42 protein-coding genes (2 of these 42 only partly in view) are annotated in these 57,671 nt (G+C 72.7%); 32 read left to right on the forward strand and 10 right to left on the reverse strand.

Annotated features, from left to right (window positions below; genetic code table 11):
- The 11 genes from aroA to ACN265_RS11545 all read left to right on the forward strand — a co-directional run.
- A protein-coding gene (aroA, locus tag ACN265_RS11495) for a 3-phosphoshikimate 1-carboxyvinyltransferase (RefSeq protein WP_421407328.1) crosses the window boundary here: on the forward strand, nucleotides 1-3,160 show its 3' portion. It extends 53 nt beyond the left edge of the window; only the last 3,160 of its 3,213 coding nucleotides appear in the window; its start codon lies beyond the left edge, outside the window; it ends in the stop codon at nucleotides 3,158-3,160.
- The gene (locus tag ACN265_RS11500) at nucleotides 3,157-4,305 is read left to right on the forward strand and encodes an acyl-CoA dehydrogenase family protein (protein ID WP_421407331.1); all 1,149 of its coding nucleotides are present in this window, start codon (nucleotides 3,157-3,159) and stop codon (nucleotides 4,303-4,305) included. Before aroA ends, ACN265_RS11500 begins: the two co-directional genes overlap by 4 nt.
- Nucleotides 4,302-5,096 (forward strand): SDR family oxidoreductase, encoded by a 795-nt coding sequence (locus ACN265_RS11505; protein ID WP_204923096.1) that lies wholly within the window; start codon nucleotides 4,302-4,304, stop codon nucleotides 5,094-5,096. The genes ACN265_RS11500 and ACN265_RS11505 overlap by 4 nt, the downstream gene beginning before the upstream one ends.
- Nucleotides 5,093-7,111 carry an FAD-dependent oxidoreductase gene (locus ACN265_RS11510; protein WP_421407333.1) on the forward strand — a complete coding sequence of 673 codons (2,019 nt, stop codon included), beginning with the start codon at nucleotides 5,093-5,095 and terminating at the stop codon, nucleotides 7,109-7,111. Before ACN265_RS11505 ends, ACN265_RS11510 begins: the two co-directional genes overlap by 4 nt.
- The gene (locus ACN265_RS11515; protein WP_421407335.1) at nucleotides 7,108-9,165 is read left to right on the forward strand and encodes an ABC transporter ATP-binding protein; all 2,058 of its coding nucleotides are present in this window, start codon (nucleotides 7,108-7,110) and stop codon (nucleotides 9,163-9,165) included. Before ACN265_RS11510 ends, ACN265_RS11515 begins: the two co-directional genes overlap by 4 nt.
- Nucleotides 9,162-11,066, forward strand: coding sequence for an ABC transporter ATP-binding protein (locus ACN265_RS11520; RefSeq protein ID WP_421407337.1), 1,905 nt, complete (start codon nucleotides 9,162-9,164; stop codon nucleotides 11,064-11,066). The genes ACN265_RS11515 and ACN265_RS11520 overlap by 4 nt, the downstream gene beginning before the upstream one ends.
- 31 nt (nucleotides 11,067-11,097) lie before the next feature.
- Nucleotides 11,098-12,345, forward strand: a complete 1,248-nt coding sequence (locus ACN265_RS11525) for a cytochrome P450 (RefSeq protein ID WP_421407340.1) — start codon at nucleotides 11,098-11,100, stop codon at nucleotides 12,343-12,345.
- Between the two features lie 31 nt (nucleotides 12,346-12,376).
- Nucleotides 12,377-14,149 carry a hypothetical protein gene (locus ACN265_RS11530; protein WP_421407342.1) on the forward strand — a complete coding sequence of 591 codons (1,773 nt, stop codon included), beginning with the start codon at nucleotides 12,377-12,379 and terminating at the stop codon, nucleotides 14,147-14,149.
- Between the two features lie 105 nt (nucleotides 14,150-14,254).
- Nucleotides 14,255-15,535, forward strand: coding sequence for a beta-ketoacyl-ACP synthase II (gene fabF / locus ACN265_RS11535; protein WP_357934265.1), 1,281 nt, complete (start codon nucleotides 14,255-14,257; stop codon nucleotides 15,533-15,535).
- Complete coding sequence (locus ACN265_RS11540; protein WP_204923091.1) at nucleotides 15,532-16,617, forward strand: branched-chain amino acid aminotransferase; 1,086 nt, start codon at nucleotides 15,532-15,534, stop codon at nucleotides 16,615-16,617. The genes fabF and ACN265_RS11540 overlap by 4 nt, the downstream gene beginning before the upstream one ends.
- Nucleotides 16,617-18,230 (forward strand): polyketide synthase, encoded by a 1,614-nt coding sequence (locus tag ACN265_RS11545; RefSeq protein ID WP_357934261.1) that lies wholly within the window; start codon nucleotides 16,617-16,619, stop codon nucleotides 18,228-18,230. Before ACN265_RS11540 ends, ACN265_RS11545 begins: the two co-directional genes overlap by 1 nt.
- Before the next feature lie 45 nt (nucleotides 18,231-18,275).
- Here ACN265_RS11545 and ACN265_RS11550 read toward each other — a convergent pair whose 3' ends face one another.
- The 6 genes from ACN265_RS11550 to ACN265_RS11575 all read right to left on the reverse strand — a co-directional run bounded on the left by ACN265_RS11550 (nucleotide 18,276) and on the right by ACN265_RS11575 (nucleotide 26,436).
- Nucleotides 18,276-18,740 (reverse strand): PaaI family thioesterase, encoded by a 465-nt coding sequence (locus ACN265_RS11550; RefSeq protein ID WP_363656924.1) that lies wholly within the window; start codon nucleotides 18,738-18,740, stop codon nucleotides 18,276-18,278.
- A gap of 153 nt (nucleotides 18,741-18,893) precedes the next feature.
- On the reverse strand, nucleotides 18,894-20,420 hold the full coding sequence (locus ACN265_RS11555) for a family 43 glycosylhydrolase (RefSeq protein WP_421407345.1): 1,527 nt from the start codon (nucleotides 20,418-20,420) through the stop codon (nucleotides 18,894-18,896).
- A gap of 80 nt (nucleotides 20,421-20,500) precedes the next feature.
- Nucleotides 20,501-22,555 (reverse strand): family 43 glycosylhydrolase, encoded by a 2,055-nt coding sequence (locus ACN265_RS11560; protein WP_421407347.1) that lies wholly within the window; start codon nucleotides 22,553-22,555, stop codon nucleotides 20,501-20,503.
- Between the two features lie 87 nt (nucleotides 22,556-22,642).
- Entirely contained in the window at nucleotides 22,643-23,770 is a 1,128-nt protein-coding gene (locus ACN265_RS11565; protein ID WP_420116036.1) for a cellulose binding domain-containing protein, read from the reverse strand.
- A 611-nt stretch (nucleotides 23,771-24,381) separates the two neighbouring features.
- The gene (locus ACN265_RS11570; protein WP_420116035.1) at nucleotides 24,382-25,380 is read right to left on the reverse strand and encodes an acetylxylan esterase; all 999 of its coding nucleotides are present in this window, start codon (nucleotides 25,378-25,380) and stop codon (nucleotides 24,382-24,384) included.
- Between the two features lie 15 nt (nucleotides 25,381-25,395).
- Entirely contained in the window at nucleotides 25,396-26,436 is a 1,041-nt protein-coding gene (locus ACN265_RS11575) for a LacI family DNA-binding transcriptional regulator (RefSeq protein WP_204923086.1), read from the reverse strand.
- 283 nt (nucleotides 26,437-26,719) lie between these two features.
- On the opposite strand from ACN265_RS11575, the gene ACN265_RS11580 reads away from it, so the two are divergent.
- The 9 genes from ACN265_RS11580 to ACN265_RS11620 all read left to right on the forward strand — a co-directional run bounded on the left by ACN265_RS11580 (nucleotide 26,720) and on the right by ACN265_RS11620 (nucleotide 38,092).
- A complete protein-coding gene (locus tag ACN265_RS11580; protein ID WP_421407349.1) occupies nucleotides 26,720-29,104 on the forward strand; it encodes a glycoside hydrolase family 3 N-terminal domain-containing protein in 2,385 nt (794 codons plus the stop codon).
- A gap of 10 nt (nucleotides 29,105-29,114) precedes the next feature.
- The gene (locus ACN265_RS11585) at nucleotides 29,115-30,089 is read left to right on the forward strand and encodes an ABC transporter permease (RefSeq protein ID WP_232376995.1); all 975 of its coding nucleotides are present in this window, start codon (nucleotides 29,115-29,117) and stop codon (nucleotides 30,087-30,089) included.
- Nucleotides 30,086-31,030: a carbohydrate ABC transporter permease gene (locus tag ACN265_RS11590; RefSeq protein ID WP_421407352.1), complete on the forward strand. Its 945-nt coding sequence runs from the start codon at nucleotides 30,086-30,088 to the stop codon at nucleotides 31,028-31,030. The genes ACN265_RS11585 and ACN265_RS11590 overlap by 4 nt, the downstream gene beginning before the upstream one ends.
- Nucleotides 31,031-31,111: 81 nt before the next feature.
- Entirely contained in the window at nucleotides 31,112-32,725 is a 1,614-nt protein-coding gene (locus ACN265_RS11595; protein WP_307826008.1) for an extracellular solute-binding protein, read from the forward strand.
- Nucleotides 32,726-32,804: 79 nt separating this feature from the next.
- Entirely contained in the window at nucleotides 32,805-34,361 is a 1,557-nt protein-coding gene (locus ACN265_RS11600; RefSeq protein ID WP_421407354.1) for a GH39 family glycosyl hydrolase, read from the forward strand.
- Nucleotides 34,358-35,041: a hypothetical protein gene (locus tag ACN265_RS11605; protein ID WP_420116030.1), complete on the forward strand. Its 684-nt coding sequence runs from the start codon at nucleotides 34,358-34,360 to the stop codon at nucleotides 35,039-35,041. The genes ACN265_RS11600 and ACN265_RS11605 overlap by 4 nt, the downstream gene beginning before the upstream one ends.
- Nucleotides 35,038-37,161, forward strand: a complete 2,124-nt coding sequence (locus ACN265_RS11610; protein WP_421407357.1) for an alpha-glucuronidase — start codon at nucleotides 35,038-35,040, stop codon at nucleotides 37,159-37,161. Before ACN265_RS11605 ends, ACN265_RS11610 begins: the two co-directional genes overlap by 4 nt.
- Before the next feature lie 66 nt (nucleotides 37,162-37,227).
- Nucleotides 37,228-37,671 carry a helix-turn-helix transcriptional regulator gene (locus tag ACN265_RS11615; protein WP_420116028.1) on the forward strand — a complete coding sequence of 148 codons (444 nt, stop codon included), beginning with the start codon at nucleotides 37,228-37,230 and terminating at the stop codon, nucleotides 37,669-37,671.
- 10 nt (nucleotides 37,672-37,681) lie between these two features.
- Entirely contained in the window at nucleotides 37,682-38,092 is a 411-nt protein-coding gene (locus ACN265_RS11620; protein WP_420116027.1) for a VOC family protein, read from the forward strand.
- Between the two features lie 24 nt (nucleotides 38,093-38,116).
- Here ACN265_RS11620 and ACN265_RS11625 read toward each other — a convergent pair whose 3' ends face one another.
- The 3 genes from ACN265_RS11625 to manD all read right to left on the reverse strand — a co-directional run bounded on the left by ACN265_RS11625 (nucleotide 38,117) and on the right by manD (nucleotide 40,215).
- Nucleotides 38,117-38,404, reverse strand: a complete 288-nt coding sequence (locus ACN265_RS11625) for a hypothetical protein (RefSeq protein WP_204923077.1) — start codon at nucleotides 38,402-38,404, stop codon at nucleotides 38,117-38,119.
- Between the two features lie 151 nt (nucleotides 38,405-38,555).
- The gene (locus ACN265_RS11630; RefSeq protein WP_420116025.1) at nucleotides 38,556-38,918 is read right to left on the reverse strand and encodes a hypothetical protein; all 363 of its coding nucleotides are present in this window, start codon (nucleotides 38,916-38,918) and stop codon (nucleotides 38,556-38,558) included.
- An 88-nt stretch (nucleotides 38,919-39,006) separates the two neighbouring features.
- The gene (gene manD, locus ACN265_RS11635; RefSeq protein WP_357935518.1) at nucleotides 39,007-40,215 is read right to left on the reverse strand and encodes a D-mannonate dehydratase ManD; all 1,209 of its coding nucleotides are present in this window, start codon (nucleotides 40,213-40,215) and stop codon (nucleotides 39,007-39,009) included.
- A 383-nt stretch (nucleotides 40,216-40,598) separates the two neighbouring features.
- Between manD and araB the strand changes: the two genes are divergently transcribed.
- The 12 genes from araB (at nucleotide 40,599) to ACN265_RS11695 (ending at nucleotide 55,205) form a co-directional block, all read left to right on the forward strand.
- A complete protein-coding gene (gene araB, locus ACN265_RS11640; RefSeq protein ID WP_204923075.1) occupies nucleotides 40,599-42,296 on the forward strand; it encodes a ribulokinase in 1,698 nt (565 codons plus the stop codon).
- Nucleotides 42,293-42,970 carry an L-ribulose-5-phosphate 4-epimerase gene (locus ACN265_RS11645; RefSeq protein WP_088644181.1) on the forward strand — a complete coding sequence of 226 codons (678 nt, stop codon included), beginning with the start codon at nucleotides 42,293-42,295 and terminating at the stop codon, nucleotides 42,968-42,970. Before araB ends, ACN265_RS11645 begins: the two co-directional genes overlap by 4 nt.
- A gap of 166 nt (nucleotides 42,971-43,136) precedes the next feature.
- Nucleotides 43,137-44,153: an ABC transporter substrate-binding protein gene (locus tag ACN265_RS11650; RefSeq protein WP_377685245.1), complete on the forward strand. Its 1,017-nt coding sequence runs from the start codon at nucleotides 43,137-43,139 to the stop codon at nucleotides 44,151-44,153.
- 62 nt (nucleotides 44,154-44,215) lie between these two features.
- Nucleotides 44,216-45,763, forward strand: a complete 1,548-nt coding sequence (locus tag ACN265_RS11655) for a sugar ABC transporter ATP-binding protein (RefSeq protein WP_421407362.1) — start codon at nucleotides 44,216-44,218, stop codon at nucleotides 45,761-45,763.
- A complete protein-coding gene (locus ACN265_RS11660) occupies nucleotides 45,760-46,830 on the forward strand; it encodes an ABC transporter permease (RefSeq protein WP_377685321.1) in 1,071 nt (356 codons plus the stop codon). Before ACN265_RS11655 ends, ACN265_RS11660 begins: the two co-directional genes overlap by 4 nt.
- Entirely contained in the window at nucleotides 46,827-47,819 is a 993-nt protein-coding gene (gene yjfF, locus ACN265_RS11665; protein ID WP_357935509.1) for a galactofuranose ABC transporter, permease protein YjfF, read from the forward strand. The genes ACN265_RS11660 and yjfF overlap by 4 nt, the downstream gene beginning before the upstream one ends.
- Before the next feature lie 31 nt (nucleotides 47,820-47,850).
- Nucleotides 47,851-49,356: an L-arabinose isomerase gene (gene araA, locus ACN265_RS11670; protein ID WP_420117255.1), complete on the forward strand. Its 1,506-nt coding sequence runs from the start codon at nucleotides 47,851-47,853 to the stop codon at nucleotides 49,354-49,356.
- A gap of 6 nt (nucleotides 49,357-49,362) precedes the next feature.
- On the forward strand, nucleotides 49,363-50,385 hold the full coding sequence (locus tag ACN265_RS11675; RefSeq protein WP_232376994.1) for a LacI family DNA-binding transcriptional regulator: 1,023 nt from the start codon (nucleotides 49,363-49,365) through the stop codon (nucleotides 50,383-50,385).
- A gap of 249 nt (nucleotides 50,386-50,634) precedes the next feature.
- Nucleotides 50,635-52,914, forward strand: a complete 2,280-nt coding sequence (locus ACN265_RS11680; protein ID WP_357935503.1) for an FAD-dependent oxidoreductase — start codon at nucleotides 50,635-50,637, stop codon at nucleotides 52,912-52,914.
- Nucleotides 52,911-53,231 (forward strand): putative quinol monooxygenase, encoded by a 321-nt coding sequence (locus ACN265_RS11685; RefSeq protein ID WP_088644175.1) that lies wholly within the window; start codon nucleotides 52,911-52,913, stop codon nucleotides 53,229-53,231. Before ACN265_RS11680 ends, ACN265_RS11685 begins: the two co-directional genes overlap by 4 nt.
- Nucleotides 53,228-54,517, forward strand: coding sequence for a cytochrome P450 family protein (locus ACN265_RS11690; protein ID WP_421407367.1), 1,290 nt, complete (start codon nucleotides 53,228-53,230; stop codon nucleotides 54,515-54,517). The genes ACN265_RS11685 and ACN265_RS11690 overlap by 4 nt, the downstream gene beginning before the upstream one ends.
- A gap of 16 nt (nucleotides 54,518-54,533) precedes the next feature.
- Nucleotides 54,534-55,205, forward strand: coding sequence for a TcmI family type II polyketide cyclase (locus tag ACN265_RS11695; protein WP_421407369.1), 672 nt, complete (start codon nucleotides 54,534-54,536; stop codon nucleotides 55,203-55,205).
- A gap of 52 nt (nucleotides 55,206-55,257) precedes the next feature.
- On the opposite strand, the gene ACN265_RS11700 is transcribed toward ACN265_RS11695, so the two are convergent.
- Nucleotides 55,258-57,671 carry the 3' portion of a M14 family metallopeptidase gene (locus ACN265_RS11700; RefSeq protein ID WP_421407371.1) on the reverse strand. The gene runs 22 nt beyond the window's last position, so only the last 2,414 of its 2,436 coding nucleotides appear in the window; the start codon falls outside the window, past its right edge; its stop codon occupies nucleotides 55,258-55,260.

Consider the following 57,671-nt stretch of genomic DNA (forward strand, 5'->3'; position numbering starts at 1 on the left):
CCCGGCGTCGAAGTACCACGCGCACCGGGCGCTGATGCTCGCGTCGCTGGCCGACGGGACCAGTCGCATCCACGGCGCCTGCCACGCGGGCCACGTGCAGCACACCATCCGGGCGCTGCGGGACCTCGGCACGGCCGTCACCGTCGAGGGCGACGCGTTCGTGGTCCGTGGCGGCCGGTACCGGCCGGTACGTCCAGAGGTCTCGGTCGGCAGCTCGGGCACCACGCTCTACTTCCTGACCGGGCTCGCCGCCCTGGCCGAGACCCCGGTCGGCATCACCGGGCAGAAGTACTTCCGGCGGCGGCCGATCCGCCCGCTGCTCGACGCCCTCGCGGGCATCGGCGTGCAGATCACCTCCACCGGCGGCCTACTGCCGATCCGGGTCGCCGCCCACCCGCCGACCGGGGGCCGGGTGCGGATTCCCGGCACGCTCTCCCAGTGGATCTCCAGCCTGCTGCTGGTGAGCCCGTTCGCCACCGGCCACACCGTGGTCGAGGTGGTGGGCGAGTTCAACGAGCGGTCCTACGTCGACCTCACGGTGGCGATGATGCGCCAGTTCGGCCTGCACGTGCAGGTCAGCGCGGACGGCCGCCGGTACGACATCGAGCCCGGCCAGCGGCCCACCCCGGCGGTGGTACGGCTGCCGCCGGACGTCGGCGCCGCCGCGTTCGGCCTGGCCGCGACCGCCCTGCACCCGTCCGACGTGCTGTTCCGGGGGCTGCCGGCGGTCCCCACCGGGGAGCTGGACCATCCGGAGGCGCACCTGCTGGACAGCCTCACCACGATGGGCGTGCCGCTGACCCGCGACCCGGCGACCGGCTGGATCAGGGTGCGCCACGACGGGCTGCGGCTGGCCCCGGTGCGGGTGGACTGCCGCGCGGTGCCCGACATGCTGCCGGTGCTCAGCGTCCTCGGCTCCCACGCGCACGGCACCACCGTGCTCGACCACGTGGCCCACGTACGGCTCAAGGAGTCCGACCGGGTGACGGCGATGCTGCAACTCAACCGGATGGGCGGCCGGCTGCGGCTCGACGGCGACCGGCTCCTCTGCGAGGGCGTCGGCCAGTTGCGGGAGGCCGACCTGTCCTCGTTCAACGACCACCGGGTGCTGATGGCGCTGGCGGTGGCCGCCTCCCGGGCCACCGGCGAGAGCCGGCTGACCTATCCGAACGCCCACCGGATCTCCTTCCCGCAGTTCCTCGACCAGATGAACGGCGTCGGCCTCAACATGTCGGTCGACCGGGCCCGCGCCCGCCGCCTGCCCCGCCCCGCCGACCCGGCACCCGCCGACCTCCCGCCCGCCGGTCGACGTACGGCCGGCGCGCCGGTCACCCGTTCGTCGCCCGCCCGCTCCGCCGGACCGTCCGTGCCGACGGCCGCCCTGCCGACGCCTGCCGAGCTGGCCGCCATCCCGGTGGCCGAACTGGTCCGTCGGCACGCCGACACGCGCGGCGACGACGAGGCCGTGGTCGAGGCGGCCTCGCCCGGCCGGGCCGGCGCCACGCTGAGCTGGCGCGACCTGGACCGGGCCGCCGACCGGGCCGCGTCGCTGCTGCGGGAGCTGGGCGTGGGCCCCGGCGACGTGGTCGCCTGGCAGTTGCCCAACTGGTCGGAGTTCGTGGTGCTCACGCTGGCCGCCACCCGGATCGGGGCGGTCTGCTGCCCGCTGATGCCGTTCTTCCGGGAACGCGAGGTGAGCCGGCTGCTGCGCCGCTCCCGGGCCCGGGTGCTGGTGATCCCCGACCGGTTCCGGGGCCGCGCGCACCTGGCCGAGACCGCGGCGATGCTGACCGGCCCGGACGCCCCGGGCGTGGCCCACGTCCTCGTCGTCGCCAGCCACACCATCTCGGACGGCACCGCCACCTCGGACGGCACCCCCACGCCGGACGGCACCGCCACGCCGGACGGCACCGCCACGCCGGACGGCACCGCCACGCCGGACGGCACCGCCACGCCGGACGGCACCGCCGCACCGGCCGACGCCGCCGGACTGCCGGCGGACACCGCCGGCCCACGCTGGCAGTGGTTCGGCCCGGCGCTGGCCCGACAGCGTCCCGACGACGCCGCACCGGCCACCGGCCGGCCCGACCCGGCGGCACTGGCCCAGCTGATGTTCACCTCCGGCACGTCGGGTGAGCCGAAAGGCGTGCTGCACCGCGCCGACACACTGACCCGGGCCGCCGCCATGCAGGCCCGGCACCTCGGCCTGACCGCCGCCGACCGGCTGTTCATCCCGTCACCGCTGGCCCACCAGACCGGCTTCCTCTACGGCATGTGGCTGGGCTTCACCATCGGCGCACCCGTCGTGCTGCAACCGATCTGGGACGGCCGGACCGCCCTGGAGACGTTGCACCACACCCGGGCCACCTTCGTCCAGGCGGCCACCCCCTTCCTCGCCGACCTCGTCGAGGCCGTGGAGACGGGCGGGCAGCCGCCACCGGCGCTACGGGTCTTCGTCGCCACCGGCGCGGCGGTGCCCCGCAACCTCGCCGAGCACGCCACCCGCACCCTCGGCGCGGCGGTCTGCGGGGCCTGGGGCTCCACCGAATCGTGCCTCGGCACTCTCTCCGCGCCGACCGACGCGCCCGCGCACGCCTGGGGCACCGACGGGCGGGCACTGGAGGGGATCCGGATCAGGGTGACCGACGACGCCGGCAACCCGCTCGGTCCCGGCGTGGAGGGCAACTTCGAGGTCGCCGGGGACTGCCTGTTCGCCGGCTACCTCGACCGCCCGGACCTGACCGCGGCGGCGCTCACCCCGGACGGCTGGTACCGCAGCGGTGACCTGGCCACCATCGACGACGCCGGCTACCTGCGGATCACCGGCCGGGTGACCGACGTGATCAACCGGGGCGGCGAGAAGATCCCGGTGGCGGAGATGGAGCAGCTGCTGCACACCCACCCCGCCGTCCGCGAGGTGGCGATCGTGGCGATGCCCGACCCGCGCCTCGGCGAGCGGGCCTGCGCGTTCGTGGTGACCCGGGCGGAGTTCACCTTCGCCGGGATGCAGCGGTTCCTCGACGGCCACAAGGTCGCCAAGCAGTACTGGCCCGAGCGGCTGGAGACGGTGGCCGCGCTGCCCCGCAACGTGGTCGGCAAGGTGCAGAAGTTCGTGTTGCGTGACCAGATCAGCGCAACGATCGGCGAGGAGGCAGAGTGACCCAGGCCGATGGCACGTCGTTCGCGACGTTGGCCCGCGAGGTCGAGGCGTTCGTCCGGGGCCCCGGCGAGGACTACGCGGCGGCGATCGAACGCGACCGCAGCGTCCCCGCGCAACTCTGGACGGACCTGCGCGACCGGGGCTACCTGCGGCTCGCCGCGCCGGTCGACTACGGCGGGGCCGGCCTGTCCTTCACCCAGTACCTGCACCTGCTCGAACTGTTCTCGATGTCGCACGCGTCGCTGCGGATGATCGTGCACGTCTGCAACGGGGTGTGGCGCTCCATCGACCAGTTCGCCTCCGACGAGCAGCGCAAGAAGTTCGTGCTGCCGCAGGTCGCCGGGGACCTGCGGGTCGCGTTCACGCTCACCGAACCGACCGCCGGCACCGGGGCCGACCTGCGCGCCAGCGTGGTACGCGACGGCGACACCTACCTGCTCAGCGGCGAGAAGCACCTGATCACCTTCGGGGTGAGCTGCGACTACTGGCTGCTGTTCGCCCGGCTCGACGGCAGCACCGGCAAGGACGGCACGGTGGCGCTGATGGTCGACCGGCACGTCGAAGGCGTCCGGGTCGAACCGATGCCCGACACCATGGGCGTACGCGGCACCGACCACGCGCACCTGATCTTCGACCGGGCACCGGTGCCGGTGGCCAACCGGCTCGGCGAGGAGGGCGACGGACTGGCCGTCGCGCTCGGCGGCTTCCTCACCCCGAGCCGGATCGGCGTGGCGATGACCTGCGTGGGGCTGGCCCGCCGGGCGCAGGAGCTGGCGGTCGAGCACGCCCGCAACCGGGTCACCTTCGGCAAACCGCTGACCGCCCGGCAGGCGGTGGCGTTCGCGCTCGCCGAGAACGCCGCCGACATCGAGGCCGCCCGGCAGCTCACCCTGCACGCCGCCCGCCGCTGGGAGACGGGCCAGGACGACGCCGGGGCGCTGTCCTCGATGGCCAAGCTGGTCGCGGTGGACATGCTGACCCGGGTCACCGACAAGGCGTTGCAGGCGCACGGCGGCATCGGCTACTGGGAGGGCAGCACCATCGAACGGGTCTACCGCGACGCCCGCGCGCAGCGCTTCGAGGAGGGCACCAACGAGATCCAGAAGACCGTGATCGCCCGGGAGATCCTGGCGGCCGGCCGGTGACCGCCTTCCAGGACCGCACCGCGCTGATCACCGGCAGCTCCCGGGGCATCGGCCGGGCGCTGGCGCTCACCCTGGCCCGGGGCGGCGGCTCGGTGGTGGTCAACTACAAGAAGAACGCCGAACTGGCCGAGCAGGTCCGCAAGGAGATCACGCAGCTCGGCGGGCGGGCCGTCACCGTGGCCGCCGACATGGAGCAACCCGAGGAGATCGAACGGCTCTTCGCGGTGGCCGCGCAGGAGTTCGGCACCCTCGACTACTTCGTGTGCAACGCGGCGGCCAGCTCCTTCAAGAACATCATGGACCTCAAGCCGCACCACCTCGACCGGTCGTACGCGATGAACATGCGCTCGTTCGTGCTCGGCGCGCAGCAGGCGGTGCGGCTGATGCCCGACGGCGGCCGGATCGTCGCGCTGTCCAGCTACGGCAGCATCCGCGCCTACCCGACGTACGCGAACCTGGGCGCGGCCAAGGCGGCGATCGAGTCATGGGTGCGGTACATGGCCGTCGAGTTCGCCGACCGGGGCATCAACGTCAACGCCGTCAACGGCGGCATCATCGAGACCGAGTCGTCCGGCTACTTCTACGACGTGCCCGGCATGGCCCCGCTGTCCGGCGTGCTGCCGCTGATCCCCAAGCAGCGGATGGGCACCGCCCAGGAGGTCGCCGACGTGATCGCCTTCCTGCTCTCCCCGGCCGCCGAGTACGTCACCGGGCAGACCCTGGTGGTCGACGGTGGCCTGTCGATCGTCTCGCCGCCGTTCAGCCGGGATCTGAGTGGTCCGCTGGCATGACGGCCGGACTGGACAGGGTGCTGCGGCCCGGCCGGATCGGTCGGCTGGTGCTGCCGCACCGGATCGTGATGGGGGCGATGCACCTGGGCTGGGACCAACGGGACGACGGCGGTCGGACGCTGGCCGCGTTCTACCTGGCCCGGGTACGCGGCGGTGCCGGGCTGATGGTCACCGGTGGCGCGGCGGTCAGCCCGGCCGGCGTCGACGTGCCGAGCTCCGGGGTGCTCGACGACACCGCCTTCCGGGACCGGCTGCGCCGGGTCGCGGGGGAGGTCGGCGCGGCCGGCGGCCTGCTCGCCCTCCAGCTCTTCCACGCCGGCCGGTACGCCCGACCGGCCACCGGCGGCCCGCATCCGGTCGCCCCGTCGGCGGTGCCCAGCCCGCTCTCCCGGCTCACCCCGGCCGCGCTGCCCGCCGACGCGGTCACCCGGATCGTCGGGGACTTCGCCCGGGGCGCGGCGCACGCCCGTGACCTCGGGTTCAGCGCCGTGGAGATCATGGGCTCCGAGGGGTACCTGATCGACCAGTTCCTCTCCCCGCTGACCAACCGGCGCGACGACGAGTGGGGTGGCGACCCGCAGCGCCGGATGCGGTTCGGGGTGGCCGTGGTGGCGGCGGTCCGGGCCGCCGTGGGCCCCGACTTCCCGGTCGTGATGCGGATGACCGGCGACGACCTGCTGCCCGGCGGCACCGACCGGGACACCGTGACGGCGTACGCCCGCGCCCTGGCCGCCGCCGGGGCCGACGCGCTCAACGTCGGGGTCGGCTGGCACGAGTCGCCGGTGCCGACGGTGCAGGCGCTGGTTCCGCCGGGGCACTGGGTGCCGGTCGCGGCGGCGGTCAAGGCCGCGGTGGGCGCGCTGCCCGTGCTGGCCAGCAACCGGATCAACCGGCTCGCCCAGGCCGAGGCGGTCCTCGCCGGCACCCCGCTGGACCTGGTCTCGATGGCCCGGCCGTTCCTGGCCGACCCGGCCCTGGTGACGCGGAGCCGCCACGGCCGGCCGGTGAACGTCTGCGTGGCCTGCAACCAGGCCTGCATCGACAGGTCGCTGGTGGGGGCCGCGGTGTCCTGCATGGTCAACCCGCTCGTCGGCCGGGAGGCCGACCCGGCGACGCCGTCCGGGTCGGCACCGCACGTCGACCCGGCGGTGCGGGCCGGATCGACGCCGGTGCACGGGCCACGGACGGTGGCCGTGGTCGGTGCCGGCCCCGCCGGGCTGCGGGCCGCCCACGACCTGGCCCTGGCCGGGCACCGGGTCACCGTCTACGAGGCCGACGGGGAGCCCGGCGGACAGTTCCGGCTGGCCTGCCGGGTGCCGGGCAAGGCCGACTACGCCGAGACCATCCGGTTCCTCACCGCCGAACTGACCCGGCTCGGCGCGCAACTGCACACCGGACGGCGGATCACCGACGCCGACGAGGAGCTGCTGCGCCGCCACGACGGGGTGATCGTCGCCACCGGGGTGCTGCCGCGCCGCATCGACCTGCCCGGCGACGGGCTGCCGCACGTCCGCGACTACGGCTCGGCCTTCGCCGACGACGCGCTCGGGCGGCGGGTCGTCGTGATCGGCGGCGGCGGCATCGCCGTGGATCTCGCCCACCTGGCCAGCCAGCGTCCGGACCGGCAGGTCACCGTCCTGCTGCGCGGCGAACGGCTCGGCCCCCGGATGGGCCGCTCCACCCGCTGGGCGGTGCTGGCCGAGTTGCGCCGCCGAGCGGTCCAGGTGGTGCCGGGCGTGCGGGACCTGCGCGTCGACCCCGACGCCGTACGCCTGGTCGACGGCACCGGAGCGGACCGGTCGGTGCCCGCCGACACGGTGGTGGTCGCCGCCGGTCAACTGCCCGCCGACGACCTGGTGCGCACCGTACGCCGGGCCGGGGTGTGGCACCGGGTGGTCGGCGGGGCCCGGGACACCAGCGGGCTGGACGCGGTCCGGGCGTTCGCCGAGGGACACGACGCGGCGCTGGCGTTCCAGCGGGCCGTACGGACCCAGCGGGTGGGGGAGCCGGCATGACCGACGACGCGACGACGGCCGGCTCCGTGGCCGGGGTGGTCCGCCGGACCGCCGTGGACCGGTGGCGCATCGTCACCCTGCTGCCCCGGGCGGGCGTTCCGGCGGTGGCCGCCGCCGTGCTGGTCAACCTGCTGCTCGCCGCCGCGCCGGTGGTGTTCGTCGTCGCGACGAGCCGGATGATCGGCTGGCTGCCGCAGGCGGTCCGCGACGGCGTCGAGTCGCCGGCCTTCGGGCACCTGGTGACCGCCTTCGTGGTGGCCGCCGGGGCGCTCAGCGCCCAGCAGTTGCTGGCCCAGCTCCAGGTCACCACGGGCCTGCTGGTGCAGCGTCGGATCGACGGCGCGGTGGCCGACGAGCTGATGGCGGCCGCGCTGGGCAGCACCAGCACCACCCCGCTGGAGGATCAGGCGCTGCTCGAACAGCTCACCGAGGCGTCCCGCGAGGTCGAGCACGGCATCCAGAGCCCGGGTGCGGCGGGTGCCGGGATGCTGGCACTGCTCGCCCGCTACGGGCAGCTCCTCGGGTACGCGGTGGTCGTCGGGGCCGCCTTCGCCTGGGCGGCGGGGTTCGGCCTGCTGGTCGCCGTGCTCGCGTTCCGCCACGGTCAACGCGGCGGCCTGCGCCGCTACGCGGCGATCTACGGGGCGATCGTGGCCCGGGTCCGCCGGTTGACCTACTTCCGGGGCGTGGCGATGGGCCGGCCGGCCGCCAAGGAGATCCGCGTCTTCGGTCTGCTGCCGTGGCTGCGCGAGCAGTACCGGCAGGCGTACCTGGACTGGATGCGTCCGGTGTGGGTGCAGCGGCGGCGGGTCTACCTGCGACCGTACTTCCTCTACACCGCCGTCGGCCTGACGGTGCTCGTGGCGGTGCTCGCCGCGTTGGGGCTGGCCGGCGGGCAGGGCCGGGTGGGGCTGACCCAACTGGCGCTGGTGATCCAGGCGGTGCTGGCGGCGGTGCAGCTCGGCGAGTTCTATCCCGAGGCCGACGTGCAGACCCAGTTCGGCATGAACGCCTACCGGGCCGTCGGCGAGTTCCGGGCCGGGATGCGCGACCGGACGTCCCCCGGGGACGGCCCGACCGACGACCCGACCGACGCCGCCCCGGCCCCGGCCCCGGCCGTGGAGCACGCCCCGGCGGCGGACATCCGCTTCGAGGGGGTGTCGTTCCGCTACCCGCACCGTGCGACGCCGGTCTTCACCGACCTGGATCTCACCCTGCCGGCGGGGGCGTGCACCGCCATCGTCGGCCTCAACGGCGCGGGCAAGACGACGCTGGTCAAGCTGTTGGCCCGGCTGGCGCTGCCGGACGCGGGCCGGATCACCGTCGGCGGCCGGCCGATCGACGAGCTTCCCACGGCCCGCTGGCGACGTGACCTCGCCGTCATCTTCCAGGACTACCTGCGGTACGCCACGAGCGCGGCGGACAACATCGCGCTGGGGGCGATCCGGCACGCCGACGACCGGGACGGCATCCGGGCCGCCGCCGAGGCCGCCGGCATCCTGGCCACCCTCGACGCGCTGCCGCGTGGGCTGGACACCCCGCTGAGCGGGCAGCTGCGCGACGGGGTGGACCTGTCCGGCGGGCAGTGGCAGCGGGTGGCCATCGCGCGGGCGCTGTTCGCCATCCGGCACGGCGCGTCGGTGCTGGTCCTCGACGAGCCGACGGCCAGCCTGGACGTCCGGGCCGAGGCCCGGTTCTTCGACGAGATCATCGCCGCCACCACGGGGGTCACCACGATCCTGATCTCGCACCGGTTCGCCACCGTCCGCCGGGCGGACCACATCGTCGTGCTGGCCGAGGGGCGGGTGGTCGAGCAGGGTTCGCACGCGGAACTGCTCGACCGGGGCGGCCGGTACGCCCGGCTGTTCACCCTCCAGGCGGAACGCTTCGCCACCCCCGCCGCCGACACCCCGCCGGCCGACCGTCCCGACGCCGGCCCGCCGACCGGCCATCCCGACGCCGGCCCGCCGGCGGGTGATCCCGGCACCGGTGCGCCGGTCGACGGTCCGGACGGCGGCGCGGTGGACGTCGGGTCGACGCGGAGCGTCAGGTGAACCGGGGCCTGCTCTCCGCCGGCTGGGCGCTGTGGCGTACGTCGCTGCGGCAGGACCGGCGCAAGGCGCTCACCGCACTGGTCCTGGTCGTCGCGGGCGCGGTGGCGTGGCCGCTGGTGGCGGTGCTGCTGCGGGTGCTCTTCGACGCCGTCACGGCCGGCCGGCCCGTCGCCGCGAGCCTCGCCGGGGTGGGCGTGGCGCTCGGCCTGATCGCCGGGCTGACCCTCGGCCACTTCGCCCACATCGCCTACTTCGAACTCGCCGAACTCGACGTCCTGCACGTGCACCAGGAGTTGATGGACGCCACCAACGGCACGCCGGGGATGGCGCACTTCGAACGGTCCGCGTTCGCCGACAAGATCACCGTGCTGGAGGAGGACGTCGAGCAGCTCCGGGTCGGCCTGCAGGCCGTGCTGACCGGCGTCGGCCTGGCCGTGGCGATGACGTTGACGACGGTGCTGCTGGCCGTACTCCATCCGCTGTTGTTGCTGTTGCCGTTGGCTGCCGTGCCGCCGTTGCTGGCCGGCCGGTGGGCGGAGCGGATGGTGAACCGGGCCCGGGAGGCCGGTGCCGAGTCCACCCGCCGGGCGTCAGGGCTGTTCGGGCTGGCCACCGACGCCGCCGCCGGCAAGGAACTGCGCGTCTTCGGGCTCACCGGGGAGGTGCGACGGCGTCACCGCGGCCACTGGCAGGACGCCACCCGACGGTTGTGGCGGGCCCAGCTGGTGGCGAGCCTGGTCCGGATGACCGGGCAGTTGGCGTTCGCCGCCGGATACGTGCTGGCGGTGCTGCTGATCCTGCGCGACGCCGTCGCCGGCCGGCGCGGGGTGGGTGACGTCGTCCTGGTCGTCACCATCGCCGCCCAGGTCAACCAGCAGGTCGCCGCGGCGGTCGGGGTGTTGCAGGACCTCCAGCGGCTGCGCAGCGTCTACCGCCGGCTCGACGAGGTGCACGACCTGGTCCGCGCCGCCGACCGGCACCCGACGCCCGCCGACCCGACGCCCGGTCACACCGCCGTCGGGCCGACCGTCGGTGTCGGGCCGGCTGACGCTCTCGGGTCGGATGCCGGCGTCGGGTCGACAGCCGCTTTCGGGTCTGTCGCCGCCGGTGCGCCACCGGCCCGGCTGCGGGAGGGTATCCGGCTGGCCGGGGTCACCCTGCGCTACCCCGGCGGCGCGGAACCGGTGGTCACCGGTCTCGACCTGCACCTGCCGGCCGGTGCCACGGTCGCCGTGGTCGGCGAGAACGGCGCCGGCAAGACCACAGTGGTCAAGCTGCTCTGCGGCCTGCTGACGCCGACGTCCGGCCGGATCCTCGTCGACGGCGTCGAGTTGGCCGCGCTGTCCATGCCGGGCTGGCGCGAGCGGATCGCCGCCGGCTTCCAGGACTTCGTCCGCTTCGAGCTGCCGGCCCGCCAGGCCGTGGGCGTCGGCGACCTGCCCCGCCGCGACGACGACCAGGCGGTACGCACGGCGCTGGGCCGGGCCGGCGCCGACGACCTGGTCGGGCAGCTCGACGAGGGACTCGACACCCCGCTGGGCCGCAGCCACACCGACGGGGCGGAGCTGTCCGGCGGCCAGTGGCAGAAGCTCGCCCTCGGCCGGGCGTTCATGCGCGACGACCCGCTGCTGGTGGTGCTGGACGAGCCGACCGCCGCGCTCGACGCGGAGGCCGAGTACGCGTTGTTCGCCCGCTACCGCGAGCAGGCCCGGGAGGTGGCCGCCCGGACCGGCGCGGTCAGCGTGTTCGTGTCCCACCGGTTCTCCACCGTGCAACTGGCCGACCTGATCGTGGTGCTCGCCGACGGCGGTGTCGCCGAGGCCGGCAGCCACGCCGACCTGCTCGCCGCCGGGGGTCGGTACGCCGAGATGTTCGAGCTCCAGGCCAGGGCGTACCGGTGACCGGCCCCCAACGACTGCGGAGGACGATGCAGTGACCAGCGCGACCCAGACCGACGAGTTCGACCCCTTCTCGCCCGAGTCCATGGACGACCCGTACCCCGCCTACGCCGAGCTGCTGCGCGCCGAGGAGCCGCTGTACCTGGCCCAGCGCGACATGTGGCTGGTGATCCGCTACGAGCACGTCCGGTTGGCGGCGAAGAACCACGCCGGCCTGTCCTCGGCCGACGGGATCGCCTACCACCGTTCGACGCTGCCGGTGCTCTTCGGGCTCGACCAGCCGGACCACACCCGGCTGCGCGCCCTGATCCGGCACGACTTCTCCCCGCGCGGGGTGCAGTTCTGGCGGCCGTTCATCGAGCGGGTCTGCGGCGACCTGCTGGACGAGGCCGTGGCCACCGGCGACATCGACCTCGTCCAGCAGGCGATCATCCTGCAACCGGTGAAGGTCATCACCACCATCGTCGGGGTGCCCGACGACAACCTCGCCAAGCTGAAGCTCACCGCCGGCGTGCTGGAGAGCTTCATCGCCAACGCGAAGGTCGGGGAGGACGCCCCGGAGGACCCGGACGAGAACGCGCTGCGGTTGCAGGCCGCAAAGGCGGCGCTGTCGTCGGTCGCCGGGCTCTCCGGCTACCTGGGCAACCTGCTCACCCGGCGGCGCGACGAGCCGGCCCGCGACGACGTGGTGTCGAAGCTGTTCGCCGCCGCGGCCACCGGCGGGGTGACCGAGAACGAGATCCTCTGGCTGTGTCTCACCCTGCTGGTCGGCGGGCAGGAGACGATGACGCACTTCCTGGGCAACATGCTCGACGCGCTGCTCAACCACCCCGACCAGTTGCGTCTGGTCCGCGAGCGGCCGGAGCTGATCGGGCCGACGATCGAGGAGACCGCCCGGTTCTACCCGCCGGTGCAGAACGTCTTCCGCACCGCCACGACCGACGTGGTGGTCGGCAACACCACCATCCCGCAGGGCGCCCGGGTGGAGCTGTCCTTCGCCGCCGGCAACCGGGACCCGCGCAAGTTCCCCGACCCGAACGACTACCGGATCGACCGGGTGACCGACGGTCACCTCGGCTTCGGGGCGGGCATCCACACCTGCGTCGGCGCGCACCTGGCCCGCCTGCAGGCCACCACGTTCCTGCGGATGCTGCTCGAACGCACCGACGACATCGAACTCATCGGTGAGCTGGTCAAGGTCGCCAGTCCGGCGTTCCGGGGGCTCGACCACCTGCCGCTGCGGCTGACGCCGAGGTCGTCCGGCCCGTTCGCGCGGGCGTAGCGGGTACGAGGACCGTGGAGAGGGGGGACGGGTGACCGACACCAGCACCAGCGCGGGCACACTCAGCCTGACGTTCACCGGCCAGGGAGCCGGCACCGGGCCGTTGACCTGGGCACAGAGCGTCATGTGGGGGCCGATGCAGTGGTTCGGCAAGGAGGCGAACCAGTTCAACATCGGGCGGGCCCTCGTGCTGCCCGAACCGGTCGCCCCGCAGCGGCTGACCGCCGTGCTGCGGCACCTGGTCGAGACGCACCAGACCCTGCGGACCCGGTACGTCCAGCGGGCCGACGGGCCCCGCCAGGAGGTCGCCGCCACCGGGACGTACGACGTGGTGGTGGTCGACGACCAGGGTGACCCGGCCCGGGTCGGTGACGAGCTGGTCGCCACGCTGACCGAGGCGGCGTTCGACCACGAGGCGCAGTGGCCGCTGCGGGTCGGCTGCGCGCGGGACCGGGCCGGCCGGATCAGCGCCGTCGCCGTCGTCGGCTCGCACCTGGCGTTCGACGGCTGGGCCTTCACCACCCTCACCGACGTGCTGCTCGACCGGCTCACCGGGGCGGAACCGGCCTCCGACGCGCCGCCGTCGGGTCCGACCGCGCCGCCCGCCGCCCGGCCGGCCGGCGGTGTGCCGCAGCCGTTGGCGCAGGCCGCCTTCCAGCAGTCGGCGGCCGGGCAGCAGACCAGCCGGCTGGGGCTGCGGCACTGGGAGCAGGGGCTGTCGGTCGCGCCGGCCTCCATGTTCGACCTGCCGGCCGCGCCGACCGGTGACCAGCCCGTCGAACGGCACCTGCTGGACTCCACGGCGGTCACCGCGGCGGCGACCGCGCTGGCCACCCGGACCCGCACCTCGTTCTCGACCGTGCTGCTCGGCCTGACCACCCTGATCCTGACCGCCTACAACGGGCACCGCACCGCCGTGTTCAAGCTGATCGCCGGCAACCGGCTGGACCGGGACAGCCGCGACCTGATCGCCCTGAACACCCTCGACGCCCTGCTGGTCCACCGGGTCGACGACGACGTCGATCTGCTCACCGCGATCCGGAACCTGCACCGGCCGGCGTTCGACGCGTACCGGCGGGCCCAGTGCGACCCGGCCGGGGTGCGCGGGGTGGTTGAGCAGGTCGGCCGGCGGCGCGGGGTGGCGTTCGACCTGTCCGCCTACTTCAACAACGGGCACCGGGGCAGCGACTGGGCCACGCCCGACCCGGACCCGGGGCCGGACCGGCTCGCCGTGCTGCGCCGGGACTCCCGTTACTCCCGGCTGGAGCCGCTGTCCAAGAGCGACATGAGGTTCTACGTCGCCGCCAGCAACCTGGGCGACGGTCGGTGCCGGCTCGGCCTGCTGGTCGACACGGCGTACCTGCCGGGGTCGCTCGGCGAGACGGTCATCCGGGGGATCGAGACGCTGCTGTGCGACGCGGTCACCGAGGAGGTGCGGGTCGCCGAGATTGCCGGGCGGATCGGCCTGACCCCGGCCCGCCGGGGGGCCGACTGGGTGTCCACCCCGACCGGCTGGGTCCGTCCGCAGGCGGTGGCGGACCTGGTCGGCGAGGTGGCCGGGGGCGCCCCCGCGGCGGCCCTCGTCGACCCGGCGGGCGACGGCGGGGTGACGGTGTACGTGGCCGCCTCCGAAGGCTCGCCGCGGGACCTGCACCGGCGGGTCCTCGACGCGCTGCCCGGTCGGCCCGGGGTGGCCGCGCCGGCCGGGTACGTGATCTGCCGGTCCGCGCCGCCAGTCGGGGCCGGTCCGGCCGCCTGGCGGGACGTGCCGGTGTTCGCCCGGGGATCGGGGCGCGATGCGTAGGGCGGCGGGCGGGTCACCGGATGCCGTGGACGGATGCCGGGCGTCGATGGTGACTGATAGTGTTCTATCGGTCGTTCGGTGGCGGGAGAACGGAGCCGGGGCGCGATGCTGGGGGGCGACGGCGAGATGATGACCGACGACGTCGTCATCACCGGGATCGGCGCCGTCACGCCGCTCGGTCTCGACCGTGACAGCACCTGGCAGGCCCTGCTCGCCGGCAAGTCGGGCGTCGGCCCGGTCACCGCCTTCGACGCCGGCGCGCTGCCCACCCGGATCGCCGCCGAGGTGCGCGGCTTCGAGCCGGCCGAGCACTTCACCGGCAAGCAACTGCGGCGGATGGCCCGGTTCAGCCAGTTCGCGGTGGTCGCCTCGCGCGAGGCGGTCGCCGACGCCGGGCTCACCGTCGACGCCGGCAACGCCGCCCGGGTCGGCGTGGTGGTCAACGCCGCGGTCGCCGGCTTCGACACCGTCGAGGCCACCGTACGCGGGCTGCTCGCCCCCGACCCGACCGCGCCCCTGTCGCACTTCGTGCCGTCGTCGCTGACCAACATGCCGGCGTGCGAGGTGGCCATCGAGGTGGGTGCGCACGGGCCGGTCAACGCCAGCGCGCTGGCCTGCGCCAGTGGCGCGTACGCGCTGCTCGACGCCCGCCGGTTGATCCTGTCCGGGGAGGCCGACGTGGTCATCTGCGGCGGCACCGACGCGGCGATCACCCCGGCCATGTTCGCCGGCCTGGTGAGCATGGGGGCGATGTCCCAGCGCAACGACGACCCGACCGGCGCGAGCCGGCCCTTCGCCGCCGACCGGGACGGCTTCGTCTTCGGCGAGGGGGCGGTGATCCTGGTGCTGGAGTCCGCCGCGCACGCCCGTCGCCGGGGTGCCACCCCGTACGCGACCGTCGCCGGTGGCGCGCTGACCAGCGACGCCTTCCACGTCAGCGCCCCCCGTCCCGGCGGGGTGTTCGCCGCCGAGGCGATCCGGCAGGCGCTCGACCGGTCCGGGGTCCGCCCCGACGCGGTCGACTACATCTGCGCCCACGGCACCTCGACGAAGGCCAACGACCTGACCGAGACGGTCGCCATCCGGGCGGCCCTCGGGGCGGCGGCCGACCGGGTCGCCGTCAGCGCGCCCAAGTCGATGCTCGGGCACCTGATCGGCGCGGCGGGCGCCCTCGGCGCGATGGTGTGCGCCCTGGCGATCCGCGAGGGCGTCGTCCCGCCGACGGTCAACCTGCACCAGCCCGATCCCGACTGCGACCTGGACTACGTGCCCCACCAGGCCCGGGAGACGCCGGTGCGGGTGGCGCTCACCAACGCCTTCGGCTTCGGCGGGCAGAACTGCGTCGTCGTGTTCACCGATACCCCGTCGCGAGGAGAGTCCGGATGACCGCGCAGTTCCCGCTGATCCCCACCGACCACCCCACCCCGCCGCAGACCCGGGAGGAGATCCTCGCCGACCCGGGTTTCGGCCGCTACTTCACCGACCACATGGCCACCGCCGTGTGGTCGGCCGACGCCGGCTGGCACGACCACCGGGTGGGCGCGCTGGAGCCGTTCACCATGCACCCCGGCGCGGCGGTCCTGCACTACGCGCAGGAGATCCTCGAAGGGCTCAAGGCGTTCCGGCACGCCGACGGCAGCATCTGGCTGTTCCGCCCGGAGCTCAACGCGCGCCGGTTCGCCGCGTCGGCCCGCCGGATGGTCCTGCCGGAGCTGGACGAGGAGACCTTCGTCGAGAGCGTGGCCGCGCTGGTCCGCGCCGACGAGGCGTGGGTGCCGCCGTACGGCGGTGAGCAGAGCCTCTACCTGCGCCCGTTCATGTTCGCCTCGGAGGCGTTCCTCGGGGTGCGTCCCGCCCAGCACGTCACCTACTGCGTGCTGGCCTGCCCGGCCGGGTCGTACTTCCCCAACGGGGTCACCGGCGTCACGCTCTGGGTCAGCACCACCTACAGCCGGGCCTCGATCGGTGGCACCGGCGCGGCCAAGTGCGGCGGCAACTACGCGGCCAGCCTCGCCCCGCAGCGGGAGGCCCTCGGCCACGGCTGCGAGCAGGTGCTCTACCTGGGCGGCGAGGGGCGGCGCAGCATCGACGAGTCGGGCACCATGAACGTCTTCTTCGTCACCCGCGACCACCAGCTGCTCACCCCCGGCCTGGGCACCATCCTCGACGGGGTGACCCGCGACAGTGTGTTGACCCTCGCCGCCGAGCACGGGCTGGAGCCGGTGCAGCGCACCATCGACCTGGACGAGATGCGCACCGGGTTCGCCGACGGAACGATGACCGAGGCGTTCGCGGCCGGTACGGCGGCGGTGATCACGCCGATCGTCGGGCTCAAGAGCGACGACTTCGCCCTCACCATCGGTGACGGGGCGCCGGGCAAGTACACCCAGCAGTTCCGGGAGCGGCTGCTCGACATCCAGACCGGCCGGGCTGCCGACCCCCACGGCTGGATGCGCCGGGTGCTGTAGTGCCCACCCCGATCGCGGTCGTCGGGATGGCGGTCCGCGCGCCCGGCGGGGTGTCGAGCCCCGACGCGTACTGGTCGGCGCTCCTCGCCGGCCGGGACCTCACCGGCGAGCTGCCCGACGACCGCCGGGCCGGGTTCGGCACGCAGTGGGACGGCATGGTCACCCGGGGCGGCTACCTCGACGCCGTGTTCGACTTCGACGCGAAGTTCTTCGGCATCTCGCCCCGGGAGGCCCGGGTCCTCGACCCGCAGCACCGGCTGCTGCTGGAGGTGGTCTGGGAGGCGTTCGAGGATGCCGCCATCCCGGTCGCCACCGTGGCCGGGGGCACCGGGGTCTTCGTCGGGGTGACCGGCCGGGACTACCGGCAGTGGCTGACCGGGGACCCGAACTCGTACTGGACGATCGGCAACGGGCACAGCTTCACCGCCGGGCGGGTCGCGTACACCCTGGGGTTGCGGGGGCCGGTGTTCGCGCTGGACACGGCCTGCTCGTCGTCGCTGGTGGCGGTGCACACGGCGGCGCGGGCGCTTTCGGCGGGTGACTGTGACGCGGCGGTCGCCGGCGGGGTCAACCTGATCCTCGCCCCGAGCACCACCCGGTCGGTGGCGCAGACCGGTGCGTTGTCGCCGGACGGCCGGTCGCGTCCGTTCGACGCCGACGCCAACGGGTTCGTCAGGGGTGAGGGCTGCGCGATGCTGCTGCTCAAGCGGCTGGCAGACGCGCAGCGCGACGGTGACCGGGTGCTCGCGGTGCTGCGCGGCACCGGGATCAACCACGACGGCCGGACGCCGACGTTCACCACGCCGAACGTGTCGGCCCAGGCGGGGCTGATCGACGCGGTGCTGGCCGCCGCCGGGATCACCCCCGGTGAGATCGGCTACCACGAGGCGCACGGCACCGGGACCCCGCTGGGTGACCCGGCCGAGATGTCGGCGGTCGCGGCGGCGCTGGGCCGCGCCGACGGCCCGCCGCTGCACGTGGGTTCGGTGAAGGGCAACATCGGCCACACCGAGTCCGCCGCCGGGGTGCTCGGGCTGGTGAAGGCGGTGCTCTGCCTCCAGCGCCGCACGATCGCCCCGCAGGCCAACTTCCGCACCCTCAACCCACGCATCGACCTCACCGGCACCGGCATCGAGATCCCGGTCGCCCCGGTCGACTGGGATGACCGGTTCGGGGCCTGCGCGTCGACCAGCTCGTACGGGATGAGCGGCACGAACGCCTTCGCGGTGCTGTCGCCCGCCCCGCCGGTGCCGCCGGCCGTGCCGCCGCCGGTGGACGGGTTCCCGGTGTCGGCGGCCACCGGGCCGGCGCTCGCCGAGTTGGCCCGCCGCTACGCCGACCGGTTGGCCGGTCTACCGGCGGCGGACTTCCCGGCGTTCGCCGGCACCGCCGCAGGGGGTCGGACCCGGCTGGCGCACGCGGTGTGGGTGCGGGCGTCCGGCCCGACGCAGGCGGCCGAGGCGCTGACCGCGGTGGCCGCCGGCACCGACCACCCGGATGTGCGGGTGCTCGGCGCGGACGATCCGCTGCCGATGCCGAAGGGCCGGGTGGTGGCGCCGCTGCCGACCTACCCGTGGCAGCGGCGCACCCACGTGGTGGACCGCCCGGACTGAGCGGCCCGGCATCCCCGCCGTCGGATGAACCGGCCGGCCGGTGGGTCAGCTACCGGCCCGGACGGCCTGCTCGGCGCGCAGGGCCGCCCGGGTGGCCCGCGACGGCAGCGCGAAGTGCAGGGTGGACGCGGCCACCAGCGTGCCCCGGCGGTCGCTGGCGCGGGCGTCCACCACCGCCGACCGGCTGGCCAGCTTGATCACCTCGGCGGTGACCCGCAGCTCGCCGGGCTCGGCGGGTGCGAGGAAGCTGATGCTGCTGTGCGCCAGCACCATCGCCGGTGTCGGGCCGATCAGCACGGTCACCGCGACGAAGCCGGTCAGGTCCATCGCCCAGAACATGGCCGGCCCGGAGATCGTGCCGTCGAGGCGCAGTTCGAGGCAGTCGGGGCCGGTCACCGAGACGACCCGGTCGTCGTCGACCGACTCCAGGCGCAGGCGCTCGGCGCCGGAGATGACCTCGGCGAGCCAGGCCCGCGCCTCATCGACCGACATCACAGCTCGGCTAGGCATGGACGCCACTATAGGCGATGACCGGGTAGCGCTCCGTCCCTACATGATCACCCTGGCGTACCGGATACACCACCCGGATGCCCCACCCGCCGGGTCGTCCACCTCGGACGCAGCCGCCCGGCCGCCCGGATCGGACGGCCCGGCGGGCGACGGTCACTCCAGCACGAACGTGGCCTCGGCGTTGCCGGTGGCGTCGGTGACGGTGCGCAGGTAGAGCAGGCCGTTGCTGTGCCGCAGGTACTGGCCGGGATAGTTGACGGCCTCGAACGACACCCCGGCGGCGTTGGACAGGCCGGGCCGCTGCACGAAGCTGGCGTCGGCGCGGTACGTCGACGACGCGTCGTCCCGCTCGACCCACACCTCCCAGTTGCGGTGCCGCAGGTGGTAGCCCGGGAAGTTGGTGGACTCCAGGGAGACCGTGGTGCCGCCGGCCAGGCCGGGCACCAGGCGGAACTGCGAGTCGGCGAGGTTGGTCACGTTCGCCTCCAGCCGGGCCCGGTACTCCCAGTGCCGGACGAACCGGTCGGGCAGGTTGTCCGACCGCAGCCGGACCGGGGTGGCCCCGTCGGGCACCGGGATGCCGAAGTTCGGGGTGCCGTCGGCGTTCCAGTAGACCTTCTGGATACGGGTACGCCGGTTGGGGTCGCGCAGCGGGTCACCGCTGATGTCCCGGTAGTTGCGGTCGTGGTAGACGAGGATGTCGCTCTGCCCGTCCTCGGAGACGGTGAACGAGTTGTGCCCCGGCCCCCACTGGCCGGTCGCGGCGTTGCTGGTGAAGACCGGCTGCGGCGACTTCACCCAGGACGAGGCCCGGAGCAGGTCGCTGCCCGCCGAGGCGGTCAGCATCCCGAGGCAGTAGTTGGCGTCGGTCGCGCTCGCCGAGTAGGTGAGGAAGATCCGGCCGTTGCGTTGCAGCACGGTCGGTCCCTCGTTGACCTTCACCCCGCCGCGCATCTCCCACTCCAGGGTGGGCACGGCGATCCGGGTGGGGGAGCCGCTGAGCGTCCACGGGTTCGCCATCCGGGCGATGTAGAGGTTGGAGTTGGTGGCGATGCCCGGCTCGGCCTGCGCCCAGATCAGGTAGCGCACCCCGTTGGTGACGAACGTCGACGCGTCCAGCGCGAAGGTCTCCCAGGGGGTACGGATCTGCCCCTTCTCGGCCCAGCTCGCGGTCAGCGGGTTCGCTCCGGTGCCCTCCAGGACGTACATCCGGATCGCCCAGACGTTGTCGGTGGCACCGGCGGCGAAGTAGACGTACCAGCGGCCGTCGATGAAGTGGATCTCCGGGGCCCAGATGTGCGCGCCCATGATGCCGCTGGTGTGCCGCCGCCAGATGACGGTCTCCGGGGCGGTGGACAGGCCCTGGAGGGTGGTGGCCCGGCGCAGCACGATCCGGTCGTACTCGGGGGCGGTGGCGGTCATGTAGTAGTAGCCGTCGGTGTGCCGCACGATGTGCGGGTCGGCGCGCTGCGCGACCAGCGGGTTGCTGGCCCGCACGGCGGGCGCCGCCCCGGCCGGGGCGGCGGCGGTCAGCAGGCCGGCCAGCAGGGCCAGCACGAGCAGTGCCGCCGTCCGGGTGCGGCCGGGACGGCGGCCGGACGGCGGGGCGGTGCGGGGTGTGGCGGTGCGGGGTGTGGAGGTGGGCGGGACCGCCGACCGGGGGTCGGGTGAGGCGGACATGCGGTGCTCCTGTCGGGGGTGGGGGATACGCCTCGCCGGCCGACCACGGGGGTGGTCGGCCGGCGAGGAGGGACGGGGTCCTACGACTTGGCCAGGTCGAACTTCCGGACGGTCACCGCGCCACCGAGGGAGCTGGTGGCGTAGTTGAACATGGCGAACCGGTAGCCCATGAAGAACTGCCAGGCGTTGTTGAGGGTGAACGCGGGGCCGAGCGAGGTGAAGTTCACCCCGTCGGTGCTGTACGAGAAGCGGGCCTGCCGACCGGAGCCGGGACTGATGTCCGCGTTGATCCGTAGCCAGATCTTGCCGCCGGAGATGCCGGCCCCGGCGACCTCGGTGCCGGTGTTGGTGGTGTTCCAGTTGCTGTCCATGGTCAGGTTGTTGACCACGGCGACCCGGGTCGCGCCGTTGTCCCGCCGCACACCGATCCAGGCCGACTGGTCGCGCAGCATCGCCAGGCCGCTGCGGTCACCGTCGCGCATGGTGGAGTAGTCGAGTTCGATGGTGGCGGTGGACCTCGGTCCCTGGATGCGGTGGGTCAGCGTGTTGCGCGCGGAGTAGAGGTCGTTGGTCACGGTCGCGGTCTGCAGCCGCAGCCCGTTGTTGACCGACCACTTCGAGTCGTCCGGGTTGTGGTTCCACTCGTACTGCGGGCCTAGGGTGGTGCCGGCGAACGTGTCGGTCCCGATCATGGGTTTGACCTGGCGTGGTGGCCGGGGCACGTTCGGGTACGGGTACGAGCCGCCCCAGGCGTTGTTGACGAGCTGGATCACCGGCCAGCCGCTGGAGTTCCAGGTGACCGGGGCGAGCACCGGCACCCGGCCGCCGGGGTAGGCGTCCTGGAAGCCCATGTAGTACCAGTCGCCGTTCTGCGTCTGCACCAGACCACCCTGGTGCGGCACGCCACCGCCGGAGATCGGTCCGGGCAGGTTCAGCAGCACTTGCTGCATCGTGTACGGCCCGAACGGGCTGGACGCCTTGAGGATGTACTGACCGTTGGCCGGTCGGGTGAGGAAGATGTAGTAGCTGCCGTTGCGCTTGTAGAACCGGGCCCCCTCCAGGGTGCCCACGCTCGACGGGGTGGTGAACACCTGCTGCGAGCGGACCTGGGTCTTCCCGTCGGCGGAGAGCTGGGCGACGCTGATGTTCGTGTTGCCGTACGCGACGTACATCGTGTCGTTGTCGTCGACGAGCAGACCCGCGTCGTAGTAGCAGCTGTTGAGGGTGGTGTGCCGGGTCCACGGCCCCTCGGCCGACGGCGCGGTGTAGATGTAGGTCTTGCTGAAGTCGACGCAACCGCCCCAGTAGAACGTCTTGTTGCTCTTGCGGTAGCCCAGGAACGACGCCCAGATCCCGTCGACGTACGCCCGGCCGCCGGACATGTCGTACTTCTGGCCGAAGTCCAGCTTGGGCACCGAGTGGCCGGCGAACTCCCAGTTGACCAGGTCGTAGGAGCGCAGCACCGGCGCTCCGGGGGAGTAGTGCATGGTCGACGCCGAGTAGTAGTAGGTGTCGTCGACCCGCAGGATGTCGATGTCGGCGAAGTCCTGCCAGATCACCGGGTTGCTGAAGGTGGACGACGGCGGCCACGGGCCCGTCGTGGGCGGTGGGGTGGTCGGTGGCGGCGTGGTCGGTGGGGGTGTGGTCGGCGGCGGCGTGGTGGGCGGGGGCGTGGTCGGCGGTGGGGTGGTCGGCGGCGGTGTGGTGGGCGGCGGGGTGGTCGTGCCGCCGGTGCAGGTGGTGCCGTTGAGGGTGAAGCTCGTCGGCTTCGGGTTGCTGCCGTTCCACGAGCCGTTGAAGCCGAACGACACGGTGGCGCCGGTGCCGATCGTGGCGTTGTAGCTGACGTTGCGGGCGGTGACCTGCGCGCCGGACTGGGTGACGGTGGCGTTCCACGCCTGGGTGACCTGTTGCCCGGCCCCGTAGGACCAGGTCAGGGTCCAGCCGTCGATCGGGTCGCCCAGGTTGGTGACGGCGACGTTCGCGCCGAAGCCGCCGCCCCACTCGGACGAGACGGTGTAGTCGACCGCGCAGCCGGCCGCCGCGGCCTGGGCCGGTAGGGCGACCGCCGTGGCGGCGGCGATCAGGCCGGCGGCCAGGAACACCCGGCCCGGCCCTGTTCTGGTGAGTCGCATTCGGTACTCCTACTGGGGGTGGTGGGAGTCGGTGGTGGGAAGACGTCCGGCACCGGTGCGCACGCACACCGGTGCCGGACGGGTGGATCAGGCGACCGAGCAGGCGGTGCCGTTGAGGGTGAACGCGGTCGGCTTGGCCGCGTTGCCGGTGTGTTCGGCCTGGAAGCCGACGTCGACCGAGGTGTTCGGCGCGATCGTGCCGTTGTAGGAGACGTTGCGGGCGGTGACCGCCCCGCTGGTCGGCGTGTAGGTGGCGTTCCAGCTACCGGTGATGGTCTGCCCGCCGGGCAGGGTGAACGCCAGCGCCCACCCGTTGACCGCCGTGCTGCTGGTGTTGGTGATGCTGATCGAGGCGGTCAGGCCGGAGTTCCAGGCGTTGACCGTGTACGCGACCCGGCAACCCGCCGACGGCGGCGGCGTGGTGGGCGGGGGCGTGGTGGGCGGCGGCGTGGTCGGCGGCGGGGTGGTCGGCGGCGGCGTGGTGGGCGGGGCGGTGGTCGGCGGCGTGGTCGGCGTGTTGCCGCCGAGGCTGCCGGGCACCGCCCGCAGGGCGTTGTACCAGGTGGTGGCCATCTTGCGGTAGCCGGTGGCGTTCGGGTGGATGCCGTCGGCCAGGTCGGCCGTGCCCACCGCGCTGAACATGTCCACCAGGTGCACCCGCTTGCCGGCGTTGACCTTGCTCTGCACGATCCCGGGGATCGCCGCGTTGAACGTGCGGACCGCCGACTCGGTGCCGTTGCGCGGGATGATCGTGGCGACGAAGACGTCCGCGTTCGGCGCGGTGTTGGTGATCTTGTCGATCAGGGTGGAGAGCCGGGTCGGCGCGCCGGAGGCGTTGTACATGTCGTTGGTGCCGATGTGCAGCAGCACCGTGCGCGGGGTGGTGTTGCGCAGCCAGTTCACCACGTTGGCGTCGATCTGGGCGATGGTCCAGCCGGAGTGGCCCTCGTGGTCGTGGTCGCCGAGGTTGGACGGACCGTTGAACATCGAGCCGACGAAGTCGACCCGGTAGCCGTCGGCGACCATCCGCTGCCACAGCTCGATGCGGTAGCCGCCGGGGACGTTGAAGCCGTCGGTGATCGAGTCGCCGAGGGGCATCACCCGTACCCCGCCGTTGGACTCGGCGTTGGCGGGTGCGGTCACCACCGACCCGGTGGCGACGGCGGCCACCAGGGCGGCGGTGGCCAGGCCCAGCAGGCGCAGGCCGCGCCGCATGGTGGGCAGCCGTCGGCCGGTGGGTGCGGTACGGGCGGGATGGGGGTGGTCGGACGGGGGTGGCCCGGCGTTCGGGCAGCTCGTGCCGCTCATGGAAACTCCCTGGGGTGGCGTGCGGAGCGCGGTGCGGACGTGCAGCGCGGCGACCGTCCCGGGATGTCGCCGTCTCGTCCGGCTCGTGGACAAGGGGGTGTGCCGGCACGGGCCCGGACGTCGCCCGCGCGCACGGACCGACCGCCGGGTGCCCGGCGGATTGCCCTGGAGCTGACGGGCGGAGGTGCGCCACGCGCGTCGACCGGGAGCCCGGACCGCGTCACCGGCGGTGGACGCCGTGTGTGCCGGTGGCCACCGACCCCCGCAGGTGGACGAACCCCGGCGGGTGGACGAACCGGTGACCACGGCCGGAGCGTGCCCTGCGCTCCCGCCGCGATGCACCATATCGTGTTATCGCTAACATCGGCAACAGATCGGTGCGCGACGATGCCCGGGTGAACTACCGGCCGGTTCCCCGACGATGCCGGGTGGCGCGGACCGCCCCTGCGCGGGGCGGCGTCCCGTCCGCCGGTCGGGCCGGTGTCCCCACCCGCGCGGCACCGGTCACCGCCCCACGGTCACCGCGTCGGATCGCCGGTGGCCGGGCGCAGCAGCGGGTCGAGCCAGCGCAGTTGCCGCTCGACCTGCCACGCCTCGCCGCCCTCGTGGCCGTTGAACGGGTAGGTGTGCAGCTCCCGTGGCGGTGTCCCCTCCCGACCGTTCGCCGCGCCGTACTGGTTGTAGGCGGCGAAGCCGGTGCTCGGCGGGCAGACGTTGTCGCGCAGGCCGATGCCGAAGTGCGCGGGCGCGGTGGCCCGCCGGGCGAAGGTCACCCCGTCGACATAGGACAGCGTGTGCCGGACGGCCTCCTCGACCTGCCGGTGCACCGCCAGGTACCGGGCGATCTCGCCGTACGGGGCGGCGTCGGTCAGCTCGATCCCGCGTTGCACGTCGCACAGGAACGGCGCGGTGCTCAGCAGCGCCGCGAGGTCGTCGCGCAGGCCGGCGACGGCCAGGGCGAGCCCGCCGCCCTGGCTGTTGCCGACGGCGGCCACCCGGGCCGGGTCCACCCCGGGCAGCGCGCGGACGGCGTCGACCGCGCGGACCGCGTCGGTGATCAGCCGGCGGTAGTGGTAGTCGTGCGGGGTGAGGATGCCCCAGGTGGCGGGCCACGGGCCGCCGGGCGCGCCCTGCGGGTCGGGGGTGTCGCCCGCGCCGTGCAGCCCGGACTGGCCCCGGTTGTCCATCAGCAGGTGCGCGTATCCGGCCACCGGCCAGGTCAGCCGCTCGTGCGGCAGGCCCCGGCCGCGCCCGTAGCCGGCGTACTCGACCACGGCGGGCAGTGCGGTCCCGACCCCGGCCGGGCGGGTGTACCAAGCCCGCACCGGGTCACCGGCGAACCCGGCGAAGGTGACGTCCCAGGTGTCGACCAGCCGCAGGTCGGTCCGGTGCGGGCGGACGTCGACCAGCACCGGCCGCTCACGTGCCGCGACGAGCGTGTCCCGCCAGAACTGGTCGAAGTCGGCCGGTTCGACGACGGTCGGCGTGTACTGCCGCAGGTCCTCGCTGGATGTCATGGGTTCCTCGGGGGGTCAGGGACGGGTGGTGGCGGGTGGGGCGGTGCTCTCCCGGACGACCAGCTCGGTCACCAGGTCGATCCGACTGGTCGCCACCGTCGCGCCCCGGGCCAGCTCCAGCAGCATCTGGGTGGCGGTGCCGGCCATGTCCCGCAGGGGCTGGTGCACGGTGGTCAGCGGCGGGTCGGTCCAGCCGGCGACCGGCAGGTCGTCGTACCCGATCACCGAGAGGTCGTCGGGGACCCGCAGGCCGAGCCGGCGGGCGGCCCGGAGCACGCCGATGGCCTGCAGGTCCGAGCCGGCGAAGATCGCGGTCGGCCGGTCGGGCCCGGCGAGCAGTTCCAGGCCGTGGGCGTGCCCGCCGTCGACGTAGAAGCTGCCGTAGCGCACCAGGTCGGCGTCCAGGGGGAGGCCGATCTCGTCGTGGGCGGAGCGGAAGCCGGCGGCGCGGGCCTGGCTGCACAGCACGTCGCGGGGCCCGGAGATGACGGCGATCCGGCGGTGCCCCAGCTCCAGCAGGTGCCGGGTGGCCAGCAGGCCGCCGTTCCAGTTGTTGGAGCCGACCGTCGGCACCGACGCCGAGGTGGCGCTGTCGGTGTCGACGACCACGAACGGGATGCGGTGTTCGGCCAGCATGAGTTGCTGCGGCGGGGTCGGGTGGCAGAGCACGAAGAGCAGGCCCAGTGGACGCCGGGCGACCAGGGCGTCCAGCCGGCGGGGCGCGGGTCGGTGCTCCCCGTCGAGCTGGGAGATGGCGATGCCGAGCCCGGCGGCGGAGGCCACCGCCTCGACCCCGCTCATGATCTCCATCGCCCAGCCGGAGTTGAACTCGTGGAAGACCAGGTCGATCTGGTCGATCCCGGGCGACTGCCGGCGGATGCGGCGGCGGTACCGGTGGCGCTCCAGGCTCTCCTCGACCCGCGCCCGGGTCTCGGCGGCGACGTCCGCCCGCCCGTTGAGCACCTTCGAGACGGTCGCCACCGAAACGCCGACCTCCTCGGCGATGGTGGCGATCGTGGCCGAGGCCTGTGGGATGAGCGGGCGGGACGCGGTCATCGAAGCCTCACCAGGCACGTCCGAAAGTTTCGGAGAACTCTAGCACGTTCGGTTCGAAACCGGGATTCGACAGTGCGGGTAGATTTTGACGGGGGTGAATGTACCTTCCGGGAAATACGCGGCCACATATCCCAATTGAGCCCCTTGACATGCGCCGGCAATGCCTCCTAAGTTGCCCGAAAAAGGTAACGCGCTGTTTACGAAATTTTCGAACCCCCCCGCCGCCGCGTCGTGCCCGTCCGACGGGCGCCGACGGGGGAGCGTCGAAGGTGAGAGGTGTGGCATGAGAAGTCAGGTGCCCGTCGACGACGGCCCGGCACCCCGCGGAACCCAACCGTGGCGGGACCCCCGACGCTCACCCGCGCAACGGGCCGACGCACTGGTGCCGCTCATGTCGCTGGAGGAGAAGATCGCCCAACTCGTCGGCGTCTGGGTCGGCGCGGAAGCCTCCGGCGAGGGGGTCGCCCCGCACCAGGCCGACATGATCGACGGTGCGCCACCGTGGAGCACCATCATCCGGCACGGGCTCGGCCAGCTGACCCGCCCGTTCGGCACCGCACCCGTGGACCCCGTGGTCGGGGCCCGCTCGCTGGCCGCCTCCCAGGCGCAGATCGCCGCCGCGAGCCGGTTCGGCATCCCCGCCCAGGTGCACGAGGAGTGCCTCACCGGCTTCGCCGCCTGGCGGGCCACCGTCTACCCGACCCCGCTGGGCTGGGGCGCCTCCTTCGACCCGGAGCTGGTCGAGGAGATGGCCGGCCGGATCGGCCGCTCGATGCGGGCCGCCGGGGTCCACCAGGGACTCGCCCCGGTGCTCGACGTCACCCGCGACTACCGCTGGGGGCGTACCGAGGAGACCATCGGGGAGGACCCGTACCTGGTCGGGACCACCGGGGCGGCGTACGTGCGGGGCCTGGAACGCGCCGGCATCGTCGCCACCCTCAAACACTTCGCCGGCTACTCCGCCTCCCGGGGCGGACGCAATCTCGCCCCGGTGTCGATGGGCCCGCGGGAACTGGCCGACGTCATCCTGCCGCCGTTCGAGATGGCCCTGCGCCTCGGCGGGGCCCGTTCGGTGATGAACTCGTACGCCGAGATCGACGGCCTGCCCGCCGCGGCCGACGAGGGGCTGCTGACCGGGCTGCTGCGCGACGAGTGGGGCTTCACCGGCACCGTCGTCGCCGACTACTTCGCGGTGCGCTTCCTGCAGACCCTGCACGGGGTGGCCGGTGACGCCGCCGACGCCGCCCGGCTCGCCCTGCGCGCCGGCATCGACGTGGAACTGCCCACCGTGGACGCGTTCGGCGAACCGCTGGTGGCGGCCGTGCGGGCCGGCGCGGTCGACGAGGCGCTGATCGACCGGGCGCTACGCCGGGTGCTGATCCAGAAGATCGAACTCGGGCTGCTCGACGAGGACTGGCAGGAACTGCCCGAGGACGCGGCGAACCTGCGGCTCGACGACGAGACCAGCCGGGACGTCGCCCTGCGGCTGGCCCGCGAGTCGGTGGTGCTGCTGCGCAACGACGGCGTGCTGCCACTGGCCCCCGGCCGGCGGGTCGCCCTGGTCGGCCCCGTCGCCGACGACCCGATGGCCCTGCTCGGCTGCTACTCCTTCCCCAACCACGTCGGGGTCCGCCACCCCGAGCACGGGCTGGGTCTGGAGATCCCCTCGCTGCGCGACGAACTCACCCGGCTGGTTCCCGGCCTCGTGCACGAGCCGGGCTGCGCGATCACCGGCGACGACACCTCGGGCATCGCGGCGGCGGTCACCGCCGCGGCGCAGGCCGACGTCTGCGTGCTCGCCGTCGGCGACCGTGCCGGCATGTTCGGCCGGGGCACCTCCGGCGAGGGCTGCGACGCGCCCGACCTGCGACTGCCCGGCGTCCAGGCCGACCTGGTCCGGGCCGTGCTCGACACCGGCACCCCGGTGGTGCTGGTGCTGATGACCGGCCGGCCCTACGCCCTCGGCCCCGACCACGAGGGCGCCGCGGCCGTCGTGCAGGCGTTCTTCCTCGGCCAGCGCGGCGGGCAGGCGCTCGCCGAGGTGCTCACCGGCGCGGTGAACCCGTCCGGGCGGCTGCCGGTCAGCGTCCCGCGCGACGCCGGGGGCCTGCCCGGCACCTACCTGACCCCGCCGCTGGGCCGCCGCTCCGAGGTGTCCTCGATCGACCCCACCCCGGCGTACCCGTTCGGCCACGGGCTGGGCTACACCACCTTCGCGTGGACCGACCCGGTGGTGTCGGGCGCCGGGGAGACCGGCGGGCCGCCGGCCTGGCCGGTCGACGGCGAGACGACGGTACGGATCACCGTGCGCAACACCGGCGACCGCCCCGGCACCGAGGTGGTCCAGCTCTACCTGCACGACCCGGTCGCCCAGACCACCCGACCCGTGGTCCGGCTGGTCGGCTACGCCCGGGTGCCGCTGGACCCCGGCACGGCGGCGCAGGTCAGCTTCACCGTGCCCGCCGACGTCGCCTCGTTCACCGGGCGCGACGGCCGGCGCATCGTCGAACCCGGCGACGTCGAACTGCGCTTCGGTCGCTCCAGCGGCGACCCGGCGGCGACCCTGCCGCTGCGCCTGACCGGTGCGCAACGGCAGGTCGGCGCGCGACGACACCTGCTCACGGCGGTACGCGTCGAGTCCGCCGGCACCGACCCGCAGGCCGGATAGGAGGCCGAGGATGACATCCCAGACGCTACGGCCGCCGCCACCGCCACCGGCCGCGGCGACGCCCGCCCCGGCCCGGCGTCGCCGCAACCCCTGGCGGCGGGCCCTGCGCCGGGACTGGCAGCTCTACTCGCTGGCCGTCCTGCCGCTGCTGTTCTTCCTGGTCTTCCGCTATCTGCCGATGATCGGCAACGTGATCGCGTTCCGCCGGTTCAGTCCCGGCGGCAGCGTCTTCGGCGAGTACTGGGTGGGCCTGCGGTACTTCCGGTTGTTCCTGGCCGACCCGACCTTCTGGCAGGTGTTCACCAACACGCTGGTGCTGGGCACGCTGACCCTGCTGTTCTGCTTCCCGCTGCCGATCGTGCTGGCGCTGCTGCTCAACGAGGTCCGGGCCCGCAGGCTCAAGCGGTTCGTCCAGTCGGTGTCCTACCTGCCGCACTTCCTGTCCATCGTGATCGTCGCGGCGATGGTGATGCAGCTGCTGTCGATGGACGGCTCGGTCAACCAGCTGGTCCGGGGGCTCGGCGGGGAGGGCGTGCCGTTCCTGCAGCAGCCGGGATGGTTCCGGGCCGTCTACGTCTCCTCGGAGGTCTGGCAGACCGTCGGCTGGGGGACGATCCTCTATCTGGCGGCGCTCACCACCATCGACGAGAACCTGTACGAGGCGGCCCGGATCGACGGGGCCAACCGCTGGCGGCAGACCTGGCACGTCACGCTGCCCGGGATCCGGCCGACGATGGTGACGCTGCTGATCCTCAACATCGGCACCTTCATGGCCGTCGGGTTCGAGAAGATCCTGCTGCTGTACAACCCGCTGACCTACCCGACCGCCGACGTGATCTCCACGTACCTGTTCCGACTGGGTTTCGAGTCCAGCAACTTCAGCTACGCCGCCGCGATCGGCCTGTTCGAGGCGGTGATCGGGTTGATCCTGGTGCTGAGCGCCAACACCATCTCCCGCCGTACGGTGGGGACGAGCCTGTGGTGACCGTGGCACCCGGCACGGCCGGCCCGAAGACCCCGGCGGCCCGCCCCGCGTCCCGCCGCCGCCGGGGCATCCGCCCGACCCGGGGCTACCGGGTCTTCCAGGCGGTCAACGCCGTGGTGCTGACCGTCGTGGTGGTGGTGACGCTCTACCCGTTCGTCAACATCGTGGCCCGGTCGCTCAGCGACGAGGCGCCGATCATCGCCGGCAAGGTCAACCTCGTCCCGCAGGGCTTCAACCTCACCGCCTACCGGCTGGTGATGTCCGACCCGATGTTCTGGACGAACTACCGCAACACCGTGGTCTACACCGTCGTCGCCACCGCGATCTCGATCGTGCTGACCACCTGCTACGCGTACGTGTTGTCCAAGCACCAGCTCAAGGGGCGGGGGGTGCTCGTCGGGGTCGCCGTGTTCACCATGTTCTTCTCCGGCGGGCTGATCCCCAACTACGTGCTCATCACCAGCCTGGGCATGAAGAACAGCATCTGGGCGGTGGTCCTGCCCAACGCGATCAACGTGTTCAACCTGCTGGTGATGAAGGCGTTCTTCGAGAGCCTGCCGGTGGAGTTGGAGGAGGCCGCCGCCGTCGACGGGCTGAGCACGTACGGCACCCTGCTGCGGATCGTGCTGCCGCTGTCCAAGGCGATCATCGCCACGATGGTGCTGTTCTACGCGGTGTCCTTCTGGAACTCCTGGTTCACCGCGTTCCTCTACCTGGACCAGCAGGACCTGCTCCCGGTCACGGTCTACCTGCGTAACCTCATCGCCGGGGCGACCGGGGCGCAGTCCGCCGGTGGGGTCGCCGAGTCCGACGCGGTGCAGGCGGCGGCCACCATCCAGGCCGTGACCATCGTGCTCACCACCCTGCCGATCCTCGCGGTCTACCCCTTCATCCAGCGGTTCTTCGTGTCCGGCGTGATGCTCGGCGCGGTCAAGGGGTAGCCCGGCCGACCGCTCCACCCACTGCACCCCCACACCACCTGATCGAAAGGACGAGCCATGTTCCACAGGACGTGGCGCCGCGTGGCGATAGCCGCTGCCGGGCTGCTCACCCTCACCCTCGTCGGGGCCTGCTCCGACGACGCCCCGGACGCCAAGGACCTCGACGGCAACCGGGCCGGCGCGATGGCCGACTACGGGATCGACAAGCAGTTCAAGGCCACCGAGCCGCTGTCCTTCCCCATCCTCTACAACAACCACCCCAACTACCCGCTCAAGGACGACTGGCTGTTCTGGTCGGAGCTGACCAAGCGGACCAACGTCAAGCTCGCCCCGGTGGCCGTGCCGCTGAGCGACTACGAGCAGAAGCGCAGCCTGCTCATCGGCGCCGGTGACGCCCCGCTGATCATCCCGAAGACGTACCACCCGTCGGAGAACGCCTTCGTCTCCTCCGGCGCGATCCTGCCGGTGAGCGACTACCTGGACCTGATGCCCAACCTCAAGGACAAGATCGCCAAGTGGAACCTCCAACCGGAGTTCGACACGCTGCGACAGTCCGACGGCAAGTTCTACCTGCTCCCCGGCCTGCACGAGAAGCCGTGGGCGGAGTACTCGATCGCGGTGCGCACCGACATCCTCCAGCAGCTCAACCTCCCGATCCCCAAGACCTGGGACGAGCTGTACACCGTGCTCAAGGCGATGAAGGCGCGCTACCCCGACTCGTACCCGTACTCGGACCGGTGGAGCAAGCCGAACCCGGGCGGGGAGCTGCTGAGCATCGTCGGCGCCGCGCACGGCCTGCGGACCGGGTGGAGCTGGAACCCCGCCACCTGGGACCCGGCGGCGAAGAAGTTCGTCTACACCGGCGCCACCGAGCAGTACAAGCAGGTCATCGTGTACCTCAACAAGCTGGTGGCGGAGAAGCTGCTCGACCCGGAGAGCTTCACCCAGACCGATGAGCAGGCCCGGCAGAAGCTCGCCAACGGCAAGTCCTTCGTCATCGGTAGCAACGCCCAGACCCTGGTCAACGACTACCGCCCCGACCTGGCCAAGACCCTGCCGAACGCCAAGCTGACGAAGATCCCGATGCTGGTCGGCCCGGCCGGCGAGATCAACCCGGCCAGCCGGCTGGAGAACGGCGTCATGATCTCCAAGAAGGCCCGGGACAGCAAGAACTTCGTGGCGATGATGCAGTTCATCGACTGGCTGTACTACTCCGACGCCGGCCAGGAGTTCGCCAAGTGGGGCGTCGAGGGCACCACCTACAGCAAGGACGCCGCCGGCAAGTACACCCTGAACCCCGACGTCGACATGATCGGGCTCAACCCCAAGGGCAGCAAGCACCTGCAGAAGGACTTCGGCTTCGGCAACGGGGTGTTCGCCTACGGCGGCAAGCTCGACCTGGTGCAGTCGTTCTTCTCCCCGGAGGAGATGGAGTTCCAGAAGGTGATGAACGCGCGCACGCCGCTGCCGGTGGACCCGCCGGCCCCGCTCACCGACGAGGAGCGGGAACAGGCGTCGCTGTGGGAGACGCCGCTGAAGGACCACGTCGTGCAGAACACGCTGAAGTTCATCCTCGGCCAGCGGCCCCTCACCGAGTGGGACGCCTACGTCGGCGAACTGAAGGCCAAGAACGCCGACCAGTACATCGGCCTGGTCAACAAGGCGCACGAGCGGTTCGAGAAGGACAACGGCTGACCGACCCGGCCCGGCCGGAACCCGAGACGGGTTCCGGCCGGGCCGGGCACCGGACCGGCGAGCACCGGAGGACACCACCATGCGGATCACCGTTCCCGCCCGACCCGTGGGGCAGCTCACCGACGCCTGGCGGCGGTGTGTCGGCACGGGACGATTCGAGTTGGCCCTGCGCCGCGACTACCAGGACTCGCTGGCCCTCATCCAGCAGGACATCGGATTCCGGCACATCCGGGGGCACGGCCTGCTCAGTGACGGCGTCGGCGTCCACCGCCCCTACCACAACGGCGGCGAACGCCAGGTGCACCACTCCTTCACGTACGTCGACCAGGTCGTCGACGCCTACCTCGGCCTGGGCATCCGGCCGTTCGTGGAGCTGGGCTTCATGCCCGAGGGGCTGGCCTCCGGCGAGCAGACGGTGTTCTGGTGGCAGGGCAACGTCACCCCGCCCCGCTGCTTCAGGGAGTGGGGCGACCTGGTCCGCGCCACGGTGGCCCACCTGGTCGACCGGTACGGCCTCGACGAGGTGCGCGGCTGGCCGATCGAGGTGTGGAACGAGCCGAACCTGCCCGACTTCTGGCAGGACGCCGACCGCAACGCCTACCACCGCCTCTACGAGGTGACCGCGCACGCGGTCAAGGAGGTCGACGCCGGGCTGCAGGTCGGCGGTCCGGCCATCTCGCCCGGCGCGGACGACTGGTGGGAGCCCTTCGCCGACTTCGTCACCACGCACGACGTGCCTGTCGACTTCGTCAGCCGGCACGCCTACACCTCCGGTCCCGCCCAGCACGTGCCGTTCGGCACCCACCAGACCCTGGCCCCGGCGTCGTCGCTGCTGGAACAGTTCGCCGCCCCGCGCCGGCACCTGTACGGCACCGCGCTGGCCGACCTGCCGGTGCACATCACCGAGTTCAACTCCTCCTACCGGCCGGACAACCCGATCCACGACACGGCCTTCCACGCGGCCTACCTCGCCCCGGTGCTGGCGGCCGGCGGCGACCTGGTCGACTCCTTCTCGTACTGGACGTTCAGCGACGTGTTCGAGGAGGTTGGGGTGCCGACCGCGCTGTTCCACGGCGGGTTCGGCCTGCTCACCCACCGCCAGATCAAGAAACCCACCTACCACCTGTACGCGTTCCTGGCCCGCCTCGGCGGCGACGTGCTCGCGCGGGGCGTCGACCACCTGGTCACCCGGCACCCCGACGGCCGGGTCGCCATCCTGGCCTGGGCCCCGGTGGACGTGACCGGCCTGCACCCGGTGCCCGACCGGCATCGGCTGGCCCTGTCGGTCCCGGTGGCCCCCGCCCCGACGACGGGCGGGGAGGTCACCTCGGCCTTCCTGCTCCGCTCCTCGGTCAACGAGGACGTCGGCAACGCCTGGACGGCCTGGAGCGAGATGGGCCGCCCCCGGTCCCCCCGCCCGGGGCAGCTCGACGCCCTGCGGGAGGCCGCCGAACCGGCCCGCTCCCACCGTGCCCTGCCGATCACCGCCGGCCGGGTCGACCTCGACCTCGACCTGGCCCGGCACGAGGTCACCCTCGTCGAGTTGGCCGCGGTCCGCGACGAGACCCCGCCGTGGTGGGACGGGGCGCGGCTGCTCGGCGGCCCCCCGGCGGCCGACCGGCAGGAGCGGTCGTGAGCGCGCAGACCTGGCGGGAGGTCGGCGACGGCCCGTTGTCGCGGGCCGCCGCCGCGGTGTACACGGTGCTCGTCGTCGGTTTCCTGCTGGTCCTCACCACCCTCCCCGGGCTGGTCCCGGTGCTCCTGCTGGGCCGTGACGCCAGCAACCTGCCGCTGGTGGCGCTCTGCCTGGTCCCGGTCGGTCCGGCCGTCTCCGCCGCCCTGTACGCCCTGCACCACCAACGCCCCGACCTGACCGACCTGCGGCCCGCCGTCCGGTTCCGGCAGGGTTACCGGGCCAACCTCGGGCAGGTGCTGCGGATCTGGGTGCCGCTGCTGCTCTGGCTGACGGTCATCGCGGTCAACCTCGCCCACCTGTCCGTCGCGGGCGTCCCCACCGGCTGGGCGGTGCCGCTGCTCGCGATCGGGGGCGCGCTCACCCTGGCCGGCGGCAACGCGCTGGTGATCGCCTCGCTGTTCACCTTCCGCACCCGCGACGTGCTCCGGCTGGCGCTGTACTTCCTGGTCCGTACGCCCACCGTCACCGTCGGCACCGCCCTGCTGCTGGCCGCCGCCGGGGCGCTCACCGTGCTCGTCTCCGAGGCGCTGCCGGTGCTGCTGGCCGGGCCGTTCGTCCTGGCGTACCTGCGGGTCGCCGCCCCGATGACCGACCTCGTGCGTAAGGACTTCACCCGATGACCAGCCCCGCCACCGCCCCGGCCACCGGCACCGTCCCGGCCACCGCCACCGGAGCGGGGGAACCGCCGCCGCACCCGGCGTGGCTGCCGCCGGAGGCGTTCCGGGCGATCGGTGCCCGTCGGGTGCTGGTGCACGGCGACGGTCCGCTCGTCGACACGGTGCACGACGAGGTGGCCCGCGCCTGCGCACGGCACGGCGGGCGGGTGCAGCGGACCGTCGCCGGGCCGGTCGACCTGGTGCTCGCCCTGCGCGACTCGGGACCGCTGCCCGAGGCGGTGCCGCCCGCCGCGACGGCGGCCCCGGGCCCCGACGGCGGGTCGCCGGGCGACGAGGGCTTCCTGCTGACCCGCTCCGACGGCGTCACGGTCGTGCTGGCCGACGCCCCGGCCGGACTGCTGTACGGGCTGTTCCACCTGGTCCGCCTCGGCGAGGCCGCCTTCACCGGGGAGCAGCCGACGCGGGTGCACCGGCCGGTGCTGCGCCGCCGGATGCTCGACCACTGGGACAACGTGGCGGTGCACCCGGTGATGGGGCAGGTGGAGCGGGGCTACGCCGGCGGGTCGATCTTCTGGCGGGACGGCCGGCCGCGCGGCGACCGGGACCGGCTGCGGGCGTACGGGCGGTTGCTCGCCTCCATGGGGATCAACGCGATCTCGGTGAACAACGTCAACGTCGGCCCCACCGAGGCGCTGCTGCTCACCGACCGGCTCGACGACGTGGCCGAGATCGCCGACCTGCTGCGTCCGTACGGCGTCCGGGTGCACCTGTCGGTGACCTTCGCCGCCCCCGTCGTCCTCGGCGGCCTGTCCACCGCCGACCCGCTCGACGACGGGGTGCGCGGCTGGTGGGAGAGCACCACCCGCCGGGTCTACGCGCGCATCCCCGACTTCGGCGGGTACGTGGTGAAGGCCGACTCGGAGGGGCAGCCCGGCCCGTTCAGCTACGGCCGTGACCACGCCGACGGGGCGAACCTGCTGGCCGGCGCGCTCGCCCCGCACGGGGGAGTGGTGCACTGGCGGGCGTTCGTCTACGACCACCGGCGGGACTGGCGGGACCGGACGACCGACCGGGCCCGTGCCGCGTACGACCACTTCGCCCCGCTGGACGGGCGGTTCGCCGAGAACGTCGTTCTCCAGGTGAAGTTCGGACCGGTCGACTTCCAGCCCCGCGAGCCGGTCTCGCCGGTGATCGCCGCCATGCCGGCCACCCGGCTGGCGGTCGAGTTGCAGGTGACCCAGGAGTACACCGGCCAGCAGTGGCACGCCTGCTACCTCGCCCCCTGGTGGCACGAGGTGCTGGCGTTCCGGCCGTGGGGGCCGGCGGAGCGCAGCGTCGCCGACGTGCTGGCCGACGTGCCCGGCCCGGGGCCGCACCGGGGCGGCGACCTGGTGGCGGTGGCCAACGTGGGCGACGACCCGTTCTGGTGCGGGCATCCACTGGCCCAGGCCAACCTGTACGCCTTCGGCCGGCTGGCCTGGGACCCACGGCTCGACCCGGTGGCGCTCCTCGACGAGTGGATCGACCTGACCTTCCCGGCCTCGACGGTCGGTGACCCGGCGCTGGTCCGCGAGACGCTGCACGCCGTGCTGGACGACTCGTGGCGCACCTACGAGCGGTACACCGCCCCGCTGGGCGTCGGCTTCATGGTGAACCCGGCCGGCCACTACGGGCCGGGGGTCGACGGCTACGAGTACAGCCGGTGGGGCACCTACCACTTCGCCGACCGCGACGGCGTCGGGGTGGACCGGACCTGTGCGACCGGCACCGGGTTCGCCGGCCAGTACCCGCCGCCCTGGTCACAGGTGTACGAGTCGCTGGAGCAGTGCCCGGACGAGCTGCTGCTCTTCTTCCACCACGTGCCGTACTCCCACGTGCTGCACAGCGGTAGCACGGTCATCCAGCACATCTACGACACCCACTTCGCGGGGGTGGAGGAGGTGGTGGCGATGCGGGACCGGTGGTCCCGGCTCGCCGGGATGATCGATCCGGCGGTGCACGACCGGGTCACCGAGCGTCTCGCCGAGCAGCTGCGCTGCGCGACCGAGTGGCGGGACCAGGTCAACACGTACTTCTTCCGTAAGTCCGGGGTGCCCGACGCCCGGGGTCGCCGCATCCACTGACCCCCGCGCCCGACCCGCCCCGGGGTGGCGTCGACGTCGGCCGGCGGAACCTGGCACGATCACGGGATGACCGGCCGATCCGCCCCCGACCAGCAGCTACGTGACCTGGCCCGGCTGCGCCGGGTGCGGGACCGGATCGACCGGGAGTACGCCCGACCGCTGGACGTCGAGGCGCTCGCCCGGGGCGTGCACATGTCGGCGGGTCACCTGAGCCGGCAGTTCCGCCGCGCCTACGGCGAGTCACCGTACTCCTATCTGATGACCAGGCGCATCGAGCGGGCGATGGCGCTGCTGCGCCGGGGCGACCTCAGCGTCACCGAGGTCTGCTTCGCGGTCGGCTGCTCGTCGCTGGGCACCTTCAGCACCCGCTTCGCCGAGCTGGTCGGCATGCCGCCGAGCAGCTACCGGGCGCTGGCGGCGCGGGGGTCGGCGCAGTTGCCGCCGTGCCTGACCAGACAGGTGACCCGACCGGTCAGGAATCGAGAAGCACCCGCCCCGGTCATCACCTAGCGTGAGCGGCATGGATCTCACCATCGACACCTGCGTCCTGCCGCACGACGACCCGGACGCCTCGCTGGCCTTCTACCGCGACATCCTCGGCTTCGAGGTCCGCAACGACGTCGGCGGGGGGAGGATGCGCTGGATCACCGTCGGGCCACCCGGCCAGCCCGGCACGTCGATCCTGCTGGCCCCGCCGGCGGTCGACCCCGGGGTCACCGACGAGGAACGCCGGACCATCGCCGAGATGATGGCCAAGGGCACCTACGGCTGGCTGATGCTGGCCACCCCCGACCTCGACGGCACCTTCGAGAAGGTGCAGGCCGGCGCCGCCGAGGTCGTCCAGGAGCCGATCGACCAGCCGTACGGGGTGCGCGACTGCGCCTTCCGCGACCCGGCCGGCAACCTGATCCGGGTCAAGGAGCTGCGCTGACTGCCCGTCCGGTGGGGTGGTCGGTCAGCAGTAGGTCCAGTCGCCCCACTGGTCGATCGGTACGTTGCAGGTGCTGCCCCGGGCCCAGGTCCCGTTCGAGTAGTAGAAGTTGACGGTCACGAACCCGCGCCACCACCAGCCGTAGAGCTGGCCGTAGCCGGACGAGTCGAGCGGGATCGAGGGGGAGTAGACCCAGTCGCCTGACTGGTTGTATCCCTCCAGGTAGACGAACCCGTAGGCCGGGCCGCTGTAGTTGAACGCGATCTGCTGACCGTTGGAGCCGGCCACCGCAGGCGGGGCGGCGGCTGTCACGGCGGCCACCGTGACGGCCGCACCGACCGCGATCCTGCCGATTCTCGTCGGTATCCGCATGTTCACCTCTTCTGACCGGGGCGTCGACGTGGCTGGCGGTGCAGGGGCGTGGGCCGGGCCCCCTGCCGCCGGAGGGGGGCGGCGGTGGCCGTCAGAAGCAGGAGGTCCAGTCCGAACCGCTCTGCTCGGTCGGTACCCAGCAGGTACGGCTGTCCCGGCTGGCCCCGTCGGCGTAGTAGAAGTGCACCGTGACCCACCCCTTCCACCACCAGTCGTTCAACGCCCCGTAGCCGGTGGCACCGAGGTAGATCGACGGGGAGGTCACGTACTGTCCGTTGTTGTTGGTGCCCTCGAGGGTGGCGCGGCCCCAGGCGGGACCCCAGTCGAAGTAGACCTGTTGCCCGTTCGAGCCGGCCCGCGCCGGCGTCCCGGCGGACAGGCCGCCGGTCACACCGACCGCCATCGCGACGGTCGTGGCGAGGAGCCGGCCCGCGCCGGTCCGTGCTGTCGTCATGGCACCGTCCTCACTCCAAAGTGTCCATCCGTGTACGTACGGTAGACCCCGGCGGGTCGGATGCCCAGACGTCCGGTCGTTCCTGCGGTCACCAGGGGTGGACGGTGCCGTCCTCCAGCCGGTTGACCGGCAGGTACGCCGGGGCGTACGGGTAACGGGCCGCCGCCTCTTCGTCGATGTCCACCCCGAGTCCGGGGGTCTCCGCCGGGTGCAGGTAGCCGTCGGCGTAGTGGTAGCCGTGCGGGAAGACCTCGTCGGTGGCGTCGGTGTGCCGCATGTACTCCTGCAGGCCGAAGTTGGGGATGGCCAGGTCGACGTGGAGGGCGGCGGCCATGCAGACCGGGGAGAGGTCGGTGGCCCCGTGCGAGCCGCTGCGTACGTGGTGCAGCGCCGCCAGGTCGAAGATGCGCCGCAGGTGGGTGATGCCCCCGGCGTGCACCACCGTGGTGCGGATGTAGTCGATGAGCTGTTCCCGGATGAGCTGGGCGGCGTCCCAGATGGTGTTGAACACCTCGCCGACGGCGACCGGGGTGGTGGTGTGCTGCCGGATCAGCCGGAACCCCTCCGGCAGCTCGGCGGGGACCGGGTCCTCCATCCAGGTCAGCGCGTACGGCTCCAGGCTCCTGCCGAGCCGGGCGGCCTCGATCGGGCTGAGCCGGTGGTGCACGTCGTGCAGCAGCCGCAGGGTGGGGCCGAACTCGTCGCGTACCCGGGCGAAGACCGTCGGGACGTGCGCCAGGTACCGCGCGGTGGACCAGGTGGCCTCGCTGGGCAGGGCCGCGTCGGCCGGCTCGTAGAACAGCTTGTCGGCGCTGACCCCGTAGGTCTTCGGCAGGCCCGGCACACCGCACTGCACCCGGATCGCCCGGTAGCCGAGGTCGACGTAGCGGGCGACCTCGACCAGCACGTCCTCTACGGTCTCGCCGTTGGCGTGCCCGTAGACGGTGACCCCGTCGCGGGAGCGGCCGCCGAGCAGCTGGTAGACCGGCAGGCCGGCGACCTTGCCCTTGATGTCCCACAGCGCGGTGTCCACGGCGGCGATCGCGCTCATCGTCACCGGTCCGCGCCGCCAGTAGGCCCCCTGGTAGAGGTACTGCCAGGTGTCCTCGATCCGGGCCGGGTCGCGCCCGATCAGCAGCGGCACGACGTGGTCGCGCAGGTAGGACGCGACGGCGAGTTCCCGGCCGTTGAGGGTGGCGTCCCCGACGCCGGTGACCCCCTCGTCGGTGACGATCTTCAGGGTGACGAAGTTGCGGCCCGGACAGGTCACGATGACCCGGGCGTCGACGATCCTCATACGGCCTCCTGCGGGTGGCGGCGAAGGCCGTGTGGTCCGTCTCGGGCGGACGAGGGCCGTGGTCCGTCGCGCGGGCACGGCAGGTGGACGCGACGACGCCGGTGGACCGGTCGCCGCCCGTCCGGCCCGGCTCCGGGCCCGCCGCGCGGTCGCCACGAAGTTTGGAACCGCCCGCGCGGGCGTGTCAAGGGTCGGCCCGACCGAACGGATGTGACCGCTCACCTGTTCGGCGCATGTCGGCTGTTCGATGGCTGGTCGGAGCGGTGATCGTGGATGCCGTGCCGGGGCCGCTCAGGATGGTTACGGCAGTGTTACATGGATGCGCCTTGACGGATTCCATGTGAGCGCTAACACTTGCCCCCAACGATTGAACGGAGAACGGCATGGATGCAGGCGCGAAGCCGCAGGACCGGTACGTCGTCGGCGTCGACTACGGCACGCTGTCGGGTCGGGCGCTGGTGGTGCGGGTCGGCGACGGCGCCGAGCTGGGCACGGCGGTGCACGAGTACCGCCACGCGGTGATGGAGACGACGCTCGCCGCCGACGGCCAGCCCCTGCCGGCCGACTGGGCGCTGCAGGACCCGGACGACTACCGCGAGGTGCTGCGCCGGGCGGTGCCCGCCGCGCTCGCCGAGAGCGGCGTCGACCCGGCCCAGGTGGTCGCCATCGGCATCGACTTCACCGCCTGCACCGTGCTGCCCACCCTGGCCGACGGCACGCCGCTGTGCGAGCTGCCCGACCTGCGTACCCGGCCGCACGCCTGGGTGAAGCTGTGGAAGCACCACGCCGCCCAGCCGCAGGCCGACCGGATCAACGCGCTGGCCCACTCCCGGGGCGAGTCCTGGATCGGCCGCTACGGCGGCAAGATCTCCGCCGAGTGGCAGTACGCCAAGGGGCTGCAGCTGCTGGAGGAGGACCCGGAGATCTACGCCCGCGCCGAGCGCTGGATCGAGGCCGCCGACTGGATCGTCTGGCAGCTGTGCGGCGTCGAGACCCGTAACGTCTGCACCGCGGGCTACAAGGGGCTGCTCCAGGACGGCCACTACCCGTCGCCGGCGTACCTGTCCGCGCTGAACCCGGGCTTCGCCGACTTCGTCGCCAAGATCGACGGGCCGCTGGCGCAGCTCGGCACGCGGGCCGGCGGCCTCACCGCGCAGGCCGCCGCCTGGACCGGGCTGCCGGAGGGGATCGCGGTGGCCGTCGGCAACGTCGACGCCCACGTCACCGCCGCCGCCGCGCAGGCGCTGACCCCCGGCCGGCTGGTCGCCATCATGGGCACCTCCACCTGCCACGTGGTCAACGGTACCGAGCGGGCCGAGGTCGCCGGCATGTGCGGCGTGGTCGACGGCGGGATCAGCGCCGGTTCCTGGGGCTACGAGGCCGGCCAGAGCGGCGTCGGCGACATCTTCGGCTGGTACGTCAAGCACGCGGCCCCCGCCGGCTTCGACTCCCACGAGGCGCTGACCGAGGCCGCCGCCGCCCAGCCGGTCGGCGCGCACGGCCTGGTCGCCCTGGACTGGTGGAACGGCAACCGGTCGCTGCTGGTCAACCACGACCTCAGCGGGGTGCTCGTCGGGCTGACCCTGGCCACCCGGCCGCCGGACGTCTACCGCGCGCTGCTGGAGTCCACCGCGTTCGGCACCCGCATGATCATCGAGGCGTTCGCCGAGGCGGGCGTCCCGGTCGACGAGCTGATCGTGGCCGGTGGGCTGACCGGCAACAGCCTGCTGATGCAGATCTACGCCGACGTGACCCGGCGTCCGCTGGGCATCATCGGCTCGGCGCAGGGCCCGGCCCTGGGCTCGGCGATCCACGCGGCGGTCGCGGCCGGCGCGTACCCCGACGTGCCGACCGCCTCGGCGGCGATGGGCCGGGTCGACCGCGAGGTCTACCGGCCCGACCCGGAGCGCGCCGACGCCTACGACGCCCTCTACGCCGAGTACCGCCGGTTGCACGACCACTTCGGCCGGGGCGGCGACGACGTGCTGCTGCGGCTGCGGGCGATCCGCAACGCCGCCCGCCGTCCGGCCGTCGCGCCCGCCGCCGAACCGACCACCGACCCCCTGGAGGTGCCGGCATGACCCTCGACCTCGACGCCGAGGTGGCCCGGCTGCGCGAGCAGGTGGCCACCCTGCACGGCGAGCTGGTGCGCTACAACCTGGTGGCCTGGACGGCCGGCAACGTCTCGGCCCGGGTGCCCGGCCGGGAGCTGATGGTGATCAAGCCGAGCGGGGTGTCCTACGACGACCTGCGGCCCGACAACATGATCGTCTGTGACCTCGACGGTGTCGTGGTCGACGGCGACCTCTCGCCGTCCAGCGACACCGCCGCCCACGCCTACGTCTACCGGGCGATGCCCGAGGTCGGCGGCGTGGTGCACACCCACAGCGGGTACGCCACCGCCTGGGCCGCCTGCGGCGAGGCGATCCCGTGCAACCTCACCGCCCAGGCCGACGAGTTCGGCGGCGAGATCCCGGTCGGTCCGTTCGCGCTCATCGGCGGGGACGACATCGGCAAGGGCATCGTGGCGACCCTGTCCGGGCACCGCTCACCGGCGGTGCTGATGCGCAACCACGGCGTGTTCACCATCGGCCGGGACGCCCGCGCGGCGGTGAAGGCCGCCGTGATGTGCGAGGACGTGGCCCGCACCGCCCACCTGGCCCGGACGCTCGGCACCCCGGTGCCGATGGCCCAGGCCGACATCGACTCCCTCTACGACCGCTACCAGAACGTCTACGGGCAGTCGGGGCCGTAACGCCCGACCGCCCGTCCTCGCCACCGGTCCGCCCCGGCGGACCGGTCGATCCACCGCAACCCGATGCACCACCCCTGGAAGGTCCGGTCCGTCCGGCGTGCCGTGCCGGCCGGTCCTTCCGCGCACGCACCATCCCCCACCTCATCCCCGTACAAGGAGTCTTCACATGGCGAAGACCGGTATTACCCTCACCCGGCGCGGCCTCGGCGCGATGCTCGCCGTCGGCCTGCTGGCCGGCGGACTCGCCGGCTGTGGCAACAGCGACACCGGCGGTGACGACAAGAGCAGCGGCGGCAGCGGCAACGGCAAGCTCGTCATCGGCTTCTCGCAGGTCGGTGCGGAGAGCGGCTGGCGCACGGCGAACACCAACTCCATCAAGGAGTCGGCCGCCGAGGCCGGCTACGAGCTGAAGTTCGACGACGCGCAGGGCAAGCAGGAGAACCAGATCAAGGCGATCCGCAACTTCATCCAGCAGAAGGTCGACGTGATCGCCTTCTCGCCGGTGGTGGAGTCGGGTTGGGACACCGTGCTCAAGGAGGCCAAGGACGCCAAGATCCCGGTGATCCTGACCGACCGGGCCGTGGACTCGGCCGACAAGAGCCTCTACAAGACCTTCATCGGCTCGGACTTCGTCAAGGAGGGCAAGCTCGCGGGCGAGTGGCTGGTCAAGGAGAAGGCGTCCGCGGCCGGTCCGGTGAACATCGTCGAGCTGCAGGGCACCACCGGTTCGGCGCCGGCCAACGACCGCAAGAAGGGCTTCGCCGAGGCGATCGCCGCCAACCCCAACCTGAAGGTCGTCGCCTCGCAGAGCGGTGACTTCACCCGGGCCGGCGGCAAGCAGGTCATGGAGCAGTTCCTCAAGGCCAACCCGAAGATCGACGTGCTCTTCGCGCACAACGACGACATGGGCCTGGGCGCGCTGGAGGCGATCACCGCGGCGGGCAAGACGCCCGGCAAGGACATCACCATCATCACCATCGACGCGGTCAAGGACGGCATGCAGGCGCTTGCCGACGGCAAGTTCAACTTCATCGCGGAGTGCAGCCCGCTGCTCGGCCCGCAGCTGATGGACCTGGCCAAGAAGGTCAAGGCCGGCGAGGAGGTCCCCGCCCGGGTCGAGACCGAGGAGACCACCTTCACCCAGGAGCAGGCCAAGGCGGCCCTGCCCAACCGGAAGTACTGATCCGACCGGAGGCCGCCGCGTTCGGCGCGGCGGCCTCCGCTTCCGACGAAAGGTTCGGTGGGATGTCGGAGAGGCATCCGGTCCTGACGATGACCGCGATCAGCAAGATCTTCCCCGGGGTCCGCGCCCTCGACGGCGTCGACCTGCGGCTCTTTCCCGGTGAGGTGCACGCCCTGATGGGCGAGAACGGCGCCGGGAAGTCAACCCTCATCAAAGTGCTGACCGGCGTCTACGGCACCGATTCCGGCACCATCACCCTCGACGGCGCACAGGTCTCCTTCTCCGGCCCGATGCAGGCCACCGCCGCCGGGGTGAGCACCGTCTACCAGGAGGTCAACCTCCTGCCGAACCTGTCGGTCGCCGAGAACATCTACATCGGCCGGGAGCCGCGCCGCTTCGGCGCGGTCAACTGGCGCGAGATGCGCCGCGGGGCCAAGGACCTGCTCGCCCGCATCGACCTGGACATCGACGTCACCGAACTGCTCGGCAACTACTCGCTGGCCGTGCAGCAGATGGTCGCCATCGCCCGCGCCGTCGACATCCGGGCCCGGGTGCTGATCCTCGACGAGCCGACCTCCAGCCTGGACGCCGACGAGGTGGCCCAGCTGATGCGGATCATGCGGCAGCTGCGCGACGACGGCATCGCGATCATCTTCGTCACCCACTTCCTCGACCAGGTCTACGCCATCGCCGACCGGATCACCGTGCTGCGCAACGGCCGGCTCGTCGGCGAGTACCTGACCAGCGAACTGCCCCAGATCGCGCTGGTGGAGAAGATGATCGGCAAGGAGCTGGACGCCCTGGAACGCCTCGACGAGGCGACCAGCGGCGAGGACCGGGCGGCCCTGGAGTCGGGCACCCCGCTGGTGGCGGCCGACGGGCTCGGCCGGTCCGGTTCCGTCGCGCCGTTCAGCCTCACCATCCACCAGGGCGAGGTGGTCGGCCTGGCCGGTCTGCTCGGCTCGGGACGTACCGAGGTGGCCCGGTTGTTCTTCGGCGCGGACCGCGCCGACGCCGGCCGGCTCTGCGTGGACGGCACCCCGGTGACGATCCGCAACCCGGTGGCCGCCATCGACCGGGACATCGCGTTCTGCTCCGAGAACCGCCGCACCGAGGGACTGGTCGGCGAGCTGTCGGTGCGGGAGAACATCATCCTCGCCATGCAGGCGGCCCGGGGCTGGCTGCGGCCGTTGCCGCGTCGACGGCAGGACGAGCTGGTCCAGCACTGGATCAAGGCGTTGAGCATCCGGCCGGCCGATCCGGAGATGCCGGTGCGCAACCTGTCCGGCGGCAACCAGCAGAAGGTGCTGCTGGCCCGGTGGCTGATCACCGAACCCCGGCTGCTGATCCTCGACGAACCGACCCGGGGCATCGACATCGGTGCCAAGACCGAGATCCAGCGCCTGGTCGCGCAGCTCTCCGACGGTGGGATGGCGGTGCTGTTCATCTCCGCCGAACTGGAGGAGGTGCTGCGGCTGAGCCACAAGGTCGCCGTCATGCGGGACCGGCAGCTGGTCACCGAGATCACCAACGACGACACCCTCGATGCCGCCCGCGTCATGCAGGTCATCGCCAGCGGCAGTTCCCCGGAAGGGTCGGTACCGGCATGAGCACCGTACGGGCCCGCGCTGCGGGCATCACCGGTCACCGGCTGTTCTGGCCGCTCGTGGTGCTGGTGCTGCTGCTGGTGGCGAACGCCGTCTACCGGCCGAGCTTCCTGTCGGTCGAGCTGAAGAACGGCCACCTCTACGGCAGCCTGATCGACATCGTCCGGCTCAGCGCCCCGCTGATCCTGGTCGCCCTGGGCATGTCCCTGGTGATCGCCACCGGCGGCATCGACCTGTCGGTGGGCGCGGTGGCGGCGGTCGCCGGCGCGGTCGCCTGCCTCTACATCAGCGAGCAGCCCGACCAGAACAGCCTGGGCGTGGTGCTCACCGCGGTGGCCCTCGGCTTCGGCGTCGCCCTGGTGCTCGGGGCCTGGAACGGCATCCTGGTCGCCGGGATCGGCATCCAACCGATCATCGCCACGCTGATCCTGATGGTGGCCGGCCGGGGGCTCGCCCAGCTGATCGCCGAGGGGCAGATCATCACCATCAACAGCGGGCCGTACAAGGTGATCGGGGTGGGGCACGTGCTGACCCTGCCGTTCGCCATCGTCATCGCCCTCGCGGTGACCGTGCTGGTGGCGGTGCTGACCCGACGTACCGCGCTCGGCATGATCATCGAGTCGGTCGGCGGGAACGCCGAGGCCAGCCGGCTGGCCGGCATCCGCTCCCGCCGGATCACCTTCCTGGTGTACGTGGTGAGCGCCGCCTGCGCCGCCATCGCCGGGTTCATGATGACGGCCAACGTCTCCAGCGCCGACGGCAACGCGGTCGGCCTCTGGGTCGAGCTGGACGCCATCCTGGCCGTGGTCATCGGCGGCACCGCGCTGGCCGGCGGCCGGTTCTACCTCGGTGGCACCGTGGTCGGCGCGCTGCTCATCCAGACCCTGACCACCTCGGTCTACGCCATGAACATCGACCCGCAGACGTCCCTGCTGTTCAAGGCGGTCGTGGTGATCGTGGTCTGTCTCATCCAGGCCCCGGCCTTCCGGGCGCGGTTCCGCCGTCGGCGCAGCGTCCCGGTCACGCCGGTGGAGCCGGTCGGCACAGAGAAGGAGCAGGTTCCGGCATGACCACGACCCCGTTGGCCGCCCGCCCGGGGCGTGCCTGGTGGCGGGTGCCACCCCGGCACGTACCGGTGCTCGCCACCGCAGCCCTGCTGCTGGTGATGTACTCCATCGGTGTTTCGCAGTACCAGGCGTTCTCCAACATCCAGGTCGTCTTCAACGTCTTCATCGACAACGGCTTCCTGCTGGTCGTCGCGGTCGGGATGACCTTCGTGATCCTCACCGGCGGCATCGACCTGTCGGTCGGGTCGGTGGTGGCGATGACCGCGATGGTGTCGGCCTCGTTGCTGGGCAACGGGCTGCACCCCGCCGTGGTGCTGGTGATCGCACTGCTGATCGGCCCGATCCTCGGCTTCGCGATGGGCTGCGTGATCCATTTCTTCGACATCCAACCCTTCATCGTCACCCTCGCCGGGATGTTCTTCGCCCGGGGTGTGTGCACCTGGATCAGCACCACCTCGATCCCGATCACCGACGGCTTCTGGACCAGCACCGCCCAGCACCGCATCCACCTCGGCGAGAACTTCGTCTCGGTAGGCGCGCTGATCGCCGTCGCGGTGGTGGCCGTGGCGGCGGCCGTGCTGGCGTACACCCGGCTGGGCCGCAACGTGTACGCCATCGGCGGCAACCAGCAGTCCGCGCTGCTGATGGGCCTGCCGGTAGGCCGTACGAAGATCGCGGTCTACACGATCAGCGGGCTCTGCTCGGCGATCGGCGGCATCCTGCTGTCCTTCTACACCCTGTCGGGTGCCCCGCTCATCGCGGTGGGCATGGAGCTGGACGTGATCGCGGCGGTCGTCATCGGCGGCACCCTGCTCACCGGCGGGTCCGGCTACATCTTCGGCACCCTGCTCGGGGTGCTGGTGCTCAGCATCATCCAGACGTTGATCACCTTCGACGGCACCCTCAACTCGTGGTGGACCAAGATCGTCATTGGTGGCCTGCTGTTCGTGTTCATCCTGCTCCAACGCCTCGTCGGCATCCGCACCAAGTAACCCTCGCCAGCCCCACCGGAAGGCAACGCCCATGACCAACCCATCCCCGGTCGCCGAGGTCTGGTTCCTCACCGGCAGCCAGGGCCTGTACGGCCCGGAGACCCTGCGCCAGGTGGCCGAGCAGTCCCGGCGGATCGCCGAACGACTCGACGCCGACCCGGCCGTCCCGGCCCGGGTGGTCTGGAAGCCGGTGCTGACCTCCAGCGCCGAGATCCTCGCCGTCTGCCGCGACGCCGCCGTACAGGGCGCGGTCGGGGTGATCGCCTGGATGCACACGTTCTCCCCGGCCAAGATGTGGATCTCCGGGTTGGACGCGCTGCGCACCCCGCTGCTGCACCTGCACACCCAGGCCAACGTGGAACTGCCCTGGTCCGAGATCGACATGGACTTCATGAACCTCAACCAGGCCGCCCACGGCGACCGGGAGTTCGGGTACGTCCAGACCCGGCTCGGTGTCGCCCGCAAGACCGTCGCCGGGCACGTCAGCGACCCCCGGGTCGCCGCCCGGATCGGCGCGTGGACCCGGGCCGCGATCGGGCACGCCGAGATGCGCTCGCTGCGGCTGGCCCGCTTCGGCGACAACATGCGCGACGTGGCCGTCACCGAGGGTGACAAGGTCGAGGCCGAGCTGCGCTTCGGCGTCTCGGTGAACACCTACGGGGTCAACGACCTGGTCGAGGCCGTCGACGCGGTCGCCGACGCCCGCATCGACGACCTGGTCAAGGAGTACGACGGCAGCTACCGGCTGGTCGACGCGCTGCGCCCCGGTGGCGACCGGCACGACTCGCTGCGCTACGCCGCCCGGATCGAGGCGGGGCTGCGCGACTTCCTCGACGCCGGTGGCTTCCGCGCCTTCACCACCAACTTCGAGGACCTCGGCGGGCTGCGGCAGCTGCCCGGCCTCGCGGTGCAGCGGTTGATGGCCGACGGGTACGGCTTCGGCGGCGAGGGCGACTGGAAGACCTCGGTGCTGGTGCGCACGCTCAAGTCGATGTCCGTCGGCACCACCGGCGGCACCTCGTTCATGGAGGACTACACCTACGACCTCACCCCCGGCCGGGAACTGGTGCTCGGGGCGCACATGCTGGAGGTCTGCCCGACCATCGCGGCGGCCACCCCGAACGTCGAGATCCACCCGCTGGGCATCGGCGGCCGGGAGGACCCGGTCCGGTTGGTCTTCGACGCCCAGCCCGGCCCGGCCGTGGTGCTCGGCCTGGCCGACATGGGGGAGCGGTTCCGGCTGGTCGCCAACGAGATCGACGTGGTCGCGCCGCCGTACCCGCTGCCGAAGCTGCCGGTCGCCCGCGCGGTGTGGCGGCCCCGGCCGGACCTGGCCGGGTCGGCGGAGGCATGGCTCACCGCCGGCGCCCCGCACCACACGGTGCTGTCCCAGGCCGTCGGCGTCGAGGAGCTGCACGACCTCGCCGAGATGGTCAGCACCGAGCTGGTCGTCATCGACGCCGACACGACCCCCCGCCGGTTCGCCGACGAGCTGCGCTGGAACCAGGCCTACTACCGCCTGGCCCGGGGTTTCTGACCCGCCATGGGCCAGCAGCGGCCCGAACGCGCCGCGGTGATGAGCGACGTCGCGCAACTCGCCGGGGTGTCGCACCAGACCGTGTCCCGGGTGCTCAACAACCACCCGAGCGTTCGGCCGGAGACCCGGGAACGGGTGCTGCGTGCCGTGCACCAGCTCAACTACCGGCCCAACGCCCTGGCCCGGGGGTTGGCCGGCCGCCGTTCCCGGGTCATCGGCGTGGTCAGCTTCGACACCATCCTGTTCGGGCCGGCGGCCACCCTGCTGGGCATCGAACGGGCGGCCCGCGCCGCCGGGTACGGCATCAGCATCGTCACCCTGGAGCGGCTGGACCGTAGCGGGATGCGCTCGGCCATCGACGCGCTGACCGAGCAGTCGGTGGCCGGCGTCGTCGTCATCACCCCGATGATGACGGCGTCGGTCGCCGTGCACGGCCTGCCCACCGGGGTGCCCGCGGTGGTGGTCGAGGCCAGCGGGGAGCGCGGTGAACTGCCCAGCATCTCCGTGGACCAGGTGGCCGGGGCCCGGCTGGCGGTGCGGCACCTGCTCGACCTCGGCCACGAGACGGTCTGGCACATCGCCGGGCCCCGGGACTGGCTGGAGGCCCGGGACCGGGTCGACGGCTGGCGGCAGACCCTGGAGCAGGCGGGTCGCCGCGTCCCACCGGTCATCGTCGGCGACTGGAGCCCCCGGGCCGGCTACGAGCTGGGGCAGTCCCTGGTGGAGCGCCCCGACGTGACGGCGGTGTTCTGCGCCAACGACCACCAGGCGCTCGGCCTGCTGCGCGCCCTGCACCAGCGGGGCGCGCGGATTCCCGAGGACGTCAGCGTCGTCGGCTTCGACGACATCCCCGAGGCCGAGTACCTCTCCCCGCCGCTGACCACCGTGCGGCAGGACTTCGACGAGGTCGGCCGCCGGTGCGTGGCGGCCCTGCTGGAACTCTTCGACGGCACCGGCGCGGGCACCCCCCGCCCCCAGGTCGAGCCGGAGCTCGTCGTCCGCGCGAGCAGCGGCAACCGCCGCCCCTGACCCGCCCGCCCGCGTCGGCGGGCCCCCTCGGCTGCGCGGTGCCGCCCCGCGATCCGTACCCGGTGGTGGCAGTGCGCCCCTGAGCCGGGCCGGTGGGTCGTCCCGCTGGCGTCAACGCGCGGCGACCCGGGTCGGCCCGCCGGTGACGGCGGGGTGACGTGCGCTGCGACAGGGTCGGACGGCGACGGCCGGTGCGGGTGTGCCGGCGGTCGGGACCCCCGTCTCGGGCAGGCCGTCAAGGGAGACCCCATGATCAGGACAATGCTCCGGGTCCGCGCGCGTCCCGGCGCCGAACAGCGCGTCCGGTCGGCGTGGCGGACGGCCGCGGCGCAGATCGGCGCACTGCCCGGCAACCTGCGCCGGGAGCTGTTCCTCGACGCCAACGACCCGCACACGTTCGTGCTCGCCACCGAGTGGGCCGACGACGACGCCCTGCGCGACTACGAGAACGGCCCGGTGGCCGCCCGCCTCGCCGCCGCGCTGCGCGACGGGTGCGAACCGGCCGCCGCCGACGACCACCGGGTGATGCGCGACGAGCCGGACGGGGACCCGACGCTCCTGGTGGACGTCGAGGTCACCGTCCCGGCCGACCGGCTCGCCGAGTTCCACCGGGGCCACGCCGAGGTGACCGCCCGGATGGCCGGGGTCCCCGGCTACCTGCGCGAGGAGCTGCTGCGCGAGCCCGACTCGGACGTCCACCACATCTTCGCCGAGTGGCGTTGCGCGGCGGAGTTCCACCGCTGGGTCGCCAATCCGGCCCACGCGCGGGAGGAGGCCGGGCCGATCGCGCCGTTCCTGCTCGACTTCCGCCGCCGACTGTTCCACCCCACGACCCGTCCCGGCGTCGACCGGGCAGCCAGTACCGGTAGGGAGACCGACGTGCACACGACAACGGACGTACTCATCGTCGGGGCGGGGCCGACCGGGCTGACCGCCGCCGTCGAGCTGGCCCGGCGCGGCATCGACTGCCGGGTGGTGGAGAGGTCGGTCGCCCCGCCCGGCCAGGCCGACAAGGCGATCGGCGTGCACTGCCGCACCATGGAGATCTGGGCGGAGCAGGGCATCGTGCGGGAGGCGATGGACGCCGGCAGCTGGCTGACCGGCAACATGGTGTTCGTCAACGGCACGCAGACCCACCGGATGAGCTGGGAACTACCCGGCCTGCCGTACGCGCACCTGGGCCTGCCCCAGTACGAGACCGAGCGCATCCTCACCGAGCGGCTGGCCACCCTCGGCGTCCGACCGCAGCGCGGCGCGGAGCTGACCGGGTTCACCCAGGGCTCGGACGGCGTGCTGGCCACCCTCACCCTCGCCGACGGCAGCATCCGTACCGTCCGGGCGCAGTACCTGATCGGCGCGGACGGCGCGCACAGCCGGGTCCGTGACCTGCTCGGGTTGACGTTCTCCGGTGGGCTGGGCCGGTTCCCGCAACTGTTCATGCTCGCCGACGTCGACGTGAACTGGGACATGCCCGACGGGCACCTGCTGCGGTTCCTGCACGAGACCGACGGGCAGATGGACGGCATGCTGGTCTGCGTCCCGCTGCGTGGGGAGGGCCGGTACCGGATCGCGACCCTCGCGCCGCCCCGGTTCTTCGCCCAGACCGGCGGCCGGGACGCCCCGCCCGGGTTCAGCGAGGAGCTGGCCGAACCGACCCTCGACGACGTGCAGGCGGCGCTCACCCGGTTGGCCCCACCGGGCACCCGGGCGGCGAACCTGCGCTGGTCGTCGGTGTTCCGGATCAGCCACGGCATCGTCGACCGGTACGGCCACGGCCGGGTCTTCGTCGCCGGGGACGCCGCCCACCTGCACCCGCCGGCCGGGGGACAGGGGATGAACACCGGCATCCAGGACGCCTGGAACCTGGCCTGGAAGGTGGCGCTGGCGGTACGCGGGATCGCCGCCCCCGGCCTGCTCGACAGCTACGAGGCCGAACGCCGCCCGGAGGGCGAGGAGATCGTCGGCCGCGCGGTACGGATGGCGTTCACCGACGAACTGGACCGCGCCGACCTGGAGCGGCAGTTCCTCCAGGAGATGTCCATGTTGCTCAGCTACGCCGACAGTCCACTGGTCGGCGAGTGTGTCACCGACCCGGACGGGCTGCGGGCCGGCCCGCGTCCCGGCGACCGCGCCCCCGACCTGGGCGGGTTGCGGCGGCAGGGGGTGGGGCATCCGCTGCGGCTGCGTGACCTGACCGCCGGCCCCCGGCACACCCTGCTGCTCTACGCCGACGCCTCGGCCGACCCGGTGGCGGTGGCCGCCGTGCCGGGGCTCTGCGCCGACGTCCGCGCCCTCACCCGGGGTGAGGTCGACGCGTACCTGCTGGTCAGCCCGGACGCCGAGGTGCCGGGGCTGCCCGCACCGCCGGTGGTGGTCGACGCCGGGGGCGAGTTCCGCACCGGGTACGGGGTGACCGGCACCGCCCTGTACCTGATCCGCCCGGACGGGCACGTCGGCTTCCGCAGCCAGCCGATCGACGCCGACGCGCTGCGCAAGAACCTGCACCTGGTCTTCGGTGGTGCTCGATGACGCCCGTGCGCACGGTGCTCGCCATGCGTACCCGGGAGGGCTGCGCGGAGCGGTTCGAGGCGGAGTGGCTCTCGGCGGCGGAGCAGATCCGGCAGCTCGACGGGTGCCTGCGCCAGGACCTCGTCCGCGACGCCGACGACCCGCGAAGCTACCTGATCATCAGCGACTGGGCGGACCGGGAACGGTTGGACGCCTTCGGCCGCAGCGAGCACCGCGACCGGCTGCTGCGGGTGGTACGCGACCTGCGGGAATCCGCCGAACGACACACCTACCAGGTGCTGCACAGCATGCCCAGCGCGCCCGAGGAGACGAGATGACCGAGCCGCTGCCCGCCGCACAGCTCTACACCGAGCAGTTCGCCGTCGACCCCTACCCGTCCTTCGCCCGGCTGCGCGCGGACGCGCCGGTCTGCCCGGTCAGCTCACCCCGGTTCGACTCCTACCTGCTGACCCGGTTCGACGACGCGCGTACAGCGCTGACCGACCCCCGGCTGTCCAAGGACCTCTACGGCCCCGGGCAGCACTACCTGCAGATCTTCGGCCCGAACTCCGAGGCGCTGAACCGGAACATGCTCAACTCGGACCCGCCGGAGCACACCCGGCTGCGCCGGCTGGTGTCGCAGGCGTTCGCACCCCGCCGGATCGAGGCGTTGCGCCCCCGGGTACGGCAGATCGTCGACGACCTGATCGACGGGTTCGTCGCCCAGGGCCGGGCCGAGCTGATGCACGACTTCGCGATCCCGCTGCCGATGGTGGTGATCTGCGAACTGCTCGGGGTGCCCCTGGCCGACCAGGACCGGGTGCTGGACTGGACCCAGGTGATCCGTACCTCCGGGTCGTCGCGGCGACCGCCGGCGCAGGAGCGGGCGGCGGTCGGCGAGGCGCAGGTGAGGCTGCACCACTACCTGGCGGAACTGGTGGCCGCCAAGCGGGTCGCCCCGGCCGACGACATGATCAGCGCGTTGATCGACGCCTGCGACCAGGAGGGCAGCCTGTCCGAGGCGGAGCTGGTCACCACCACCTTCCTGCTGCTGTTCGCCGGGCACCAGACCACCGCCGACTTCCTGGGCAACGCGACGGTGGCCCTGCTGACCCACCCCGACCAGCTCGACCTGCTGCGCGACACCCCGGAGCTGCTGCCCTCGGCGATCGAGGAGCTGCTGCGCTTCGACGGCCCGCTGCCGGTGGCCAGCCCCCGGGTCGCCACCGAGGACGTCGAGTACGGCGGGGTGCGCATCCCGGCCGGGTCGATCGTCGGCGTGGTGCTCAACGCGGCCAACCACGATCCGACGCACTTCGTCGACCCGGACCGGCTGGACCTGCGCCGGGTCCGGGGCCCGCACCTGGGTTTCGGTCACGGCGTGCACTACTGCCTCGGTGTGTCGCTGGCCCGGATGGAGGCCCAGATCGGCCTGGCGGCGCTGCTGCGCCGGCTGCCCGGGTTGCGCCTGGCCGTGCCGCCCGCCGAGCTGCGCCGGTTGCCGGCGGCGTCCCCGTTCCGGGGCCTGCTGGAGCTGCCGGTGCGGTTCGCACCCTCCGCCCCGCCGGTGTCGCACCCGCCGGCCAGTCGTCCCCGCCCCACCGAGCCGACCCGTACCGCCTGAATCCCGAGGAGTTCCGATGACCTTCCGCAACGTGATCGTCTGTCGCATGGTGCCGGGCAGCGAGCAGACCGTCGCCGACGTGTTCGGGTACTACGACCGGACCACCCGCCCGCAGGACCTCGGCGTGGTCGGGCGGACCCTGCTGTCCTTCCACGGCCTCTACATCCACCTGATCGAGCGCAACGCCGATCCGAGGGTGACCGGGCAGACCCGGGGCCTGCCGGCCTTCCAGCAGATCGCCGAGCAGATCGCCCCGTACGTGACGCCCTACCCGAGGGACTGGAAGAACCCGTCGGACTCGGTGGCGAAGGAGTTCTACTCATGGGCGTCGGCCGACCCGCCGGCCGCCGGGGGCGAGCCGAGCCGGACGGTCATCGTGGCCCGGATCAAGCCGGGCGCGGAAGCCACGGTGGCGCAGATCTTCGCCGAGTCCGACGCGGGCCCGCTGCCGGCCACGATGGGGGTCACCGGGCGGTGGCTGTACTCGATCGACGACGTCTACCTGCACGTGCTGGAGCGGGTCGGGGAGGCGTTCGACGGGGCCGTGCGGCAGGGCCACGACCAGCCGGCGTTCGCCAAGATCATGGACGATCTCAGCCCGTACATCAGCCCGTTCGACCCGGACACCTGGGGCAGCCCGCCGGACGCGGTGGCGACGGAGTTCTACCGGTGGCGGGCGCAGGACTGAGCCGGTCGGCCGGCGGGGGCCCGCGTGGCGCGGGCCCCCGCCGGTGTGTCCGTCAGCCGGTGGGCAGGGTCGCCCAGCCCCGGTTGAAGGTCAAACTGTCGTCGTCCGGCCGGTAGTTGCGCTCGATGTTGCCGGCCGCGTCCACCGAGAACCAGTGGACCTTGGTGCCGGCCGGGACGGTCAGCGTCTCGCCCCCCTCCCGGATGCCCGCCGAGGCGTACAGGGTGGATGCGAACGTCGGCCGGGAGCCGTCGAGGGTGTAGAACACCGCTGCCGGCTCGCTGACGTCGAACCGGACGCTGACCGAGCCCTCGGTGGCGCTCGGCGTGACCGCCAGGGTGCTGGTCGGGCGCTTCTTGTCCTTGTCGAAGTCCCGGGCCACCCGCAGCAGCTCGACCAGGCCGTTGCTGAACTCCATGGTCTCCTGGTGCGCCTCCTCCCAGGTGGGCTGGAAACTGGTGCCCACCTCGAAGTTCCAGGCGTAGATGCCGTACTTGTACCAGAGCATGTCGCCGGAGTTGCCCGCCGCCGAGTACAGCACGTCGGAGATCGGGCCGGTCCGTGCCGGGGTGACGGCCATGTTGCGGTGCCGCTTGATCGCGGTGAGGATGCGCGACGACGCGCCCCAGAAGAACGACTCGTCGGCCAGCGTCGGCCGGGGCGCGGAGATCCGGCCCGGGGTGGCGTACGCGCCCGGCGACCACATGAAGTAGTTGCCCGAGGAGTGCAGGTTCATCGAGAACTTCATGTTGGGCCGCTGCGCCAGCCAGTCGACGTTGCGGTTCTCCGGCTCGGACAGCTCACTCGGCCCCGCGTAGGTGTCACTGGTGCAGCTCGCCGACGCCCCCGAGTAGCCGTCGAAGAGGCTGTACTCGGTGTAGTTGCGGTTGTTGTCCACCCCCCACGAGTTGCGGGCCAGCGCGTCGGTGGCACCGCCCGGGGCACAGTGGTTGGTCATGTTGCGCCGCTGCGAGGCGTAGTCGTAGAACGAGTAGTGCCCGCCGTCCGGGTTGATCGACGGGACGATCCAGATGTCCAGGGTGCGCAGCAGCTGCTTGGTGTTCTCGTCGGTGGCGTGGTTGCGCAGCAGCCGCTCGGCGGTCTCGATGGTCACCAGCGGGGGGACCCACTCGCGGGCGTGCTCCTGGGCGTAGGCGAGCACCCCGGTGCGGGAGCCGTCGCGGTACTTGCCGATCCGGATCGCGTACACCGGGTGCGGGTCGCGGGAGACCCCGGCCGGTGCCTTCAGGTTGTCCGTCAGCGGCGTCGACGCGACCGGCGCGACCACGCCCGCCCCGGCGTCACCCCGATAGGTGTACGCCCTGACCAGCGCACCCGCCTCGGCGGTCAGCGCCGCGGCGACCTGGGCGGCGGTGCTGGTCACCGCGCCGGCGGCGTCGGTGCCCAGGCTGACCCGGATGGCCTTGCCGGTCACCGTGACCGAAAGCGGCCGGTCGGCCGCGCCCGGGTCGGCCAGTTCGACGGTGATGTCGTTGCCGCCCTCGTGCCCCCAGGCGAGCGAGTCGACCGCGACCCGGGTGGCGTTGGTCCCACCGAGCACCACCTGCGCCTTCCGCCGGTACCCGTTGGTCTGGTACGGCAGCTTCACCACCTCGGCGAGCTGCGGGTAGGCGTCGGCCAGCCGCTTGATCCGGTCGTACAGCTCGGTCGGGGTGAGGTAGCTGGTGACGAAGTCCTTCTGGTAGCCGGGGCCCTCCGGGCTGTCGGCCGGGATCGGCAGCCACTCCTTCACCTCGGCGACCGCCACGTCACCGGTGGGGCTGGTGATCTGGATGCGCTGCGGGCGGGCGGTGACGGCGGCGGCCCCCCGGTGGTAGAGGTAGACCCCGGCGTCGACGAACCGGGTGATGTTCTGGGTGCCGCCGGAGCCGATCTCGGTGCCGGGGCCGCTGTCCCGGGCCACGGTCAACGTGCTGGTGGAGGTCTGCCCCTGGGCCCACTTCGCCTCGACCGAGAGCACCTGGTTGGTGCCGGAGGTGTAGTAGTCGGCCCGGATGATCTTCACATCGGAGGTGGCGGCGCTGCGCTCCAGGGTCGCCGTGTACGCCCGGTTCTCGGCCCGGTGGGCGGCGATCGTCGCCTCGCGTTCGCTGACCCGCTGCGCGGAGTCGGCGGCGTCGTGCAGCACGGCACCGACCCGGTAGCCCATCCGCTTCAGCGCGGCGACCTCGGTCGGGGTGACCACGGCGTGCACCACGATGCCCGCCTCGGTGGGCGTGACGTGGTGGTCGAGGTCGACGCCGGTGGCGACCAGCGCGTCGAGCTGGGCCGTGCCGTCGACCGTCACCTCCACCACGTCGGCCTGCTCGTCGGCGGAGCGTTCGAGCACGGCCGGGGCGTCGGCCTCCCGGTCGGCCGGGGCTGCGGTGCCGGCGGTCGCCGGGCCGGCGAGCAGCAGCAACGCCACGCCGGCGGCCGTCGCGGCGGGTAACCGCCGCCAGCGGC

Source organism: Micromonospora sp. WMMD730, from assembly GCF_049178955.1.
Classification (GTDB): Bacteria; Actinomycetota; Actinomycetes; order Mycobacteriales; family Micromonosporaceae; genus Micromonospora; species Micromonospora wenchangensis.

What these genes read in the sequence shown, in the direction of transcription:
- ACN265_RS11510 (WP_421407333.1), top strand. Translation starts at nt 5,093, where the DNA reads ATGACGGCCGGACTGGACAGGGTGCTGCGGCCCGGCCGGATCGGTCGG.
- ACN265_RS11515 (WP_421407335.1), top strand. Translation starts at nt 7,108, where the DNA reads ATGACCGACGACGCGACGACGGCCGGCTCCGTGGCCGGGGTGGTCCGC.
- fabF (WP_357934265.1), top strand. Translation starts at nt 14,255, where the DNA reads ATGCTGGGGGGCGACGGCGAGATGATGACCGACGACGTCGTCATCACC.
- ACN265_RS11540 (WP_204923091.1), top strand. Translation starts at nt 15,532, where the DNA reads ATGACCGCGCAGTTCCCGCTGATCCCCACCGACCACCCCACCCCGCCG.
- ACN265_RS11550 (WP_363656924.1), bottom strand. Translation starts at nt 18,740, where the DNA reads ATGCCTAGCCGAGCTGTGATGTCGGTCGATGAGGCGCGGGCCTGGCTC.
- ACN265_RS11555 (WP_421407345.1), bottom strand. Translation starts at nt 20,420, where the DNA reads ATGTCCGCCTCACCCGACCCCCGGTCGGCGGTCCCGCCCACCTCCACA.
- ACN265_RS11560 (WP_421407347.1), bottom strand. Translation starts at nt 22,555, where the DNA reads ATGCGACTCACCAGAACAGGGCCGGGCCGGGTGTTCCTGGCCGCCGGC.
- ACN265_RS11565 (WP_420116036.1), bottom strand. Translation starts at nt 23,770, where the DNA reads ATGCGGCGCGGCCTGCGCCTGCTGGGCCTGGCCACCGCCGCCCTGGTG.
- ACN265_RS11570 (WP_420116035.1), bottom strand. Translation starts at nt 25,380, where the DNA reads ATGACATCCAGCGAGGACCTGCGGCAGTACACGCCGACCGTCGTCGAA.
- ACN265_RS11575 (WP_204923086.1), bottom strand. Translation starts at nt 26,436, where the DNA reads ATGACCGCGTCCCGCCCGCTCATCCCACAGGCCTCGGCCACGATCGCC.
- ACN265_RS11580 (WP_421407349.1), top strand. Translation starts at nt 26,720, where the DNA reads ATGAGAAGTCAGGTGCCCGTCGACGACGGCCCGGCACCCCGCGGAACC.
- ACN265_RS11585 (WP_232376995.1), top strand. Translation starts at nt 29,115, where the DNA reads ATGACATCCCAGACGCTACGGCCGCCGCCACCGCCACCGGCCGCGGCG.
- ACN265_RS11600 (WP_421407354.1), top strand. Translation starts at nt 32,805, where the DNA reads ATGCGGATCACCGTTCCCGCCCGACCCGTGGGGCAGCTCACCGACGCC.
- ACN265_RS11610 (WP_421407357.1), top strand. Translation starts at nt 35,038, where the DNA reads ATGACCAGCCCCGCCACCGCCCCGGCCACCGGCACCGTCCCGGCCACC.
- ACN265_RS11615 (WP_420116028.1), top strand. Translation starts at nt 37,228, where the DNA reads ATGACCGGCCGATCCGCCCCCGACCAGCAGCTACGTGACCTGGCCCGG.
- ACN265_RS11620 (WP_420116027.1), top strand. Translation starts at nt 37,682, where the DNA reads ATGGATCTCACCATCGACACCTGCGTCCTGCCGCACGACGACCCGGAC.
- ACN265_RS11630 (WP_420116025.1), bottom strand. Translation starts at nt 38,918, where the DNA reads ATGACGACAGCACGGACCGGCGCGGGCCGGCTCCTCGCCACGACCGTC.
- manD (WP_357935518.1), bottom strand. Translation starts at nt 40,215, where the DNA reads ATGAGGATCGTCGACGCCCGGGTCATCGTGACCTGTCCGGGCCGCAAC.
- araB (WP_204923075.1), top strand. Translation starts at nt 40,599, where the DNA reads ATGGATGCAGGCGCGAAGCCGCAGGACCGGTACGTCGTCGGCGTCGAC.
- ACN265_RS11645 (WP_088644181.1), top strand. Translation starts at nt 42,293, where the DNA reads ATGACCCTCGACCTCGACGCCGAGGTGGCCCGGCTGCGCGAGCAGGTG.
- ACN265_RS11650 (WP_377685245.1), top strand. Translation starts at nt 43,137, where the DNA reads ATGGCGAAGACCGGTATTACCCTCACCCGGCGCGGCCTCGGCGCGATG.
- ACN265_RS11655 (WP_421407362.1), top strand. Translation starts at nt 44,216, where the DNA reads ATGTCGGAGAGGCATCCGGTCCTGACGATGACCGCGATCAGCAAGATC.
- ACN265_RS11660 (WP_377685321.1), top strand. Translation starts at nt 45,760, where the DNA reads ATGAGCACCGTACGGGCCCGCGCTGCGGGCATCACCGGTCACCGGCTG.
- yjfF (WP_357935509.1), top strand. Translation starts at nt 46,827, where the DNA reads ATGACCACGACCCCGTTGGCCGCCCGCCCGGGGCGTGCCTGGTGGCGG.
- araA (WP_420117255.1), top strand. Translation starts at nt 47,851, where the DNA reads ATGACCAACCCATCCCCGGTCGCCGAGGTCTGGTTCCTCACCGGCAGC.
- ACN265_RS11675 (WP_232376994.1), top strand. Translation starts at nt 49,363, where the DNA reads ATGGGCCAGCAGCGGCCCGAACGCGCCGCGGTGATGAGCGACGTCGCG.
- ACN265_RS11680 (WP_357935503.1), top strand. Translation starts at nt 50,635, where the DNA reads ATGATCAGGACAATGCTCCGGGTCCGCGCGCGTCCCGGCGCCGAACAG.
- ACN265_RS11685 (WP_088644175.1), top strand. Translation starts at nt 52,911, where the DNA reads ATGACGCCCGTGCGCACGGTGCTCGCCATGCGTACCCGGGAGGGCTGC.
- ACN265_RS11690 (WP_421407367.1), top strand. Translation starts at nt 53,228, where the DNA reads ATGACCGAGCCGCTGCCCGCCGCACAGCTCTACACCGAGCAGTTCGCC.
- ACN265_RS11695 (WP_421407369.1), top strand. Translation starts at nt 54,534, where the DNA reads ATGACCTTCCGCAACGTGATCGTCTGTCGCATGGTGCCGGGCAGCGAG.